This window comes from Bacteroides salyersiae WAL 10018 = DSM 18765 = JCM 12988 (genome assembly GCF_000381365.1).
Classification (GTDB): domain Bacteria; phylum Bacteroidota; class Bacteroidia; order Bacteroidales; family Bacteroidaceae; genus Bacteroides; species Bacteroides salyersiae.
The window spans coordinates 57,672-115,342 of record NZ_KB905468.1 but is presented as its reverse complement, the minus strand read 5'-3'; the positions used below and the strand labels follow the sequence as shown (position 1 = coordinate 115,342).

The following is a 57,671-nucleotide window of genomic DNA, read 5'->3' as shown; positions in this document are numbered from 1 at the left end:
GTCGGCAATTGTACGCAGGTCGAGCATGGAGGTAGAATCGGCTGTAAGGCCTATGATCAGCATCTCTCCCAAAATGGAAGATTGCGGGCCGAGTGTCGGCTTGCCGACGTTAGCGGGCAGAGATTCGTTGACTACTGCCAGTTTCTCACTGACAATCTGCCGGGCCAGATAAATATCCGTTCCCCAGTCGAATTCTACCCAAACCACAGAGAACCCATTGGTAGAGGAGGAGCGTACGCGTCGTACTCCCGTTGCACCGTTCACGGATGTTTCTACCGGAAAAGTGACGAGTTGTTCCACTTCCTCAGCCGCCATACCGTTGGCTTCGGTCATGATTACTACCGTCGGTGCGTTGAGATCGGGAAATACGTCCACTTCTGTATGTACGGCGGTATATGTACCGCCTATCAGTAACAGCACCGATGCCACGAGCACCAGGATACGGTTCTGAAGAGAGAAATGTATAATCTTGTTTAACATGAACTTATTTGCTATTTTGACGATTTTCTATTTATTATTTGCCATGCATCGCAGAATCTACTATTTGACAATCCACCATCTCCTATTGCCGGCTGTTCTTATTGCGCAGCCAGATTGTAAACCGTAAATCGTCGATTCGTAAATCTCCTTAGTGTTCATGGCTATGTGCCGGTATCGCATTGCTTGCCGAAGCCAGTTTGACTTGGTAAGCCCCGTCGGTTACTACCGCATCACCGGCTTTTACACCTGTAAGTATCTGTACGCTTTTACCGTTGTCGGCTCCTAAGGTGACTTCCTGTTTTTTGTATCCCTCTTCATCCAATTGAAGGTATACGAAGAATAAGCCCTGTTCCTCTGTCAGTGCGGTACGTGGAAGTGAAATAACGTTCTCCATCCGTGTGGACAGCAGATAGGCCTCTACAAACGAGCCGGGGATAATATCTCCTTTATTGTCAAATTCAAAAGTTACCGGAACATAAAATGAATTGTCTCCGGCAGATTTTCCGAACGAAAGCAATCTTCCGTTGAGGTCTTTCAGTTCATATACTTTATTATCGTAGGGTGTTTTGAAGTTAGCCGACCCTATGGTGCGCAGATATGGATAATATTTTTCTGAAACCTCTGCCCGCAGGAAGAGACGGCGGTTTTGTGTAACGCTTACCAATGGTTGTCCGATTGTTACATAATCTCCTTCTTTTACCAGGATATTTTTTACATATCCGCTGATAGGAGAAGAAATAGCTTGTCCGCCTTTGGTATCTCCTTTGGCAAGTGCTTCGTAACTGATACGGGCATTCTCGTAATTCTGTTCGGCCTGTGAAAATTCTTTATCGGATACAATCTGGTTTTTAACCAGAGCTTTCATACGTTCGTATTCCTTTTTTGAAATTTCGTAGGCAACGCGGGCGCGCTGTACCGGATCACCGTCAGCTATATTGCTGGAAGAGATAGTGAGCAATGTAGCACCTTTGTTCGTGCTCATTCCTTCGGTTACTTTCCCATGAAAGCTGATCACACCCGCCACAGTGGCTACGGCTACGCTTTCATCTCCCTGTGCGGCAAGTATTTGTCCACTGGTTTTTATCACTTGTTCAAAAGTTCCCGGTTCAATCACACTGACTTTTACACCGGCTGCATCCGCTTTTGCTTTGGGCAGGATGATTTCGTCGCTATGTCCGGAACTTGCCTCTTCACCATGGTCATGGTCTTGGCATTCTTCTTTTGTGTTGTGGATTTCCTGTTCGTGATCGTGTCCTTCGTGTTCGTGGTCATGGGCTTCTGTACCATGATTATGGCCTTCATGGTTATGACCCGCTTTGTTGTTGCAGGAGCCTAAGATAAACAATCCCAGTACTCCCATAAAGATAAGTTTCTTCATGATGATATAAATACATTCTTAATGATTTTCTTTTGTAAATTCGTCACAATTCACCCTGCAAAAGTAGAGACTTGCAGGTGCAACTGATTTGCAAACAACGTAATAACTACATTGTCTAATCAGGCGAATACATACGGAGGGGCGCGAAGCGCAAAGGCACGGGTAATATTCGTGCCGTGTAGAGACTCTCGGTAGACATACTCATTGGTGAGTTGCCTTTCCTGAGGCCGGAGTAGGTTTTCAATGATGAAATCGGTGAAAAGAATGGCAATAAATACATGCTGCGGGCCTAAGTCGGTTTGTACATTAGGTACGGGGGATGAAAAGCGTGCCAAGCATTCATTGCTGCAACAAGAGTCATTCTCGTGATGATGATTGTGTGCAGGACACTGGGCTTCGGGCGTAACATCATGTTTCATGCAAATCATGCCATCGGCATGATGATGATGGGGAATAACAGGTACTGCCAGCATAATCATGCTGATAACGAGTAAAAAATAGAGTATGTACCTTTTATTCTTCAATTGTAATTCTTTATTGCGGGGCAAATATACGGCTTACTTGGCCTATTAACAAATCGTAGTACTTAAAATATTGAAAAACAGCTCCCGGTATTGTTCCCCGGAGCTGGAAATCTTCCTCTTCGGGGTTGGGAATGTTACTCTCCGAAGCCGGGAATGTTGTTCTCCGAAGCCGGGAGGAGCGTTTATCGGTACCGTAGACAAAAGGACTCCGACACCGATTGTTGTCTAAATCTATTTTATTGTATCAGTTGTGTATAGATCCTATATTTCCAGTTCCTGTAACGAGTCCATTTTCTTTTTCTCCAGGAATTCGTAGATGCCGCACAAATGTTCTTTCACCTTCTTGTTTCCGAATTCGTAAACTTTGGTAACCAGGCCGTCCAAGAAGTCACGGTCGTGGGATACCACAATCAATGTGCCGTCGAAATCGATCAGGGCCTGTTTCAGAATATCTTTTGTTTTAAGGTCGAGGTGATTGGTAGGCTCATCCAGAATAAGGAGGTTTACCGGTTCAAGCAGCAGCTTGATCATTGCCAGACGGGTACGTTCCCCTCCCGATAATACTTTTACTTTCTTCATCGATTCTTCCGGTCCGCCAAACATGAAAGCTCCCAATAAGTCGCGTATCTTGTTACGTATTTCCCCTTTTGCCACATCGTCGATTGTTTGAAAAACCGTCAGGTTTTCATCTAACAGAGATGCTTGGTTTTGAGCGAAATAGCCGATCTGTACATTATGTCCTAAGGTTAATGTACCTTCATGGTCTATCTCGTTCATGATGCATTTCACCAAAGTAGATTTACCTTCGCCGTTTTTACCGACAAAAGCTACTTTGTCTCCCCGTTCGATGGTGAGGGAAGCATTTTTGAATACTACTTTGTCACCATAGGTTTTGCCTACATTATCCATAATGACCGGATAATTACCCGATCGGGGAGAAGGTGGGAATTTCAACCGCAATGCGGAGGTATCTTCTTCGTCTACCTCCAACAGTACCAGTTTCTCCAGCATTTTCACACGGCTTTGTACTTGTAGCGTTTTGGAGTAGGTACCTTTGAAACGTTCAATAAACTCTTTGGTCTCTGCAATGAATTTCTGTTGTTCGTCATATGCTTTCTGCTGCTGTATGCGGCGCTCCTGGCGCAGTTGCAGGTATTGTGAGTAATTCACTTTATAGTCATAGATACGCCCCATAGTCACCTCGATGGTACGGGTGGTGATATTATCAACAAATTTACGGTCGTGACTGATAACGATTACCGCTTTACCGTTATTGATAAGAAAATCTTCCAACCATTGGATAGATTCTATGTCCAAGTGGTTGGTTGGCTCGTCCAGCAACAAGACATCCGGTTTTTGTAGCAATAGTTTGGCTAATTCGATACGCATACGCCAGCCACCACTGAAATCACTGGTTTGGCGATTGAAGTCTTCGCGCATAAAGCCAAGTCCTAACAAGGCTTTTTCCACGTCTTCTTCATAGTTGGTCGAATCGATCGAATAAAATTTCTCGCTTAGTGACGAGACTTTTTCGATAAGTTCCATATAACTGTCGCTTTCATAGTCTGTGCGGGTTTCCAACTCTTTGTTCAGCCGTTCTATCTCGGCCTCCATTTCATGCAGATGGGCAAATGCCTGAGCTGTCTCTTCAAATACGGTGCGTCCGTCTTCTGTCATCAGGTGTTGAGGGAGATAGGCAATAACGCACTCTTTGGGTGCGGCTATTTTTCCACGGGTAGGTTGACGGACTCCCGCCAATATTTTAAGTAATGTACTTTTACCCGCTCCGTTTTTCCCCATCAGGGCGATGCGATCTTTTTCGTTAATTACAAAAGAAATATCACTAAATAAGGTGGTTCCGCCGAATTCTACGGCAAGTCCGTCTACTGAAATCATATATGTTCGTTAAAATGAGGTGCAAAGATAATCATTTATATTATTTTTTTTCATAACTTGCGCGCTGAAAGGTTTAGATATGCACGTAAACGCGCGAATATAACAATCATTATAATGGAAAACGAATCAACAACTGAATTTCGTCCGCTCATTCTTGTTGCGGAAGATGATGACAGTAATTTCAAATTGATTAAGGCTATCATAGGAAAGAAATGTGATATCTTATGGGCCAAGAACGGAGAAGAAATAGTGAATCTTTTTCGTGAGAACCGTGATAGGGCGGCAGCCATCCTTATGGATATTAAAATGCCGGTTATGACGGGATTGGATGCAACAGTGATTATCCGTAAAGAGAATCAGAATATACCTATTATCATGCAGACTGCTTATGCTTTTAGCACAGATAAGGAGAATGCAATGAAGTGCGGGGCGACAGAGGTGTTGGTTAAACCGATCACTCTGAGCATTTTGAGGAATTGCCTTACTAATTATTTTCCACAATTGAAGTGGTAAAGTTGTGATAGGAAAATGACAATGGGCTAAGACAGGTCACAAACTATTATAAACTTACGAGCTGCCAAAGTATTACTTTAAGATACTTTGGCAGCTCGTAAGTTTTTTATTTATACAGATTGATTACTGTTATACATCTGTTTCCAACTGAAACTTACGACTTACTTTCATCAGATTGATAGTATAGGTTACAACGTTTTGTGCTTCCTGCACCATTGTGAGATATACCATGCTCACTCTTACACTGCCTGTCTGGCTCTGAATACGTTGCAGTTCTTCGCGTTTCAAATGTGAAAGTTGGGCATTGAGGTCGTTTGCACGGCGTATATCCTCTTCAAAGTGAGTATAATCGTTGTTTTCCAGTTTTTTCCGGCATTGTTGTATTAAATAAGTTATATCTTCGGCTACATCTCCGAATTCTCCTTTTTGGATGGCATCCAACGGATTGAAATTATTGTCGATATGCTCCAAACAGGGTTCGCACAGACGGGCTATGCTATATACCAGTTCACTGGCGAAGTCATTTCCCTGATAGTAGTAGAGTCCTTTTTCGAGTACGGTATTGTTATCCAGTTTACACATTGCTACGGTTCCCGTCCGTTTCATCTGCTTGATCAGTTGCTTTTCGAATTTGGTAGAACCCATAGCGCGGCGTAATCCACGTAGATTTTCGTGTAGGAAAGAGGTTACGGTCAGTTCGAAATTATTTTCAGCGTATTCCAAAACTTTGCTTAACTCTTCGCGGGTATGTTGCCGCATTAACTGCAATGCTTCATCGCTGTTTGCACTCTTCATTAATTGCTTCAACGTCTCACTACCTTTTTCTTTCTCTTTTTTCTTCTTGTAAATGATTTGACTACGGATAAGTGAGAATGCCGCCAATCCGATGAGAACGACAATCGCTATTGTACCACCGAAATGAATAATCATTGCGACAAAGAAACATATAGTGAAAGCTGCTCCGGCGGTAAGAAACCAACCGCCAATGACACTTAATACACCAGTGATGCGATAAACAGCGGAATCACGTCCCCAAGCACGATCGGATAGGGAGGTACCCATTGCCACCATAAAGGTAACGTATGTGGTAGAGAGTGGCAGTTTTAATGAAGTTCCCAATGCGATAAGCAATCCGGCTAAAACCAAATTGACCGATGCCCGTACAAGGTCGAAAGCAGCGCCATCGGCTATGATTGCTTCATCTTTGCGGAAGCGGGTATTGATCCATTTCTTTGCGTTTTCCGGAACAATTCCGGTTACACCGTTTGCTATATTCATACTAATACGTACCAGCGTGCGTGCGATTGGCGTACTTCCGAAACTCTCTTCACCTTCGTCCTGACGGGAAAGGTCGACTGAGGTTTTAATTACATTGTGGGCCTTTTTCGAAGTACAAAGTGCGTACACCATGATAATGCCGGCTCCTATCAGAAAATACCAGGGAGTTTTGGCCGGGCCAAGCAATGAAGTCATGAGGAAACCGTCCGGACCGGCTGTAGTGCCATTAGTTGTGTAATCGATGAAAGAGGAATATCCGGCGAGGGGAACACCAATGAAATTGACAAGGTCATTTCCGGCAAAAGCCAGTGCTAAAGCAAAGGTTCCTAATAGTACGATTACTTTGAACACATTTACTTTCAGCCAGTGGAGTATTTGCATTAATAAAGTGAAGAACACGAAAAAGCATCCTATCAGCATCATCGTATTGTCTTGTATCCATTGCTTGTTTTCGGATGTCATGAATGAACTGTCTTTCAGTCCTTTAATGAGCATGAAGTAAATAATGGCCGTAGCAGCGATGCCGCCGAACAGTCCGATGCTATACTTCATCTTTTTCTTATAATTAAAGGTAAATACAATACGTGCAATCCATTGCACCAGCATACCGAAGAAGAAGGCTATGGCAACGGAGACAAAGATGGCCATGATAACAGAAAGCGCTTTGTCTGTGTTGATAAGGTCACCTAATCCCAATGTGTCACTGTGGTGTACCTTGATAAGTGCTAAGGCAAATGTTCCTCCCAATAATTCGAACACCATTGAAACGGTGGTAGAGGTAGGCATACCCATTGAGTTAAAAACATCGAGCAGTACAACGTCCGTCAGCATTACGGCAAGCAATATACACATGATTTCGGCAAAGTAGAAATGCTCCGGTTGGTAAATACCGTGCCGTGCGATGTCCATCATGCCATTGGATAGCGAAGCGCCGATGAACACACCGATACCGGCGATAAATAGTACTGTCTTGAAAGAAGCCGCTTTCGCTCCGATAGCGGAATTTAAAAAGTTAACGGCATCGTTACTTACTCCGACCATGAGGTCGAATATTGCGAGCACAAATAAGAAGATAACGATACAAAGGTAAATTGTCTCCATAAAAATGTATTCTGTTTCTGGCTGCAAAGGACGGTTTTTCGTATTGCAGTGAAATGTCATACATGTTACAAAGATATTTCATTTTTCTTCTTTAAGTAGTTATAGAAAGTATATTGTGCACGGATTCCTTCCCCTCTTGTTTTCCCTTTGAATACGTTCTGAAGCCGGTCATCTACAAAACAGGCTTTTCGGTTGTCGGAAAGTTGTATGTTGAGCATATCGATCATTTCTTCGCGTAGGTCCGGGTCTAATATGGGCACGACCGCTTCGATCCTCCGGTAGAGGTTGCGGCGCATCCAGTCCGGTGAACCGGAATACACCTTCGGGTTACCGCCATTACCGAAATACCATACACGGGCGTGTTCTAAGAATGTATCTACAATACGGGTGACACGGATATTACGACTGTATGTCTGTCCCGGAATCAGGCAACAGATACCTCTGACAATCAGATCTATTTGCACTCCCCGTTGAGAAGCTTCATACAAGCGGTCTATCATGGAAGGATCTTGCAAACCATTCATTTTTAGTATGATCCTTCCTCCTTTTCCTTTTTCTGCCAGTTCTATTTCATGGTCGATAAGACGATTTAGTTCGGGTATCAGGTTGAAACGGGCAACGAGCAGAGTACTGAATTTTGAGTTCTCTTTTCCTTGCAATGTTTGAAAAAGGGTATGCAGGTCTTTGGTTATTTTGGGGTTACAGGTAAACAGGCCACAGTCTGCATAAAGGGTAGCCGTCTTTTCGTTGAAATTACCGGTACCGATATAGGCATAGTCACAAATTTTGTTATCTTCATTTATACTTTTTCTACGGACGAGTGCTACTTTGGCATGTACTTTTAATCCCGGTAGGCTGTAGATAATTTTAATTCCGGCAGATTTCATCATCTCTGCTGTGGCAAGATTATTCTCTTCATCGAAGCGGGCTTTGAGTTCTACGAATACGGTTACCTTTTTTCCGTTTTGTGCGGCGGCTATCAGCGTATTGATAACGGCGGAGTTTTCCGCCACTCTATATTGGGTTACCATGATTTCCCGTGTTTGCGGATCATGTACGGCTTCATATAAAAAATGTATGAAATGTTCGAACGAATGATAAGGATAGTATAACAGCAGATCCTTTTTCTGTACATAATTGAATATGGATTCCTTTTCGTCCAGGCAATTCAATTTCATGGGTTTGGGCTTTTCCAACGGCTTCAATCCTTTGTTAGGATTGGGCAGGTGCCGGAGGTCTTCAAGGTTCAGGTGTTTGTCGCCCGGAACGAGTTCTTCCCGGTTTATCTGGAAGGCATCTACCAGAAAATCCAGAAAATCAGATGGCATGGCGCGGTCATATACGAAACGGCAGACAGCTCCTATCTTACGTTTTTTTACTTTTTTCTTTAACTGCTCTACAAGATCGGCGCTGCTGGCAGAATCGTCTATCAGTATATCGGCATCTCTGGATATCTTGATACAGTAACTGCAATCCACATCATATCCGGGAAAGATAAGACTAATATTAGCTTTGATGATATCTTCAATAAACATCAGGTAATAGTTATCTTCATATTTGGGCAGTTCGATAAAACGTGGTACCTTACTGTAAGGTAATTTCATTACGAAATATTGCACATGATCCGGATTCGATTTTTCCGTATTGCGCATAAAGAGACGTACAGCCAGATAAAGTCTGTTATCACGCAGAAATGATACTACCCGATCCTTATATACCGGTACAGGCTGCAAAAATGGAAAGATTTCCTCACGAAAGAAGTTTTTGATAAAATCCCGATGAAACGGCTCTACATTCCGGCTCTGATAAAATATGATATGATTTTTGCGTAAGGCAGGTATTATTTTATGTTCGTAAATTCGGATACGATCTTCCAGTTGTCGGTTCACTTCCCGGTTAATATTTTCTACCAGCTCGTTGGCCGACTGCACAGATTCTTCATCACTTAGAGTTACTCCGGAAGCCACGGCTTTGTGATCGGCGACCCGTATTTTATAGAATTCTTCCAGGTTGGAAGAGTAGATAGAGATGAAATTTATACGTTCATATAATGGGAGCCGGTCATCATTTGCTTCCAACAATACACGATAATTGAATGACAGCCAGCTTATGTCTCGCTTAAAATAATGATATTTGCTTTCCATTGCGTTAAGATTTTCCCAAATATAAGTACCTTTGTGCATATAAACAAAGAAACTATGATGAAAGTTGGATTATTATCGGATACACATGGTTGGTGGGATGAGAAATATTTGGAATATTTTGAGTCTTGTGACGAAATATGGCATGCAGGAGATATCGGCTCGGTAGAAGTAGCGGAGAAACTGGCTGCTTTCCGTCCTTTTCGTGCAGTCTATGGTAATATTGACGGACAGGAGATCCGCCGTATGTTTCCACAGGTAAACCGTTTCACAGTGGAGGGTACAGAAGTGTTGATAAAGCATATCGGGGGCTATCCCGGAAAATATGATCCTTCAATAATCGGTAGTCTGATGGCCCGTCCGCCTAAGTTGTTTATCAGTGGACATTCGCACATTTTGAAAGTGAAGTATGATAAAACATTGGATATGCTGCATATTAATCCTGGAGCAGCAGGCAGGTCCGGTTTCCATAAGATGCGTACGTTGGTACGTTTTGTGATTGATAATGGTATGTTTAAAGATTTGGAAGTGGTGGAATTGGCAGGATAGGTATCTACGCCGACTGGAAACGGTGATTACCGGTTTGCGGTGCTATCATCAAAGCTTTGAATATTTGTTTGATAGGACTCATGTATTGAATGGTGTCTCCTTGAAGGGTACAATCTTTTATTTGATGTCCGGTCAATCGGAAGGGATAATCCGCAAAACAGGAGGTTACGTCTGCTCCTTTGGGAAAGTCATTGTTCAGAGGTTCTTTTGTATATATTGATTTTGACGATGCCGTCTTTCAGCTTGTAAGTGTTGTTAGTAATGCCCTGTTTTGGTTGGGTTCCGGCATTCGAAAGCAACCGGATCTCCAGTAGATAAGTCTCTTTCTTGATTTTTTGTTCTATCGGAACTTGTGGCTCTGCTCCTGCGTTATCCCAGGAATATACTTCTACTCCTGTTAAGGTACATGGAACGTAAGTCTCCTCGTAGTCGTAATTCTCGCAGGTCGTGGATGTTGTAATCAGAAAGATTAAGAGAAAAAAAAGTAGTAGAGGGTGTTTTTTCATATGCTTGTAGATTTTCGATATAGTCACAAATATAGAGCTTTCGTATTTATAAATGTACTAAAAAACAGAATATTGCATATACAGTTGTCTTTTTATTTTGTCATTTCAAAATTCTTTCCGTTCTTTGCGTAGTCTAATTAAGGTATAAGCTACGAATTTCATGCTATTTGATGATATCGATATTCGTATTTTATAGTTTATGATTCGTAAATTGTAACTGTCTCATTATGAAAGGGATTATTCTTGCTGGCGGAAGTGCTACACGTCTCTATCCGCTATCGAAAGCCATATCAAAGCAGATCATGCCGGTATATGACAAGCCGATGATTTACTATCCGCTTTCCACGCTAATGCTGGCCGGCATACGTGAAGTGCTTATCATTTCTAATCCCCGTGATTTGCCGATGTTTCGTGATCTTTTGGGTACAGGAGAAGAATTGGGGATGATTTTCCAATATAAGATACAGGAACGGCCGAATGGATTGGCACAGGCTTTTGTATTGGGGGCTGATTTTCTGAATGGTGAACCGGGATGTTTGATTCTGGGTGATAATATGTTTTACGGGCAAGGATTTTCGGCTATGCTTCGCCGGGCAGCTACATTGCAGAAGGGTGCTTGTATCTTTGGATATTATGTGAAAGATCCACGGGCGTATGGTGTAGTTGAGTTTGATACTAAGGGGAAAGTCATTTCTCTTGAGGAAAAACCTGCCATGCCTAAGAGTAATTATGCTGTTCCGGGGCTTTATTTTTATGATGCTGATGTAACTAAGAAGGCGGCTTCACTAAAACCATCTGCCCGTGGTGAGTATGAAATTACAGATTTGAATAAATTGTATCTTGACGAAGGCACATTGCAAGTCGAACTTTTTGGCCGTGGGTTTGCCTGGTTGGATACCGGTAATTGTGATAGTTTGCTTGAAGCTTCCAATTTTGTGGCTACCATTCAGAACAGACAGGGCTTTTATGTCAGTTGCATCGAAGAGATAGCTTGGCGTAATGGCTGGATAACGACTGCCCAGTTACGAATTTTGGGTGAACAACTCGGTAAAACGGAATATGGCAAGTATCTTTTGGATTTAGCGAAATAATAAATCGACATAACAGAAATAATTATGAAAACTTATCTTGTAACCGGTGCTGCCGGATTTATCGGTGCTAATTATTTGAAGTACATTTTAGCAAAACATGATGATATTCGTGTGGTAGTGCTTGATTCACTGACTTATGCCGGAAATTTGGGAACGATCGCCGGTGACATTGACAACGAGCGTTGCTTCTTTGTGAAAGGAGATATTTGTGACCGCGATCTGGCTGATCGCCTTTTTGCGGAGTATAAGTTCGACTATGTAGTGAATTTTGCTGCCGAGAGCCATGTTGACCGTAGTATAGAAAATCCTCAGTTATTTCTTATTACTAATATATTAGGTACGCAAAATTTGTTGGATGCGGCACGGCGTGCTTGGGTGATGGGAAAAGACGAACATGGTTATCCGACCTGGCGTAAAGGAGTACGTTATCATCAGGTATCTACCGATGAGGTGTATGGCTCGTTGGGTGCTGAAGGGTATTTCCACGAAACGACCCCGCTTTGTCCGCATAGTCCGTACAGCGCTTCGAAAACAAGTGCGGATATGGTAGTAATGGCCTATCATGATACTTATAAAATGCCGGTTACTATCACTCGTTGTTCTAATAATTACGGTCCATACCATTTCCCGGAAAAATTGATTCCATTAATTATAAAGAATATTCTTGAAGGTAAGAAACTTCCTGTTTACGGAGATGGTAGCAATGTACGTGATTGGTTGTATGTGGAAGATCATTGTAAAGCGATTGATCTGGTAGTACGCCAAGGAGTAGAAGGTGAAGTGTATAATGTGGGTGGACACAATGAGAAAACGAACCTCGAAATTGTAAAATTGACTATTGCGACTATTCATAGGTTGTTGGAGGAGAATCCGGGATATCGTAAGGTGTTGAAAAAGCAGGAAAAAGGTGCGGATGGCGAAATTGCTATCGACTGGATTAATGAAAGTCTGATTTCTTTTGTAAAGGACCGTTTAGGACATGACCAGCGTTATGCTATTGATCCTACTAAGATAACCGATGCACTTGGTTGGTATCCTGAGACAAAATTTGAAGTAGGGATTGTGAAAACAATTGAGTGGTATCTGAATAATCAGAGCTGGGTAGAAGAAGTTACCAGTGGCGATTATCAGAAGTATTATGAAAGAATGTACAAATAAAGGGGGAAAAAAGAAGAAAGGAGAATGGAGAGGGGAGAAGTGCTATGCAGCGTAATAGCGCAGTCTCTCTCCATTCTTCCTTTTTCCTTCCCTTCTTTCTTTTCTTTATTTCAGGATGAGCGAGAGTGAAAGAAATATTCCCATGAACAGCATATTACGAGAGGTTTCTCCTAATATGCTGTTTAATTTTTTGCCACTGTGTATTTTTACCATTTTGTTCCAGGTAGAAAGGTGTAGAAGGAAATAAGCAATTGCTGTTATTATACCTGGAATGCTGTTTCCGGTGAGATATAAGCTCAATAGTGCAGCGATTATCCCTAATGCCAAATATAAATATCGGCCGAAAGGTTCTCCGAAGCGTACTATGATTGTACGTTTTCCGCTTTGGGCATCTGCTTCCCGGTCGCGATAGTTATTGATAACTAATAATGTGTCTACTATTAGTCCGCAAACCAGTGAAGCTACTGTGACATCCGGTGTCCAGTTCAGCGTTTGTACATAGTAAGTGCCGCCTACAGGTACAAATCCGAAAAAGATAATCACCAGTGCATCCCCCCACCCATTGTACGAGAGAGGGTAGGGCCCTGTGGTGTAGAAGAATGCGAAGATGACACACAATAATCCGACGAGAATTAGCTGCCAACCGGCGTAGAACAATAAAATGCTCCCGATAAGGCATGCCGGGATAATGGTGAATATAATTCCTAATTTCATGGCACCGGGGGAAATCCATCCTTGTGCACAAGCACGTTCCGGTCCTAAACGGTCTTCGCGGTCTGTTCCTTTTAGACAATCGAATAGGTCATTGATGAAATTGGCTGCGATTTGCATCAGTCCGGCAAAAAGGAAACAAACCAGTGCAGGCAACCATTGAAATTGTCCGTCGGCATAGGCAAGGGCTGCACCTATCAGTACCGGGGTAGCTGCTCCTGCCAGAGTTTTAGGGCGTGCGGCAAGTAACCATGCACGCCAAGAATTTCGCTTTATTTCTTTCATGTTGCAAAGGTACGGAATTTTGGAGTATCTTTGCACCTCTCAAATTGAATAAAACAATATGCGGATGCACCGATATGCATGTGCGAATCGGTGTGTGTTATTCCACCGGGAGGTAATTGATACATTGTCATATTAACACATTAATGCATTGGCACATTGTCATATTGACACATTGATTTATTATTAATTATATGAAGAAGTTAGCATATTTCCTGATTCTACTCTCTTTCCTGTTTTCTTCCTGTAAGTCGAAGAAAACTTTGGTTGTCTCTCCGGCTTATCCCGTGTTGGCTGTCGATTCGCTTTGTCCGGACACGGGCGGTTTTATTTCCGGTTTGTTTGCTCCCGACCATTCGCAACTCAAGGAACTGCAGCGCACACAAAAACAGAAAAAAAAGCAACAGGTCAAGTCTGCTTCACATAATTCTCCCGTTCCTGCCGGAGTAGCTCCGGGCACTTTGATTACTCATTCGAATATCAGCGTATCTTCTGCCTATAAAGGTATCGACCGTGTAGTGAAATATGATTTTACCCATCGAGATGTACCTGAGGCTTTTGATGGCTTCCGTATTGCTTTTATTTCCGATCTTCACTATAAAAGCCTTTTTAAAGAGAAAGATTTGGATGGCCTTGTTCGGCTTCTCATAGCTCAGCAAGCCGATGTATTGCTCATGGGAGGTGACTATCAGGAAGGTTGTGAATATGTGCCCGAATTATTTGCAGCTTTGGCTAAAGTGAAAACTCCGATGGGAACGTATGGAGTAATGGGTAATAATGATTATGAGCGCTGTCATGAAGATATTGTTCGTGAAATGAAACGTTATGGTATGCGTGTGCTTGAGCATAAAGTAGATACTTTGCGGAAAAATGGACAGCAGATACTGATTGCCGGTGTGCGCAATCCTTTCGACTTGAAACAGAACGGTAAGTGTCCGACGCTTGGGCTTGCTCCTGAAGATTTTGTGATTCTGCTTGTTCATACTCCCGATTACATAGAGGATGTCTCTGTGGCAAATACAGATCTTGCCTTAGCCGGACATACTCATGGCGGGCAGGTACGTATTTTTGGTTATGCTCCTATTATACCTTCACATTATGGAAGTCGTTTCCTCACGGGATTGAAGTATAATACAGCAAAAATCCCGATGATTGTAACCAATGGCATCGGGACTTCTAATAAAAATATCCGTATCGGCGCTCCGTCCGAAATAGTGATAATTACTTTATACCGGTTGAAACAATAAATAATCCGATTGTGCTATCTTTTCATGAATTTTACGTTTTCTGTACCTTTTGTTCCAATTATTTTCAAGATGTATAATCCGGCTGGTAGATCAGCGATAGATACGGTCTCGGTATCATTCTTTGTTTTTGTATTCACAATAACGTTACCATTTATGTTGCAGATAGCATAACTATTCATACCTTCCATACGGAATTCTACCTCTCCATCTTTGTTGAAAACGTAAGTTAGTTTTCCGTTTTTACTCTGAGTGGTTTTCATTCCGGTAGAAACATCCAAGAATTCACTTGAAACATATTTCTCCATGGGGAGATACTGGCTGGCTCCCGGTTCGTAAAACCACATATAAACAACTCTGGAGACAATTTCACCGTATTCGTTATAAGTATATTCTGTCATTTCTCCATCTGTTTGTTCCCATCCCGGATCAGGTGTTACTGGACTTGCTGTAAAAGTTGCTACCGGTTCTTCCTCTTCCATAGGGAAGAATCCTGCACTTATGATCTGGTTTCCTTTATCATCGTATTTCCAGATCAAATACTGTTGTTCTACTATTTCATCGTTTGTAAATACTCCATCCCCATTAGCGTCTACTTTATAAATAAGTTCTTCGCGTTGGTCTCCATTTTCATTTAATATTTTATAAGTATGTACATTTGAAACATATTCTTCTTCTGAATCGCTATTTGTTTGAGTTACATTAATGGTACACTCAAAATCCTCTTTACCTGTGAAAACGGTTTTGTATGTACCTACTTCTTTTCCTCCTTTAAATACTTTTGCTTCTTTTATCCGATTATTGCCTGTTACAAATTGCTCATTTGTTTCTATAATTTGTCCGTTGGTATTTTCCCATACAATATTATCGTATTTTATACCTTCTTGCATGCCATCACCATAATCATTGGTAGAATTAATCCATGTTTTTGCCTTACCGGTGACTTCATCGTAAATTATATCCGTACGTTCGCGATCTATGTATGATTCTCCATCATAATTGAGTAATTTCACTAAAATCTGGGTGATGTTATTATTACTGTCTCTTGTTATCAGTTTTTTATGTTCGTAGTTTTTTACCCATTCATTCTTTACTTCATCCCAATTATAGGTAGCTCTGCGCGTAACAAAGTCCGTCACTATATTGTCATAATCGAATTCTGTTTTTTGATGATTGACGAGTATCCCATCGGTTTCATGTTGTTCTATACGCTCGATAACCTTTTGATTATCATTGTATTTTATAAATGTTCTGCTTCGTTTTTCCCCTTCTTCTGCTTCTACTGATTCTTGTTCGAAGACAGTTACATTTCCATATTTATCATAAGTATATTGAATGATATTATCTTCATACCATGTAATTTCGTCACTTTCGTCTTCCGGATCACATGCGAAGCAAACTTCTGTTTTAGGCCTCCAAATGCTATTATCATTATTTCTTGTCGTTTTGTTTACCGGTTTCATGAATTGGCTTATCTTTTTTTCCGGAGCTTTTGCTGTCTTTTCATTGGGACGGGTATAAATTTGGTCCGTTTGAGCATAACTGAGCCCCGAATATAAAAGACCACTAATAAGTAAAAGAGTAAAGTTTTTCATACGCTTTGTTTTTTAAAATGAAAATTTCATGTTGTTATATTTGTTATTTGCGCAAAGGAAACAAAAAAACATTTAATAATATCAATTACCGTGTCATATTTTCATATATTTGCAAAAAAAATTAATAAATCATGAATTTATGAGAAAGTATTACGCTTTTCTGTTATTTCTATCTTTCTTTTTTCAAAATCTGTGTGCCAAACAAATTACACTTGAGGAAGCGTTCGGTTTAGCGAATCGTTTCTTTGCTTCTGTGACTTCTGATCGTGGAAGTAACACACGTACAACCTCGTCTGTGTTGACTTTGGCTTATACATCTGTTATACCTGCTGATAGTAAGGATACGCGTGCTGTTTCAAGTTTGGGATTGCCGACTTACTATGTATTCAATGCCGATAATAACAGAGGCTTTGTGATTGTAGCTGCTGATGATCGTGCCCGTTCGATATTGGCTTATTCATTGACTGGTTCTTTTGGTTTGGAAAATCAACCTTTGCAGGTACGGCAATGGCTTAGTGGTTATGATATAGAGATTGCACGTCTGTCGGAAGTTTCGTCTGTTCCGGAAATTGCTGGTATGGTAAGTCCTTATGCTGGTGATATAACTACACGCACTATGACTACGTCAGTTGTAGAGCCTTTGTTGGGTGATATTGTTTGGAATCAAGATGCACCCTTTAATAACGAATGTCCTTTTGATAAAAATTACAGTATGACTGCTCCTGTCGGTTGTGTAGCTACGGCAGCAGCTCAGATCATGAAATATTATAATTATCCTTTAAAAGGTAAAGGAACCAAAACTTATACTTGTAAGATTTTGAATAAACGGTTAAGCGTCGACTTTAGCAATACTACTTATGATTGGGTCAATATGTTGAGCGATTATAATGGAAAATATAGTGAGGCGCAAGCAAAAGCTGCCGCTATATTGTCTTATCATGTGGGGGTATCTTGTAATATGGATTATAGTGTTGAAGGTAGTGGTGCAACGGCCAAGGATATTGCTACCGGTCTTAAAAATTATTTTTCATATGATAATAATTTGGAATATATAGAACGTACTCATTTTAACGAGAGTGACTGGTCGGATTTTCTGAAGGCTGAGTTAAATGAGAAACGTCCTATCCTTTATTTTGGTGAAGGCCCCAGCGGAGGGCACGCATTTGTGTGTGATGGTTATGATGTCAATGGTTTCTTTCATTTTAATTGGGGGTGGGGAGGCATTAGCAACGGATATTATCAGATTTCGGCACTTGAACCGCAAGATTTGGGTATTGGTAGCGGAATGGGAGCTTATAACCACTATCAGACCATATTGATCGGTATTCAGCCGCCGAATGAATCTTCTACCCATCTGGCACGTGTACAGTTGAACGGAACTTTTAATATGCAGGAGACTGAAACAGCTCGGGAAGGAACCAATAAAGCAACCATCGGCTTTTTTAACTATGGTTTGCAGAGCTTTACCGGTGAGGTGATTTTAGGACTTTATAAAGATGAGACGTTATTGACAGTTCTGAGTAGTACTGCCGTAACTAAACTTAGTCCTTTGGGAGGTGGAACAAAAGGGTTCACTTTCGACGAGTTTTCTATTCCATCTTCAATAGAGAATGGTACCTATCGGTTGTTGGTAGCACAAAAAGAAAATGGTGTTTCGAACTATACTATTATGCTTACGCCAGTCAACTATCCGAATTATCATATTGTGGAAGTGACAGACAATAAGGTGAGCTACGTAAAACCGGAGTTTGAACCCCTGTTGAGTATGGTGAAAAAGCCGGAAATAATAAGTACGAAATTATATAAGGGTAGGAAAGCCACTTTCCGGGTGACCGTGAAAAATGACGGTGAAGAGTTCTATTCTTATATGGGTATTTTATTGCAAAAGAAGAGTCTTGACGAGGAGAAAGAACGTCAATATGTAGGTATGTTCCCTACGCGTATTCCAAAGGGAGCTACCCGTACATTTGAGTATAGCACCGATGCTATTGAAGTAAGTCCTGGTGACTATGACGTCGTGGTTGTTTGCGATGTTGATAATGCATGGAGTAATAGATGGTGGGATGCCATCGGACCTAATGAATTTAAGGTAACTGATGCTACGATATTGGATGAACCAGCCGATCCGGTTTATAAATTATGGAGCTCGGTAACGGCGGTTGCTCAGGATGGTTCTAACAATATTTATCCTAATAGTAATATTGTTGTTACTTCTAAGATAAAAAATAGTGGTGGATATGGCGATGGCTCATTCGCTTTGATCTTTTTTACTGACCAGAATCAGGTTGTAGGCAACTCCAATGTTGTAGAATTGTCTTTGGAAAAGAATGAAACAAAGGAAATACAAATCGTTCATAGATTAACTTATCCAGTAGGTCAATATGGTGTTTTACTGGCTTCTGTAGATGGGCAGTATGCAGATGCGTTATTACCGGAGTTTCTGAATCGGACGACATTCAGAATAATTCAGGATACAGGAATTGAAGAAACTGTAGTTGAAACGTCTGTTCTTTCTTGTTATGAGGATCAGGATATATTGTGCCTTGAGGCCGATTGTGAAATAGAAACTGTAAAAATGATAGATGTATCGGGTAGAGTAGTACGTTCCGTTTCTGTCACCGGTGATAAAACTGAAATTCAGATAGGTGACTTACCTTCCGGACTTTATATGATTCAAGCCGGGACGACACAAGGAATACGGCATTGCAAGTGGATGAAGAAATGATATAAAAGGTCGCTTTAAGTGGCTTTTGCATCATATTTGAAGGGTATTGGAAGTTAAGATCAGCTTCTGATACCCTTTTATTTATTGGAAAATAGAGTGATATTAAGTTCTTACTTGAATTTTTCTCATAATACTGAGCAGAATTTAAACCGGTTCTGAACGGAACAAAGAATTTTAGTGAATGGTGTTTCCTGTTCTTGGTATAAAACTGATATTATTTTTGCCGGTGAAGTTCTTCGTAAACTGCCGGATGAAGGAAATAACGTACATCTTTTCCTTCCGCCAAAGCATACCGGATAAAAGTAGAACTTATCTCAAAAGTAGGTGATTTGACGATGCGCACATTTGTTGGAAGTAAGTCTTTATTTACGGGATATCCGGGACGGGGATAGACAAGTAATTGATTTTCGGCAATAATCCGTTCCGATTCGCGCCAACAACCGAATCCTTGCCAGTTGTCTGAGCCGATGATGAGATGAAATTCCCGATCGGGATAAGCTTTTTTCAAACAGTCCAGTGTATGTATTGTGTAAGAAGGACGGGGAAGATGAAATTCAAAATCGGAGGCATGGAAGTACGGATAGTCTCCGATGGCAAGCTGCACTAACCGGAGACGTAACTCATCCGGCCATAAGTCGGCCGGTTTCTTTAGCGGGTTGTGAGGACTCACCACAAACCATACTTCATCTACCTCACCAAACTCACAAAGATAATTGGCTAAGGCAAGGTGCCCGATATGAATCGGGTTGAAAGAGCCACTGAAAATTCCGGTTTTTAATTTTTTCATAATCGCTGCTGAGGGATTATTAATAAAATATCCGCTAAAGAAGAAGGTTTATTGATGGAGAGAGGGCTATTTATTTAGAAATTCTTTTATAACTTTCAGAGCTTCTGCTTTTGCTGCTTCCAAATCATCATTGATAATGACCTTATCGAATTTGGAAGCAAAGCTTAATTCATATTCTGCTTTCGCCACACGGTGTTCTATCACTTCCGGGGCATCTGTACCGCGCCCTATAAGACGACGGCGCAACTCTTCTACGCAGGGGGGCTGGATGAATAAAGATAAAGCCCGGTCTCCATAGAATTTCTTTATGTTGCATCCACCTACTACATCTACATCAAACACCACATTTTGTCCGGCTTCCAATTGTTTTTCTACTTGGGCTTTCAGTGTGCCGTAGTAACGGTCTTTATACACTTCTTCATATTCCAGAAATTCGTTGTTTGAAATACGTTGACGAAATTCATCGGGAGAAAGAAAGAAGTATTCCACTCCATGTTTTTCTTCACCACGTGGCGGGCGACTGGTTGCTGAGATAGAAAATGCAAGATTTAAGTTCTGCTTCAGCAGGTAATTGATAATGGTAGATTTGCCCGAACCTGATGGAGCGGAGAAGATGATTAATTTTCCGTTCATAGCGCTTTATTAATTGCCGGTTACGAATTACAAACTACGAAAGGAGCAAGAAACTGTCTTTCTTTGCATCCAGATATTACTTACTATCCGTAGTTTGATAATTTATGACCGATTTACATTACATTCAGTACCTGTTCTTTTATCTGTTCCAATTCGTCTTTCATCTGAACTACGATCTTTTGCATTTCTGCATGATTGGATTTACTGCCCAATGTATTGATTTCACGGCCCATTTCCTGTGCAATAAAACCTAATTTTTTGCCTTGTCCGCTACCGCTTTCCATGGTGCTGATGAAATATTTCAAATGATTGCCGAGACGTTGTTTCTCTTCATTTACGTCCAGCTTTTCTATATAATAAATAAGTTCTTGCTCCAGACGGTTTTTATCGTAATCTACGCTCAATGTTTTTTCGAGAGCATCTGTTATGCGCTCTTTGACTTTTTCGACACGTTCTTTTTCATAGGGCGTGATAGATTCCAGTAAATGCGAGATATTGGCTATTTTTTCACGGAATTTCTTTTCCAGTGCGGCACCTTCCTGTTTTCTAAAATCTACCAAATGGCCGATTGCTTCCAGAACAGCCGCATGTACAGTGGTCCATTCCTCTTCGGTCAATTCTTGTGTCTCGGTCTTAGTTAGTACGTCCGGCATGCGGAGCAGAGTTTGAAACCAATCTGTAGGGACCGGGATACTGAGATTATCGGCAATGTCTTTTATTTGTTTATAGTAGCCTTCTACCAATGCCTGATTGATGGGTGTGGCACTTTCTGCACTCTCCTTTTTTTCTACCCAGAGGCTGAAATCTACTTTCCCACGTTCCAGAGTTCGTGATATTTCATTGCGGATCTCCATCTCTTTTTCACGGTATGCCGGAGCAATGCGGGCCGACAGATCCATTGCCTTACTGTTGAGCGATTTGATCTCTACATTTATTTTCTTTTCGGGAAGTTCGGCAGTTGCTTTGCCGTATCCCGTCATGGATTGTATCATAAAATCGATTGTTTTCTGCAAAAGTAAGAGATTATTTTAAGATTATTGCTTCAAAAAGGGAAAAATGTGTAGCTTCTCTAATCTAATAGCAAATTAATCTATTATTGAAAAGGAAATTTATATTGAATATTTAGGTATATGTATAATTAAGTAATCTCTCCTTCAGTCACACTTTTAAGGTCAAGTAGCAGGCCGATTCGTTTGTGCGGATCTGTTGTTTAACTGAGCAATCTTTCGGAGGTTGTGCGAAGGAAGCGATTATTCCCAAGTACGAAGAAGATATATAGTACTACAGCGCAGGTTACCCATGTGATGTTTGTATGTTGTTTATTTTATTTATTATAAAATAGCGCGTTAAGATAGATAAAAGATTTGTTTATGCGATGAATTTTAACTGAAATATGCTTTAATTTATGCGACAATGTGGTAATCTGAAAATAATCAGCTAAATTTGCATCAATTTAATAATCTGAAAATTATGTCGTGTATCTTACATATTGAGACCTCTACTGCTGTGTGTTCGGTAGCGGTAAGTGAAGACGGACAGACGATTTTTGTGCAGGAAGACATGAAAGGTCCTTCACACGCTGTGTCATTAGGGGTTTTTGTTGACGAGGCTTTGTCGTTTATCGATAGTCATGCTATTCCGTTGGATGCGGTAGCAGTGAGTTGTGGTCCGGGATCGTATACGGGGCTTCGTATCGGAGTTTCGATGGCTAAAGGGATTTGTTATGGACGGAATGTTCCGTTGATAGGTATACCGACACTGGAGGTGTTGTGTGTTCCGGTATTGTTATATCATGAATTACCGGAAGACGCTTATCTCTGCCCGATGATCGATGCCCGCCGGATGGAGGTATACGCAGCTGTTTATGATCGTGCCTTGAATGTGGTGCGCGATATTTCGGCAGATATTGTTGATGAGAATTCTTATCTTGATATATTGAATGAACATCCGGTTTATTTTTTCGGTAACGGTGCTGCTAAGTGCCGGGAAAAGATAACGCATCCGAATGCGCATTTCATCGATGATATTCATCCGTTGGCCAAAATGATGTTTCCGCTCGCTGATAAGGCGATGGCAAAGCAAGATTATAAGGATGTGGCTTATTTTGAGCCTTTTTATCTGAAAGAGTTTGTGGCTTCTCTTCCCAAAAAGTTATTGTAGAGTTTATGTTTTTCCCTCTTTAATTCTTTAATTTTTTAATTCATTTATATGCAGTATAACACTCAACAGAAAAGAATGCCGCTTCCCGAGTATGGGCGGAGTATCCAGAATATGGTAGATCATGCATTGACAATTCAAGACCCGGCAGAGCGTCAACGTTGTGCAAATACTATCATCAATATTATGGGGAATATGTTTCCTCATTTGAGAGATGTACCCGATTTCAAGCATAAACTATGGGATCATTTAGCTATCATGGCTGATTTTAAACTGGATATAAAATATCCTTACGAGATAATTCGTGAAGAGAATTTGGGTACGAAGCCTGATTCGATCCCTTATCCCAGTACCAAAATGCGTTATCGTCATTATGGTCGTACTCTGGAGGTGTTGATAAAGAAAGCATGCGAATTTCCGGAAGGCGATGAGAAGAGAAATCTGGTTGCTCTTATTTGTAATCATATGAAGAAGGATTATATGGCTTGGAATAAAGATACGGTAGATGACCGTAAGATAGCCGAAGATCTGGATGAACTTTCCGGAGGAAAGCTCCGGATGGATGATGACATTATTCGTTTGATGGCGGAACGGCTTGCACAGAATTATCGTCCGAAAGTGAATTACAATAATAATCGGAATAATAATCAGAGAAGGAAGTATTGATTAGTAGTCAGTAATTAGTAGTTAGTAGTTAGAATTTAGTAGTTAGGAGATAGAATCTATGCAGCATGTTGTTTGAATTACTGCTAACCACTAACTTCCAGCTACTAACTACTAAATTCTAACTACTAACTTCCAGCTACTAACTACTAAATTCTAACTACTAACTACTAACCACATGGCTTCATTTGTAATTGAAGGAGGGCACAAGCTGTGCGGAGATATCCATCCGCAAGGTGCTAAGAACGAGGTGTTGCAGATTATTTGTGCAACGTTGCTTACGGCAGAAAAAGTGACGGTAAATAATATTCCCGATATTCTGGATGTCAATAATCTCATTCAATTGATGAGGGATATGGGAGTTACGGTTGCAAAAGAGGGAATCGATACGTATAGTTTTCAGGCGGAAAACGTGGATCTCGCTTATTTGGAAAGTGATGAGTTTCTAAAGAAATGTTCCAGTTTGCGTGGTTCGGTGATGTTGATCGGTCCGATGGTTGCCCGTTTTGGTAAGGCAATGATTTCTAAACCGGGAGGAGATAAAATTGGTCGTCGTCGGTTGGATACACACTTTGTCGGTATTCAAAGCTTGGGAGCGGATTTTAGATATAATGACGAACGGGGTGTTTATGAGATCACAGCCGATAGGCTAACAGGAACTTACATGCTGCTGGATGAGGCTTCTGTGACAGGAACGGCCAATATCGTGATGGCTGCTGTGCTGGCAAAGGGAACGACCACTATTTATAACGCTGCTTGTGAGCCTTATTTACAGCAACTTTGCAAGATGCTGAACCGGATGGGGGCGAAAATCAAGGGCATTGCTTCCAATCTTCTCACGATTGAAGGAGTAGAAGAATTGCATGGAACACAACATACCGTATTGCCTGATATGATTGAGGTAGGCAGTTTTATCGGTATGGCTGCCATGACAAGAAGTGAAGTTACCATAAAGAATGTTTCTTATGAAAATTTAGGCATCATTCCTGAAAGTTTCCGTCGTTTGGGTATCAAATTGGAACAGCGTGGGGATGATATTTATGTTCCTGCACAGGAGAACTATCAGATCGAGTCATTCATCGACGGTTCTATTATGACTATTGCCGATGCTCCGTGGCCCGGCCTTACACCGGATTTACTCAGTGTGTTGCTAGTGGTGGCTACTCAGGCCAAAGGCAGTGTGCTGATTCATCAGAAGATGTTTGAGAGTCGCTTGTTTTTTGTGGATAAGTTGATTGATATGGGTGCACAGATTATTCTTTGTGATCCGCATCGTGCCGTTGTCATCGGACACAACCACGGGTTTAAATTGCGTGGCGGTAATATGACTTCACCCGATATTCGTGCCGGTATTGCGTTGCTGATTGCTGCAATGAGTGCAGAAGGTATCAGCCGTATTCATAATATCGAGCAGATAGACCGGGGGTATCAGAATATTGAAGGGCGTCTGAATGCTATCGGTGCCAGAATAACGCGTATATGATAAGAAAAGAAGAAGTATATAAAATAGGAATTTTCAATAAACCTCATGGTATACACGGTGAATTGTCATTCACCTTTACGGACGATATTTTTGATCGTGCCGATTGCGACTACCTTATTTGTCTGCTTGACGGTATTTTCGTTCCCTTTTTTATGGAAGAATATCGTTTTCGTTCGGATTCTACCGCTTTGGTAAAGCTTGAAGGGGTGGATACGGCCGAACGTGCCCGTATGTTTACGAATGTGGATGTCTACTTCCCGATAGGGCATGTAGATGAAGCGGACCCGGGAGAGCTTTCCTGGAACTTCTTTGCCGGTTTTCGCATGGAGGATGTGAATCATGGTGTATTGGGTGAACTGGTGGAGGTAGACAACTCTACGGTCAATACCCTTTTTGTAGTAGAATGTTCTGACGGGGAAGAACTGTTAGTACCTGCACAAGAGGAGTTTATTGTCGGTATCGATCAGAAACATAGACTTATTACAGTAGATCTACCGGAGGGATTATTGAATCTTGACGAACTTGAAGAAGAATAAAATCTGTGTTAATCTGTGTAATCTGTAATAGAAAGAATTAGTGAAATGCTTACATTTGTACGCTATACGATGAAATAATGCCAAAGAAGAAACGTAGTAAAGCCTTTTGGAACAATATAAAGTTCAAGTATAAACTCACTATCATCAACGAGAATACTCTTGAAGAGGTAGTGGGGCTTCGTGTATCTAAACTGAACGGCCTTTCGGTATTGCTTTCTGTATTGACGTTTCTTTTTGTAATAGCTGCCGTCATTATTACTTTTACCCCTTTACGCAACTATCTGCCCGGATATATGAACAGTGAAGTCCGTGCACAGGTTGTAGAAAACGCTTTGCGTGTGGATTCTCTGCAACAGTTGGTCGACAGGCAAAATCTGTATATAATGAATATTCAGGATATTTTCAGTGGGAAAGTGCGGATTGATTCTGTGCAAAGTATGGATACGTTGACAGCTATGCGTAAAGATACTCTTATGGAACGCACCAAGCGGGAGGAAGAATTTCGCCGTAAATACGAGGAAACTGAAAAATATAACCTTACTTCCATTACTTCACAACCGGATGTGAACGGACTGATTTTTTATCGTCCTACGCGTGGGATGATTTCTGATCACTTTGATGCCGAAAAGAGACATTATGGAACGGATATTGCCGCCAATCCCAATGAAAGCGTGCTTGCTACGCTGGATGGTACGGTGATATTGAGTACCTATACTGCCGAGACGGGTTATTTGATAGAAGTGCAGCATAATCAGGATTTTGTATCCGTTTATAAACATTGCGGCTCTTTATTGAAGCGCGAAGGGGATAAAGTGCAGGCCGGAGAAGCGATTGCTCTGGTGGGGAATAGCGGAACTCTTACTACGGGGCCTCATTTGCATTTCGAATTGTGGCACAAAGGGCGTGCAGTAAATCCCGAAAAGTACATTGTATTCTAACCATGAATAAGGAAATTAAAAAGAAACAAATCGTCATTCTTGGCTCTACGGGCTCTATTGGTACGCAAGCCCTGCAGGTAGTCGAAGAACACCCCGAATTGTACGAGGTGTATGCGTTGACAGCTAACAATAAAGTGGACCTGCTGATTGCACAGGCCCGGAAATTCCAGCCCGAAGCGGTTGTTATAGCCAACGAAGAGAAATACGGCCGGTTGAAAGAGGCGTTAAGTGATTTGCCGATCAAGGTATATGCCGGTGCGGAAGCAGTGTGTCAGATAGTAGAATCCGGTCCTGTGGATATTGTGCTGACAGCCATGGTAGGGTATGCCGGATTGAAGCCGACCATAAATGCCATTCGTGCCCGTAAAGCTATCGCCTTAGCCAATAAGGAGACGCTGGTGGTGGCAGGCGAGTTGATTAATGAGTTGGCACAGCAGTATCGTACCCCTATTCTGCCTGTGGATTCCGAACATTCCGCAGTCTTTCAGTGTTTGGCCGGAGAGGTGGGAAATCCGATTGAAAAAGTGATATTGACTGCTTCCGGAGGTCCGTTTCGTACCTATACTATGGAACAGTTGCAGACGGTAACCAAAACTCAGGCGTTAAGGCATCCGAACTGGGAGATGGGGGCTAAGATAACAATCGATTCGGCTTCGATGATGAATAAAGGTTTCGAGGTGATTGAGGCAAAATGGTTGTTCGGGGTACAACCCGGTCAGATAGAGGTGGTGGTACATCCGCAATCCGTTATTCACTCGATGGTGCAATTTGAAGACGGTGCCGTGAAGGCGCAGTTGGGTATGCCTGATATGCGTTTGCCCATTCAATATGCATTTTCATATCCCGACCGTGTTTGCTCTTCATTCGACCGGCTTGATTTTGCCAAGTGTACGAGCCTTACTTTTGAGCAGCCTGATACGAAACGTTTCCGTAATCTTTCTTTAGCTTATGAAGCGATGTACCGTGGTGGAAACATGCCCTGTATTGTCAATGCTGCCAATGAAATGGTGGTTGCCGCTTTTCTGCGTGATGAAATCGGCTTCCTTGCCATGAGTGATGTAATTGAACAAACAATGGGACGTGCTTCATTTGTACAGGTCCCGACTTATGATGACTATGTGGCAACCGATGCAGAGGCTCGCCGCATAGCTACCGAATTTATTGTAAATTGTAAATTGTAAATAAACCGATGGAAACATTTTTAATTCGTGCCCTCCAGTTGATAATGAGCCTTTCGCTGCTTGTTATTATACATGAAGGGGGACATTTTCTCTTTGCCCGTCTTTTTAAAGTACGGGTCGAAAAGTTTTGTTTATTCTTTGACCCTTGGTTCACTCTTTTTAAGTTCAAACCCAAGAAGAGTGATACTGAATATGCTGTTGGCTGGTTGCCGTTGGGAGGATATGTCAAGATCTCCGGGATGATAGACGAGTCGATGGATACCGAACAGATGAAACAACCTGAAAAACCGTGGGAATTTCGTTCTAAACCGGCTTGGCAGAGATTGTTGATAATGGTGGGTGGTGTACTTTTCAACTTTCTGTTGGCGCTGTTCATTTACTCCATGATTCTTTTTACTTGGGGAGACCAGTATATAAAGATACAGGAGGCACCTTTGGGAATGCAGTTTAATGAAACAGCCAAGGCTGTGGGCTTTGTGGATGGTGATGTACTGCTTTCTGCCGATGGTGTTGAATTTCTTCGCTATGATGCCGATCTGTTGAGTCAGATTGCCGATGCGCGTGAAGTAAGCGTGCTTCGCGGTGGACAGAAAGTGTCTGTATACATTCCTGAAGATATGATGCAGCGTTTGATGGCCGATAGTGTGCGTTTCGCCGATTATCGTGTGCCTTATGTGGTAGATAGTTTATCGGTTAATTCACAAGCGGCTCTTGCAGGATTGATGCCGGGCGATAGTGTGATCGCCCTGAATGGAGCGCCCATTTCCTATTATGAATTTTTGGAAGAGATGGGAAAACGTAGGAAGAACGCTGCTGCTCTGGAAAAGGAGGGAGTCGACCCCCGTCAGATAACATTGACCTATGTTCGTAAAGGGGTAATGGATACGTTGACAATGAGTACCGATTCCACTTTTCGTATCGGTGTCTATGCGCGGTCTCTGAGTCGTGTAATGCCGATGGTGACTAAAGAATATGGTTTCTTTGAATCCTTCCCGGCCGGTGTGCAGTTAGGGGTGAAAACCTTGAAAGGGTATGTTGGAAATATGAAATATGTTTTTTCTAAAGAAGGAGCCAAGCAATTGGGTGGTTTCGGTACAATCGGAAGTATCTTTCCGGCTACTTGGGACTGGCATCAGTTCTGGTATATGACGGCATTCTTATCCATAATTCTTGCATTTATGAATATTCTGCCTATTCCGGCATTAGATGGTGGCCATGTATTATTCCTTATCTATGAGATTGTAGCCCGCCGTAAGCCCAGTGATAAATTCATGGAATATGCGCAAATGGTAGGCATGTTCTTGCTTTTCGGGTTGTTGATATGGGCTAATTTCAATGATGTATTGAGATTCTTCTTTTAAAACAGAGAGCGATTTAACAGAAATCGAATAACAAATCCCACAGAGTAAATTTCCGTATAGAAAAACTCTGTGGGATTTGTCGTTTGATGGGGTATTGAAACGGGGCTTTATATTTGTAGCATTTTCTTTTCTCTTTCCAGATCCGATTCATTGAGTTGTGGTGAAGGTACGGTGCATGTTTTTATATAGTCACCTTTTTGGCAGGTATAGTTGTAATATACTTCGAGTTCGGGAGTCAGTTCGGCCCGTGGTACAATTTTTCCTTCCATTTTCAAGAAGTCATTAATGGCGGTACTGTCTGATTGTTTCATCATTACAATCCGGCGGGCGATTGGGTTATGATTGTAATCCAGGCATAAATACAGTCCTTTCAGCATATTGGGATATTCGTAATGCGGGAGTTGCAGATAGATGGTTACCATGGCGAATTGCGGCAGATCGCGTTCATTAAATATCAGATAGGAGTTTTGATGATTATTGATAATACCGCTGCCCCAATGTATTGATTTGTATGCGTTGATCATACCTACTTTTACATAGCCGTTATTGTCTGAGGCACAGATAATATACGGCTCTATTTTCAGACTGTCTGTGGAGGACGACAAGCTGTAGCTCAAGTAAATGCCACTGTAATTGAATACTTCCTGTACAGATTCTTTCATCTGTTCTTCCAATAGTTTCAGCAATGGGTTTCCGGAAGCGTCTTCCCGATGTTCCGGTTCCATTTCCATGAGAAGCAACTTTGTGGAGTTTAAATTACCGAGCAGGCGTTTTTTGGATACGTTGTTTACAAGTGCCAACGCTTCGTCCAGTGCCTCTTCGGAAGTATGTGTGTGTAGCAATTCCATATATGTGGGAAGTACGCTTGAGTATAAAGCAGAGAGTACACTGGGAGCCATATCTATCCGGTCTGCAATATCTTTCATTTTTACTCCGTTATTCCGGAGATATTCTATTCGTTTGTAGATTTCTATGAGTTCGTTCATCTGTTCTGAAATGCTTATACTGATTTTTGTTGCAAATTAAACACGGTTGTGTTATGTTTTTGTTGCATGAATATTACATTAATGTTTCTATCAAAGGGGATATGAATATAAATGAAATGAATCCTATAAATTCATTTTTGTTCTTGTGTGCCTGTCCTAATTTTGCACCGGAAACAAAAAATGATACATATGAATTTCAAAGAAAAACTATCGCCATCGGCACAACGAAAAATTTCCGATATCCTGTTTATTCTCTATGCCGGAGGTGCGGCTTTACTTTCTTACTCCTTAGTCTATGCTTTGCGCAAACCATTTACTGCTGCCACGTTTGATGGAATGGAATTGTTCGGGATGGATTATAAAATCGCGACCAGTATTATTCAGATATTTGGCTATATGGTATCTAAATTCATAGGAATTAAGTTGATTTCCGAACTGAAAAGAGAAGGACGTTTGAAATTTATTCTTGTCTCCGTATTCATTGCTGAACTTTCTTTGGTGCTTTTCGGATGTTTGCCCCGTCCGTTGAATGTATTGGCTCTGTTTTTCAACGGTCTTTCTTTAGGATGTATGTGGGGTGTTATTTTTAGTTTCCTGGAAGGGAGGCGGGTTACCGATTTGTTGGCCTCTCTTTTCGGATTGAGCATTGCAGTGAGTAGCGGGACTGCCAAGTCAATCGGTCTTTTTGTTGTGAATACACTTGGTGTGAGCGAATTTTGGATGCCTGCATTGATCGGTGCTGTTGCTTTACCTTTGCTTGCCGGGCTGGGATGTATTCTTAATAATCTTCCCAAACCAACGGCCGAAGACCGGGCGCAACGTGTAGAGAGGGTGACACTGAACAATAAGCAACGATGGGAGGTGTTCCGTAGCTTTGCTCCTGTATTGACAATTCTCTTTTTTGCAAATTTGTTTTTGACTGTACTGCAAGATGTGAAGGAGGATTTTTTAGTGAAGATTATCAATGTCGATGCTGCCGGTCTTTCTTCATGGGCATTTGCCAAAGTAGATGGTGTGGTGACTTTGATTATTCTGGCTGTATTTGCATCATTGGCGTTGATGAAAAGTCATATAAAAGTATTATCCGCCTTATTGGTGATGGTCATCATAGGAGCGGTGACCTTGAGCTTTGTTGCTTTCAATTATGATAGTTTACAGCTTCCGCCGTTGGTCTGGCTGTTTATCCAAAGTCTTTGCCTTTATTTTTCTTATCTTAGTTTCCAGACTATTTTCTTTGACCGTTTCATCGCGTGTTTCCGGATAAAGGGAAATGTGGGATTCTTTATTGCAATGATCGACTCCATCGGATATACGGGTACGGTATTGGTATTGGTCTGCAAGGAGTTCTTTAATCCGGATCTTAATTGGCTCGAATTTTATAATACGATGGCGGGAACGGTGGGTGCCGTTTGTTGCGTGGCTTTTACAATCTCCTTGATATATCTCTGGCAACGATACAGAAAAACAGTTCCTTTCTATGAACAGAAGAAATATTCTCTCGATCATTCGTCTCTTTTGGTCGGATGAACTGGAAAAACGATGATTAAATAAATATTTAAATAGAAATAAGAATGAAGAAAATCGAATGTATAATTATGGATTGGGCCGGAACGGCAGTTGATTACGGATGTTTTGCTCCGGTAGCCGCTTTTATGAAGGCTTTTGCAGAGAAAGGGCTTTCTATCGATGTGAAACAGACTCGTAAGCCGATGGGATTACCTAAAATCCAGCATATCCGTGAATTGTTGACAATGCCCGAGGTGAATGAACAGTTCATATCCCGTTATCAGCGTAGCTGGGCCGAAGAAGATGTGGTAGAATTGAACCGGCTTTTTGAGGAATATCTTTTTGCTTCTTTGGAAGAGTATACCGATCCTATTCCCGGTGTTATCCCTACGCTTGAAAAGTTGCGTACCGAAGGTTTGAAAATCGGTTCTACTACCGGATATACCCGTGAAATGATGGATGTTGTTCTTCCTGCTGCTTTAGCGAAAGGATACTGTGTAGATTATTGCGCTACTCCGAATTTTCTTCCTGCCGGGCGTCCGGCTCCCTATATGATTTTTGAGAATATGATTAAACTCGGTGTTCCTTGTCTCGATACGGTTGTGAAAGTGGGTGATACGATCGCTGATATAAAAGAGGGTGTGAATGCCAAGGTGTGGAGTGTGGGCGTCATTCTCGGCAGTAATGAAATGGGACTTACTGAGGAGGAAACAGATAACTTGACTGCCGATGAACTAGAGGATCGTATGGTTGAGGTAAGAAACCGTATGCTTGAAGCCGGTGCCTCTTATGTAATCCGTAATATCGAAGAATTACCAGCACTTATTCAAACTATAAATTTAAAAATGAATACATTATGAGACCATATTTATTATTAACTCCCGGACCGTTGACAACTTCAGATAGTGTAAAAGAAACCATGATGACCGATTGGTGTACTTGGGATGAAGATTATAACTTACATATTGTTCAGGAATTGCGTAAAGAACTGCTTGGAATAGCTACCAAGACTCCCGAAGAATATACTACCGTACTTCTGCAGGGAAGTGGTACTTATTGTGTAGAGGCTGTGATTGGGGCTACTATCGGTAAGAATAACAAATTATTGATTTGCAGTAATGGCGCATATGGCGATCGTATGGGGAACATTGCCGAATATTATCATCTGGATTATGACATGCTTGCCTTTGAGGAAACGGAACAGGTTTCTGTGGAGTATGTGGATGACTATCTGAGTAATAATTCTGATATTACGCATGTGGCTTTTGTACATTGCGAAACTACTACCGGTATTCTCAATCCGATAAAAGAACTTTCTCATGTGGTAAAAATGCATGGTAAAAAGTTGATCGTGGATTGTATGAGTAGTTTTGGAGGTATACCTTTGGATGTATATGAATTAGGCATTGATTTTTTAATCAGCAGTTCCAATAAATGTATTCAAGGGGTTCCCGGATTCGGTTTTATCATTGCTCGCCGTTCCGAATTGATGCACTGTAAAGGAGTCGCCCGTTCGCTGTCTTTGGATATTTATGATCAGTGGGAAACGATGGAGAAAGGTAATGGAAAATGGCGTTTTACATCTCCCACTCATGTGGTGCGTGCATTCAAGCAAGCGTTGACGGAGTTGATTGCCGAGGGAGGGGTAGAGGCCCGTTATGCCCGTTATTGCGAAAATCACCGGATATTGGTAGACGGAATGCGTTCTTTGGGTTTTAAAACATTACTTGAAGATGCCATTCAATCTCCTATCATCACTTCTTTTCTTTATCCAAAGGCTGGTTTTGATTTCAAATCATTCTATATGGCATTGAAATCCAAAGGATTCGTTATTTATCCGGGAAAAATATCAAAGGCAGATACTTTCCGTATCGGAAATATCGGAGATGTATACCCGGAAGATTTCAAACGGCTGGTAGAGACAGTGAAAGAGACCGAATATTAAGGGAGAGAAGGATATAACTTTTCTCCAGATACAGAACAGAGATTAGGTAAACAAGGATTCCGGCTGAGTTTTTTCGGATAACCGGCCGGGATTCAAAACAGCTCTCAAGATAATGCCGGATTAAGATAGAAACAGATACTTGGTGAAAGAATGCAGTATCCTCTTTTTTGATGTCAAGCTTTTATCTACTGCTTTTTAGGTGGATAAGTCTTACCTTTGTACAAAATAGATTCATGAGATGTTATGATAAAGAATATTGTATTTGATTTTGGTGGTGTCATTGCCGATATAGATCGCGACAAAGCGGTTCAGGCCTTTGTGAAGTTAGGGTTGAAAGATGCGGAAACCCGTTTGGATAAGTATCATCAGACCGGTATTTTTCAGGAACTGGAAGAGGGTAAATTGAGTGCAGACGGTTTTCGGGAAAAATTGGGAGAGCTATGTGGCCGGGAATTGTCGGCAGAAGAGACCAGGCAGGCTTGGTTGGGCTTTTTCACAGGAGTCGATGTGCATAAACTGGATTACATACTGGAATTGAGAAAGTCTTATCGTGTCTATATTTTGAGTAACACCAATCCTTATGTGATGTCATGGGCATGCAGTCCGGAGTTTTCTTCTCAGGGAAAGTCTTTGGCGGATTATTGCGACAAGTTGTATTTATCTTATCAGTTAGGTTGTACAAAACCGGATAAGGGAATTTTTTATCATATGTTGGAAGATAGTGGGATGGTACCTTCGGAAACTCTTTTCGTAGACGATGGAGATTCGAATGTACGCATCGGTAAGGAGTTGGGCATGCATACGTTCAAGCCTAAGAATGGTGTTGGCTGGCGGGAAGAATTGTCCCGGTTATTATCCGGTTTGTAAAGTTACTGTTTCCTGCGTCGGTAAATAAGGTTCTGTATCGGACTATATGCGGAATAAAACTCTGGAATGTAATTATATATGATATGTGAAGAGGAGTCTGACAGAGTGATACGGAATGAAAATATACAACAAATAAGGAACTCGGTAAAGTGTTGTGAATTAATGTTTTAATAATTACTGTTTTCCCTCTACGAGAAAGAATTCGAAACTCTACGAGGAACGATCCGAAACTCTACGAGAAACAGGCCGTTCTTCGTAGAGAAATTAGTCCTTCGTTTTTAATGTTTTACAATGGGCCTGAGTCGGTAAGAATAAATTGTTGTTTTATTTTGTAAATAGAAAAAGACAGGAGGATGGATATCTCTGTTTTTACACCTCTTGAAAAATGAATTTTTTTAGCGATGCAGCCGGATAATTCTTTGATTACTGCTTCCTCTGAATTCCAGATGAGGGGAATAGAGCGCTTGTATAAATCGTCCTTCTACAAGAACATCAATATAAGGCAGTGCGGCTGCTAATCTGGGATGTGCCTGTACTTCTTCGTAGGTATATCCCGTATAGCACCAGATATTTTGATGAGTCTCTTCTTTAATTCTCTTTACCAAAAGAAAAAATGCTTCGGGATTATAAAAAGGGTCACCTCCGGAGAAAGTAACTCCATCCAATAATGGATTTGCATTTATCTCACGGATAATTTCCATGATGCGTTCTTCCGTCAGTTCCTCTCCCGCGCACGGATTCCAACTTTCCGGATTGTGGCATCCGGGGCAGTGATGACTGCATCCGGCTAAATAAATGGAATATCGGATGCCTTCACCATCAACTATTGTTTCGGGATAGGTGTATAATAAGTTGAAAGTTGAAAGTTGAGAGTTGAAAGTTGTCATGAGGCCTTATTTTAGTTGAAAGCTTTTTATAGTTGAAAGTTGAGAGTTGAAAGTTGAAAGTTACTATGCAGTGTGGCAGCGCAGCTAACTTTCAACTTTCAACTCTCAACTTTCAACTTATAAAGCTGAAAGCTTTATAAATGTTTTACTCTGTCTCTTTCCTCTGCCCTTTTAGCGGAATTCCAAGAGCTTAAATCTCCGGTCAGATATCCGGTGATGCGGCGCATACGCAGGATATTCTCACTTTGGCATACCGGACATTTATCGTAGATTACCCCTTTGTAGCCGCAATTGTGGCAAGTGTCTACCGGATGGTTGATGGAACCGTAGCCGATGCCTTCGTCATGCATTACTTTTACGATCTTGGCAATGGCCCTTACATTCTTTTGCGCTTCACCGTCCAATTCTACATATGTGATATGCCCTCCGCGTGTGATGGCATGGAAAGGAGCTTCACGTTTGATTTTCTCTACAATGCTGATAGGCTCTTTTACGTCCACGTGGAAAGAATTCACATAGTAGTCATTGTCGGTTACTCCTTCGATTTTTCCGTATTTACGACGGTCCATGCGGGTGAAGCGACCGGATAGTCCTTCGGCGGGAGTTGCCAGTACAGAATAGTTCAGGTTGTACTTCGCTTTATATTCGTCCACTACCTTATTCATTTCCATGATGGCTTCGTATAGGGTGTTCCATGCTTTATCATTATGACCGTGGCCCTGACCGTAGAGTGCTACCATTGCATTGTGTCCGCCAATAAAACCGATACCTAACGTACCACTACGTAAAATATCTCCTACTTCTTCGTTCGGGTTTAATGCACCTCCTCCTTTCCATACATCATTACCCATCATGAATGGGAATTGACGTGCTAATGCCGTACGCTGGTATTGATAGCGGGCATAAAGCTGATCAGCTACCAAGGTGGCTGTTTCATGTACCGACTCTATAAATATTTCTTTAGCTTTCAACTCTATGGCATCTTGGTTGCGCTTGTCTTCGATGATGCTTTCTGCCTTGATACGGGCTTCAATAGCGAGACGGGGCATGTTTAAAGTAGTGAATGAAAGATTGCCGCGTCCTAATGAAGACTTTTCTCCGGCCACATTTTCAAATACACGGGTACGGCATCCCATCGTTGCTAATTCGTAACGATATCGTTTCGGATCGTTGATATTCCATTTTTCGTTTTGATTGAACGGGGCATCTAAGAACATGAAGTTGGGGAACAGTGCTTTTGCAGTAGTCCGGCAAGCTTTTAAGAACAGGTCGAAATTAGGAGCGCTGAAAGTCATGCGTCCTTCTTCGGCCGCTTCAAAATCCGTCATTGCTTTCTGATAATCTTCTTCCGAATAGGATACTCCGTCTTTCACTTTGAATATCTGAATAGGAAATACCGGAACTTCTCCACGGGTGCCTAACCCTTCGATAGTAGCTTTTAACAGTTCTTCAATCACCATGCGTCCTTCGGCGGAAGTATCCGTTCCGTAATTGATGGAGCTGAATACCACCTGATTGCCTCCGCGCGAGTGCATTGTATTCAGATTATGGATAAAACCTTCCATAGCCTGATGGGTATCTTTCCGGGTTTGCTGATAAGCTTTTTCAATGACGCGTGCCAGATGTTCCTTGTCTATATTGATTTGGAGGGCGGTGAGTGCCATGCGCAGTGTTTCACGTTCCAGTTCGTTGGTCTTGATAGAGGGCAGATGTTCTTCGATCAGAGCGCGGATTGCTTTTTCTTCCACTGCGGTATTGGTTTCCATCGCGATATAGAAGCTGATAAAAGAACTCAGGTGTTTGCGGAATGATTTATTTACTCCCTTTGCCATGAAAAAGTCGAATGCCGGGATGGCTTGTCCGCCATGTTGTTCGTTCTGATTGGTTTGGAAGATGATGGTTGCCAATGTGGCATAACTTTGGATGCTTTGCGGGGTACGTATGCTGCCGTTTTTGGTACGGAATCCACGTTCGAAAAGATCGTCCATGTCATACTGGATACAAGTAGTGGTCTTTGTAGGGTAGTAGTCCAGATCATGTATATGGATATCCCCCAATTGATGTGCTTCTGCAAATCGCTTGGGCAGTAAGTATTTATACGTGTAATCTTTGGTCACTTCAGAAGCGAAAGTCATCATTTGACCTGCCGGAGTATGGCTGCTCATATTGGCATTGCTCAAGTTCACGTCATTCTTGTCGATAGCGACAATTCCGTCCATGACATGCTTCATCTGTGTTTTTTTATCGCGTTCCGTATTACGCCATTCGCGATAGATGATGTACTTTTTTGCAACTTCGGGCCGTACTTTCATTAATTCTTTTTCCACCAAGTCTTGAATTTCTTCTACAGTGATGGTAGGATTGGAAAAGCGGCTGATGACATTCATGGTAATATCCGCTACGAGCTGTTGCTCGTCAGTGATACCGGAGGCACTGAACGCTTTGCTTATAGCGTTCTTGATCTTACTAATAGAGAAATCTTCTCTTTTACCATCACGTTTGATGATACAAATTTCAGCGTAGTTCATAACTTTAACTCCCGAAAGTAATTTATAAATTAAACAATTAGATAATTTACTATTTACGATTAGCGTAACTCTGATGATCGATCGTCAATCGTGAAATGGTAAATCTGTCCGGCCGGTCTTCTGACTTATCTCTCCTTCGCAACGCCTTCCCACGATGAAACTCGCAGTGGCATAGTGTGCGGATTCTCAGAGAATTACAGCAGCGGGTACTGTCGCCGATTTGCACAGCGTTCCCTTTTGACTAAACCTCTTTTTAGCTCCGGAACGGGGACAAAGATAGTAGAATTACTTGTAGGTTGGTTAGCTTTTAACATTAAAATTCGGGAAACTTTTCTTTCTTCTTGATACAGAAAGTTTTCCGTTTTGGAAAACTTTTAAGAGGAAAACTTAAACAGGTTCTCAGTTTTATAAGATCAACCAAATTGCAATAATATGACCTATACTGCCACCCAGGCAGAAGAGATGGAATACTGAATGCATGTAGGGTTTGCGCAATGAATAGAATATGGCTCCGATGATATAAGATACTCCTCCACCGATGAGCCACCAGAAGGCGGAGGATGCCCCTATTTCTGAAAGACAGCCCATTAGCGGTTTTAATGCTATCAGGATGGAGGCGCCCATTCCGACATAGCAGCATGTTTCCAGATTACTGTGTTCTTTTAGTTTTTTGAAACTAAGGATAAAACCGATAAGGGCGGATAACCAGACAAATGCAAAGATGCCCCAGCCCCATCCGCCGGCATTGCGCATCACCAGCAAGGTGAAAGGGGTATAGGTACCTGCAATGTGCAGATAGATGGCTCCGTGATCAAATTTCCGTAATAATTCTTTCGTCGTTCCCGGAGCGGAAGCATGATACCAGGTAGAACTGATATAAGAGGATAACATTCCCGCCAAATAGACAGAAACGCAGGCAACGGCCCAGTGGGGATCGTTGCCTGCGGCTGCTTTTATCAATAAGAAGTATCCTGCTATGATTCCTAACAGAATACCGGCTCCATGACTCAGTGTGTTGGCGAGCTCTTCACCATGTGTATATCGATGATTGTTCAATGTCGTATCTTTATTGGTTTCGGTTGTAAAGGTACTCCATTTTTCCAAAACAACAGGCTCTTATTCTTTCTTTAAAATAATTTTGCTGCTGTATTGTGCCGCTATCTGTTTACGGAATTCAAGAAAATCTTTATAAATCTCTTTAGGATAAATTCCCCGGTGCATCAATAAGCGATGTATGATACATATTTCTTTGTCCTTTATCATTAAGGAAGAACTAAAACTTCCGAAGCTGCTTGTTACTTGGCAAGTCTTGGGGAGAGATTCGATAGTATATCCTTCCGGTATTTGCAGGCAAATACTGTCTGTATCCAAATAGCCGTAATTTATATGGATATCCTGTACACGTTGTTTAAGATCGGGCGTTGTAAATCCTTTACGGAAGATGTTGGCCGGGATAAACAATCGATTTCCTGTTTTATTTCCGTATTGTTCCGTTTCGATCGTATATTGGATATCGATCATGGGAATGACTTCTTTGGCTTCGTTGATTTGTATATTGTTTATATTAGCCTGTATCAGATTGATGCCGGAACGTAAATAATCTTTCCGGTGTGACGGCTCGAGCCTGGTGATACCTGCCATACTTTCATATTGAAACAAACGAGAGATTCCGCTGGCTTTTATCTTTGCTCCTCCGGTAGGAGTGAGAGTGACAGAAGCGTTAGTTGTTTGCGTATTTAACGAATCGGGATAGGAGGGCAGGCGGCACATAATCCCTCCTTCTTTTGTAATCAATAGAGCATCATGTCCGGCAATACCGCTATGTACATATCCGAATGGTAGCTGCGGATTGGTGCATTCCAACCAAAGCGTATCTTCCGGGAGCGGAACCTGCAGGATGGCATGATTCATTTGATCGACACTGGAAAAATCAGGCAGTAGCCGTTCGTTGTCAGTACTGATTACAGTATAAACAGACGGGATACCCAGTTCCTTCAACATGGCGTGGGTGTAATTGGATAATCCTTTACAGTCACCGAATCCTGCCCGGCAGACATCGGAAGCGGCGATAGGTTGCAGGCCGCCGATTCCTAATTGAATGCTTACATAACGAGTGGTTTCGGCCAAGTAATTATAGACTGCCTGCACTTTTTCACGTGGAGTATTGCAACCGGCTGTCAGTTCCCGTAATTTCAGTTTTATGGGCTCTGCCAATTGGTCGCGTCCTGTAAGCAGGCTATTCTGCCAGATACCGTAAGATTGCCAGGAACTCATGTCGCCCTGTGTTCCGTCGAAAGTGAAAAGTTTGGGTGAGAAATGGATACGGGGAAGCCGTTCGGCGAAAGATAAGCCGAACGGCTCGTATTCGATGGCTGTCATCGGTCCTGAGGATACTTCGGTCAGGATATCTCCTTTAGATGTTACCTCCTGTTTTACCTCGGTTTTCATGTTTACCATCCGGTAGCGGGCCGGATTGCCGGCAGGGGTATAGAGACGATATGTAGCATTTACTACCGACTGGTTGTAGGCTTTTTGAGGTCTGAATGTCGGATAGCAGATTAATCCGTCTTTGTACTTCACCTCCCATTCGTATTTTATGGTCAGGGGGTAGCGGGGAAGATTGCATTCATAGTAATAGGTGTAGTCATCACTGGTTAGTCCTGAAGAGTATTCTGACATTTGCAGGTCCGACTTTTTTATTTTACGGATAACTTTACCATTGGCATCTGTTATTTCTCCGGAGAATTTCCGGAGAGAGGTGAACTTGTCGCATACACAAAAAAAGTGTGCTGTATCCCGTCCTTTTTCATTTAGAATCGTGATGGTGTAACTCTCTTTACGCAAGGCACTGGAAGTTGATTCACAAATAATTTCTGTCGTGGCATCCTGTACGATGGAGTAAGCATTCCGATCGGTGTCTGCCTGTGCCTGTACAACGAAAGGGAATAGCAGAAGCGTCAGAATACTGTTGTATAACCTGTTTTTTATCATAATAGAATTACAATTTCTTAAGTACTACAGTTTCATTGTTCTTCTCGGCTATTACTTTCCAGAAGTTTTGCAGTCCGGGATATTCTTCAGGGAGATATAATAATTTGCTGGACGAGAATGTGTAGTTGATGGTCAGCTTATTCTCTTTCTGTTCCAGAACATAACGGCACATACCCTGCTTGTCTTCTGTTCTTGCCAGTAGCGGTTTCGGTAATTCGTCTACTGTGTATCCTTCCGGCAATGTCAAGTTAACGGATAATACGACCTGGTCGGTGAAAGGATACTCTACAGGTAGTTTCCGCTCTGCCTGTGTGAAAGGATTCTTTTCCGTATGTAAGAATATAAGCGGGTTGAGATAGATGAAATTGTCATTGGTAGTTGCCTGCTTTTCAAAAATAACCGTTTCTTTCACTTGCGGTGAGAACCGGTCTACTCCTTGTGCATTGAATACGTTGACTTTTATGTCTTCTTGGGTAGCAAGTTCGTTGACAAATTCCGTACTGTCTTTGGCGGTCCGGTATTTTCTTCTGAATGATGAGGCATACTGGCCTGTATAACTGGTATTGCGATTGCCGCATATTTTTCCATCCGGGCTGATGGTCGCATTTACGATAGAGCGTAACTGGCTTTTGCAGGTCTTGCTTAAATCAACCCATAATCCGCCTTTTCCGGGCATGATCACGCGTGCCCGGTTTACCATTAACACGGGAGGAAGTATATTGATGTAACCGTCTCTTACGGAACCGTCCAGATAAACAAGCGTACTGTCGGTGTTTGCTACGCCTACTATAAAAGTATTTAGTTTTTGTACGGATGGATGGGAGTAAGGGAGTATTCCTATATTGCGGCGGCTCATGACTACAGGGAAAGAGGGAATGTCGGCATCCCGGAGCATGCTCATTAGTATGAAATTGATTTCCGCATTGTTTCCCATGCCGTCTTTGATCACTTTTTTGCTTTTACCTCCATAAAGTGAGTATTCTTCGTTCCAGGTGATTTTTCCTTTTAAGAAAGTATAGATGGCACTTATTTTTTCTTCGATGCTTTTCAGTTGGTCTAAGTTCAAAGCAGCCATTTCTTCCCGATAAGGATTGCGTATTTTCAACTGTCCGCCGAACTCGCTGTCTTCCAGCAGCATTTTATCTATGTTTTCCCAAGATTGGGTGAATGATTTGTAGAGGGCACCGGGAAAGTCCAAGCCTCCCAATTCGAAATTGACTTGTGTACTATAGTCATTTACACACCAGATATAATCATCATCGTGTAAGGCAGGAAGTTGTCTGCCTTTGAAGTTGAGATGACGGCCGTTGCATTGCAGTAGTTGGTTGCCTATGCTGAGATTGACCGCTTCCGAATCGTCTGTTGTTTCCAGTCTTTCCGTGCCGCGTACATCCAGATTGAATTTAAAATATTCCGGAACGGTGATATCATACTCCGTATAGAGAGTAGGAATGGATTGTTGGGCACTCCAATCATTTATATTGAAGTAGAAATCGGATAATACCTTATATTTATATTCGATAACAGTCCCTACTTTTACATTAGGAATGGAGAACTTGACTTGCATATATTTGTCATTGAGCCGCTCTTTATAGATAAACTCGCGTTTCATTTTGGTACGTACTGTTTTCCCGTTTTCGATATTGTACGCAAAAGCGTCTATCTGACTGACAGTTTCTTTCATTGAAGAGCGGTTTTCATTCTCATAGTAGGGTATGCAGATATCCGCAAAAGAGGTTCCTTCCGGTTTGAGTATTTTAATTTTGGTTTCATAGCTATAATTCAACCGGAAATCATCGGCTACAAAATCATAAAATGCACCGGTCTTTTTACAAAGTACAACAGCAGTCGCTGTGGTATCCGGTGCATAGGTTGTCATTTTGAGTTCTTCATCCGAAGGTTTGCCGAATTTCGTGTTAACTTCCGGTACGGAAATTTCTTGTCCATAAACTTGTCCTGCCATGAAACAGGCAAACAAGATGATTAATAGGTTTTTCATATTTATTTTATTTAGAGTTTTTTCGGTATGGATAAATACATGATTGTTTTTGCAACTATTGTTTGTAAACTTGCGAACGAAGGCAGGTAGTGTATACAGAGCCGGAGTAATAGAAAAAAAGGTTAATTTACAGTCCATAGTTGTTGTGCGTTTTTGATAATATTTAATAATGCAAATATATACAAAAAAATAAATAATGTTCGTTTTGTGTTCTTTTTTGTGTAATAAAAGAAAGAAAATACATACAACTTTCTGAAGTTTCTGATTTTTGGCGTGTTTTTCTTGGGGATGGTGCATAAAAATAGCGCATTCATTTTATCGAACTATCTATCCCCTTCGGTTGATGGGTTCTGAAATATCATTACTTCAATCCGTGTCGGAGGATAGTGAATAAAATAAATGCGCTATTTAGTAATTATTATGGAAATTTCTTCTGTTTTTTATACCAGATGTCCGATCCATTCTTCACGGTCTCCCGGAAGGAGATCGATTACAGGCACTTCTATCATGGTGTAACATCCCGGTTGCTGGCGCATGGAAGCACGTGCCACACAAACTAAAACCTGTGCGGTTAATGCGGGGTTATTGATGCGCATGTTAAATTCAAACAATTGGTTCTGGGTTTTACCGGATACTCCTTTACGGGTAAGGTTTACACCATGCCCCATGTCGAGCAATGCATCCACGCTGTCTACTTGCTTCACGTGGGTTTCGTCATTTATAAAATAGGCATCGGATTTAATGGCTGCAGCTACTTCGTTGAAATTGTAACCGTCTTTCAGTTCGATGTATACCATGCGCCGGTGGATACCGGTTCCGGTCGGAATAGTCATTGAGAGGGCGGCTTTCACCCCGTCGATGGCTTTTACGGCTACCGTATGTCCCATGCTCATGCCGGGGCCGAAATTTGTATAAGTGATTCCTTTGGGCGCAATCGCCTCCAGTAAGGTACGTACAATCGAATCGCTTCCCGGATCCCATCCGGCCGAAATGATGGATACAGCCCCGTGCTCTTTGGCACAAGCACCGAGTTCACGACGAAGAGCGGTGATACCTGTGTGGATATCGAAGCTGTCTACCGTATTGATACCTAATGCCAGAATCTCTTTTGCATAGGATTCTACGCTACGGGTAGGAGTACATAGAATGGCTACGTCTACTCCCTGCAGCTCTTTGATGTCTTTCACAACGGCATAATCATTCAGTTCGGCCGGCTTGTTTTCGGCTCCTGCACGACGGACTACACCTGCTATTTCGAAATCGGGGGCTGCCTGGAGCGCTTCCAGTACATAGTGACCAATATTGCCATATCCGACGATGGCTGCTCTTACTTTTTTCATTTCTTTATTGGTTTTGTTTAACATATTTCTTGTTTTATGCCGCAAAAATAATCATTTTCTCTGTTTATTGCCCTAAAAGGGTTGTTAAAGTTAGTTTTTGTTGCTCAAGGTTAGTAAAGCACAATATTTCTCGTGCGCGTGCGTTATAAGGATATTATGATAGAATACGTCAAAGGCGAGATTGCCGAACTTAGTCCGGCAACAGCGATAATCGATTGTAACGGTTTGGGGTATGCGGTAAATATTTCATTAAATACATACTCTGCAATTCAAGGAAAAAGCACTTGCAAACTCTATATTTATGAAGCCATTCGTGAAGATGCATATGTGCTTTATGGTTTTGCGGACAAGCAGGAACGTGAGTTGTTCCTGTTATTGATTTCCGTATCCGGCATCGGCGGTAATACGGCGCGGATGATTCTTTCGGCACTCTCTCCGGCCGAGTTGGTAAATGTGATCAGCACAGAAAATGCCAACATGTTGAAAACCGTGAAGGGGATCGGATTGAAAACGGCACAACGTGTAATTGTTGATTTGAAAGATAAAATAAAGACTTCCGTACCCGCAAGCGGAGGCGGACAGGCTATGTTGCTGTCTGCCATGAATACCGAAATACAGGAAGAAGCGGTAGCTGCACTTACTATGCTTGGGTTTGCGGCTGCTCCTTCACAAAAAGTAGTACTTGCCATTTTGAAAGATGAGCCCGATGCGGCTGTAGAGAAAGTTATTAAACTTGCTTTGAAAAGATTATGAAAGTAATATGCCAATTTTTTAATGTTTCAATTTACCAATGTGCTGCGTGGGTATGTCGCGGGTTCGCCGGTATGTCGACACATTACTTTATTGGCATATTATTTTTATGTTTAGGAAGTTTGCCTGCTGTTGCCCAAGTGCTCCCGCCTATGCCTATTGTTGAAGAGAAGGTAGAGTATGATGCATTGACCAACCGCTATCTGATCCGTACCATTGTAGGAGGGCAGGAAATGGAAGTTCCTATCATAATGACTCCTGCCGAATATCTGGACTGGAGCATGAAACGTTCTATGCAGAACTATTATCGCCAACGCAACGACTCGGTATTCACCAAAGGAAAAGAAGAATTCGACTTCACGAACATGAAGTTCAATCTCGGGCCGGCAGAAAAGATATTCGGCCCGGGTGGCGTTCAGATCAGAACTCAGGGAAGTGCTGAACTGAGTATGGGAATGAAGTATAACAATGTCCAGAATCCGACTCTTCCCGAAAGTATGCGTAAGACCTGGGGATTCGACTTTGATGAAAAGATCAATATCAATGTCAATGGTAAAGTGGGTGATAAGGTGAACCTTGACATGAACTATAATACGGATGCAACTTTTGATTTCGACAGCAAAAAGTTGAAGCTGAAATATGAAGGTAAAGAAGATGAGATCATAAAACTGCTGGAAGCCGGTAATGTGAGTATGACTACCGGTAATTCATTGATACGGGGGGCTACTTCCCTGTTCGGTGTACGCGCTGATTTGCAGTTTGGAAAATTGAAGTTGCAGACGGTTATCAGCCAGCAGGAAAGCGAATCGAAAACGGTGAACAGTAAGGGCGGGGCACAGACGACTTCTTTTGATTTTTCGGCAGCCGATTATGATGAGAACCGTCACTTTTTTCTGGCGCATTATTTTCGGGATAGGTATGATGAGAATATGGCGCAATTGCCGAATATTCTTTCCGGTGTCACGATTAACCGTATTGAAGTGTGGGTGACCAACAAACGGGGTAATTATGATAACCCCCGTAATATTGTGGCGTTGACGGATTTGGGAGAGAGCAATCTTCCTGCCGGTTCGCCGTGGTCCTCCGAATCGGGAGGCAATAAAGTTCCGAGGAATAGTGCCAATAATCTGTATAGCCAGATGGTGAATGTTTATTCCGCCGCACGTGATATCAGTTCGGTAAATGCCGTAATGGAGGGTATTCCCGGGATGGAGAGCGGGATGGATTATGAGAAGATAGAAAGTGCCCGTTTGCTTACTTCTTCGGAATATACGCTGAACACCACTTTAGGATATCTTTCGGTGAAACAGACTTTGCAGCCCGACGAGGTGCTTGCCGTTGCATTTGAATATAATATCGGTGGTAAGACCTATCAGGTCGGTGAATTTTCTTCCGATATAAAGGAAACTTCAAATTGTCTTTATGTGAAGTTATTGAAAAACACCTCTAATTCTCCGAACTCCAATTGCTGGGATTTGATGATGAAAAACGTCTATTCATTGAATGCTTATCAGGTGCAATCGGAGAAGTTTACGTTGAATATTACCTATTTGAGTGATACTACGGGTGTGTATCTGCGATACATTCCGGAAGGGAAAATCAATAAGATACCTTTGCTTAAGGTGATGAATCTGGATCGTTTGAACAGTAAGAACCAGGTGGGTAGTGACGGATTCTTCGATTTTGTCGAAGGGTATACGGTCAATGCGCAAAACGGTCGTATCTTCTTCCCGGTGGTGGAACCTTTCGGTAAGCATCTGGCCGATAAACTCGGCAATAAGGAACTGGCCGATAAGTATGCATTTACGGAGTTGTATGACTCTACATTGACGGTGGCCAAGCAGTTGGCGGAGAAAGATAAATTCCGTCTGCAGGGAGAGTACCGTGCCTCGTCTGCCAATGAGATACGTCTTGGTTCGATGAATGTCCCCCGGGGATCGGTGCGTGTCACGGCTGGTGGACGGACGCTGACGGAAAACTCCGATTACTCGGTTGACTATACGATGGGAGTAGTTACCATCCTAAATCAAAGTATCATCGATGCAGGTACTGCGATCAGTGTGAATCTTGAAAGTAATACGGCTTACAACATGCAGCGAAAAACGATGTTGGGGCTGAATTTCACGTATGATTTTTCACCGGATTTCCAGTTGGGAGGTACCATTATGCATCTGAGTGAAAAACCGATGACCACCAAGGTGGCTATGGGAGACGAACCTATTTCGAATACTTTGTGGGGGTTGAATGCGTCGTGGAAGCGGGAAAGCCAGTGGCTGACCAATATGGTGGATAAGTTGCCTTTTGTCGAAGCTACCGCCCCGTCGAATATAAACTTGGGATTGGAATTTGCCCAGCTTATCCCGGGACATAGCGGAGGATTGCAGGACAACTCTTCTTATATCGATGATTTTGAAAGCTCTCAAAGTGGAATCGATTTAAGCCAACCGCTAAATTGGCAGCTCTCTTCTATTCCTTATAATGCAAAAGGCCCTCTAAACGGGGGAAGCGGCGAACAGATATTATTTCCGGAGGCAAGTACCAACCTTTCCGATAGTACGGCTATTGGGAAAAACCGTGCTTTGCTGGCCTGGTATCATATCGACGGTTTGTTTACCCGCCGTAATTCCTCATTGACTCCGACCCATATTAAAAATGACTTGGACCAGCTTTCCAATCATTATGTCCGTGAAGTTTATGAACCGGAGTTGTTTCCCGGCAAAGATTATAACAATACGGAAACGTCCACTATGTCAGTGTTGAATGTCGCCTATTATCCGCAAGAGCGCGGTCCTTACAACTTGGACAGGGATTTGGATGAAAATGGAAATCTATTGGATCCTGCAAAGCGTTGGGGAGGAATGATGCGTAAAATAGAGACCAGTGATTTTGAAAAGAATAACATCGAGTATTTGGAGTTCTGGTTGCTCGATCCCTTTATTTATGCCGATGGAGACGAACCGGGTACTTCAACAAGAAAGAATACCCGCAGTACGAACGAAGGCGGATATCTGTATTTCAACTTAGGAGATATTTCTGAGGATATCCTGAAAGATGGAAAGAAGTTTTTCGAGAACGGTTTGCCTATCGATGACGATCCGTCCCGGGTGGATTATACGGTTTGGGGACGTGTGCCCAAAGACCGTAGTCTGGTATATGCTTTTGATAATACGGCAGGAGCCCGCAAGAAGCAGGATGTCGGATTCAACGGACTATCGGTAGAAGATGAAAGGAACTATCCTACATATGCCAAGTATCTTGAAGAGATACGGCCGAAGTTGAATGCCGATGCCTTTCAGAAATTCTATGATTCACCGGCCGGTGATAAATTTCATTACTATCGCGGATCGGACTATGATGCCGAAGAGAAAAGCATTCTCGAACGTTACAAGTATTTTAATAATACGGAGGGCAACTCGGTTGCCAAGGAAGATTCTCCGGAAAGTTACCCGACTGCTGCCAAAGATAGTCCTGATATTGAAGATATCAATCAGGATAATACCCTTTCGGAGACGGAAAGATATTTTCAGTATAGAATTCACCTGACTCCTTCCAAACTGGAAGTCGGGCAGAATTACATTACGGATAAACGGGTATCGAAAGTAAGACTGCGTAATGGCAGCTCGGAAGAGGTAACCTGGTATCAGTTTAAGGTTCCTGTACGTAGCGGAACGCCTATCGGTAATATCAAAGACTTTAAATCGATACGTTTCATGCGTATGTTCCTTACCCAGTTCGAGAAACCTGTTATTTTGCGTTTTGCTACACTGGAACTGGTGCGTGGCGAATGGCGTACGTATACAGATCCTTTGTACAATCTTCAAAATCCGGCTCCTACTGTAACCGGTACATTGGATGTGTCTACTGTCAATATAGAAGAGAATGGTGATAAAACGCCGGTAAACTATGTAATGCCTCCAGGCATCAGTCGAGTTGTAGATCCGGGACAGCCGCAGTTACGCCAGCAAAATGAGCAGGCCATGAGTTTGAAGCTGGAAGATCTGGCGCCGGGTGATGCACGTGCCGTATACAAAAACTCTACAATGGACATGCGCCAGTATCGTCGCCTGAAGATGTTTGCTCACGCAGCAGCGCTGACCGACAATGTTACCGATCCGGAAGATGGGCAGTTATCCGTATTCATTCGTTTGGGATCCGACTATCGTTCTAATTTCTATGAATACGAAATACCGTTGAAATTGACTCCTGCCGGACATTATAATGGAGATTCGGAATCCGACCAACTCATTGTGTGGCCTAAAGATAATATGTTGGACATTGCTCTGTCTGTTTTTACCGATTTGAAGAAGAAACGTAATCAGGCGAAGAACAATCCTCTGAGCGGTGTCAGTTACGGAAAACTTTATTCCGAATACGATTCGGAGCAACCGGCCAACAAGATAAGTATTATCGGTAATCCGTCATTGGCGGAAGTGAAGACGATGATGATCGGTGTGCGCAATAATTCGCGCTCTAAAAAGTCGATAGAGGTTTGGGTGAACGAATTGCGTCTGTCCGATTTTGATGAAGACGGCGGTTGGGCAGCACAGGGAAATATGAATGTGCAACTTTCCGACCTCGGTAGTGTAAGTATGGCCGGACATGTAGAGACTGCGGGATTCGGCGGATTGGAACAGAGTGTCAGCGAGCGTCGCTTGGACGACTATTATCAATATCAGTTCACTACCACCTTTGAACTGGGACGTTTCTTCCCGAAAGCGGTGAAGTTGAGTGCCCCGATTTACTACTCTTATTCCCGTGAAAAAACTTCTCCCAAGTATAATCCGTTGGATAAGGATATGTTGCTGAAGGATGCACTTGATGCATTGGCTAACGACAGGGAACGGGATTCTTTACGGAACATCGCCAACGAGATAACGACGTACAAGAATTTCAGTCTGAGTAATATGCGTGTAGGGGTCACCAGTAAAAATCCGATGCCTTATGATCCGGGTAACTTTACCATGAGCTATAGCCGTACGAAACGGCATAACCAGGGCAGTACCACTGTTTATGAAAATGAAACGGACTGGCGTGGGGCGTTGTCTTATAATTATGCTCCCGTTTACAAAGCTTGGGAACCCTTCAAAGGATTGAAGAGCAAATCCAAATGGATGAAATTTGTGAAAGACCTGAACTTGAGTTATCTGCCGCAGAATATCTCTTTCAATACGGATATGAGCCGTCACTATTACGAACTCCAACTGCGTGATATGGAGAACTTGAGCGATCCTGCCGATATTCCCGTAAGTGTGGCGAAAGATTTTCTGTGGAATCGCGACTTTGCCTTGCGCTGGGATTTGACGAAGAATCTTCGTATGAATTTCACTTCGGCCACTCGTGCCGAGATAGAAGAACCTTATGGAGTGGTAAACAAGACGCTCGATCCGGATGAATATGAAGCGAAGAAGGATACGATACGTCGTAGTCTGTTGAGTTTCGGACGTCCGATCGATTATCAGCAGACATTCAATGCTTCGTATAAACTGCCATTCGATAAAATTCCTGCTACCGACTGGATTACGGCGGATACCCGTTTTAACTCTTCTTACAATTGGGATCGCGGTGTGTCGCTTTCGGATGGGAGAGAGATGGGTAATACCATTTCGAACCAGCGCAGTATCGATGTGAACGGGCGTTTCAATTTGGAGACTCTATATAATAAGGTGCCTTTCCTTAAAGCTACCAACCGTCGTTTTGCCGCTACTTCTTCGGCGCGTCGTCCGGATACGCGTAAGAAAGAGAAACCGAAACGGTATGAAAAAGAGATACAGTTGAAGAAAGATACTACGGTGACCGTTCGTCATAGCTTGGGGTCGAAGAAACCGAAAGTCTCGGCACTGACAGTAGATGGTAACCGTTATCCGATTCGTTATAAAGTGATGGATGCCAATACCATTCGCATCGAAACAAGAGATAGCATCCGGATAAAACTGACCGCTATACAAGGCCCGAAACCCGAAGATAACCGTTGGTATAAGATAGCACAGTCGGCAGCGCGTGTCGCTATGATGGTACGTAATGTAAGTGTTACTTATAAAAACACCTATGCGATGTCCATATCCGGTTTCCGACCGGAAATAGGGGATATGCTCGGGCAGACGAAAGGAGCGTCCGGTTTTGCTCCGGGACTTGATTTTGCTTTCGGTATGACGGGCGACAGTTATATTAACAAGGCGTTGGATAACGGCTGGCTGGTTTCAGATTCTGTAGTAAGTCCGGCAACAACCAATGCCCAGGAAGATTTACAGATACGTATGACGCTGGAGCCTGTCCGTGATTTGAAGATCGATCTTAATGCCGGACGTACCCGTAATAAATCCAATCAGATTCAGTTTATGTATGAAGGCATGCCTCAGATACAGAGCGGTAACTTCAATATGACGGTGATCACGATCGGTAGTGCATTCGAACGCCGCAGTGCTTCTAACGGTTACTCATCCTCTTCTTTCAACCGCTTTTTAGGAAATCTGGATATCATAAAGAACAGGATAGAAAATATGTATGCCGGAGTTCCTTATCAGGGGCAGAGTGGCTTGAATCAACAGCCATTGTATCAGGTGAACAAATATAGTTCTGACGTGATGATACCGGCTTTCCTGGCGGCTTACACCGGACGAAGTGCAAGCAACAGTGCTCTCGACCTGTTCCCGGGTATCTTGTCTATGATGCCTAACTGGCGTGTGACTTACAGCGGATTGAGTAAACTTGAATTTTTCAAGAAATACTTTAAGAGTGTGACGTTGAATCATGCTTATCGCAGTACGTATAGTGTCGGTAGTTACAGTACGTTCCAGAATTTCCATAGCTACATGGGGGATTGGGGATTTGTAGATGATATACAGACCGGTATACCTGTTCCGTCCTCTATGTATGACGTTTCTGCTGTTTCCATCAACGAACAGTTCTCTCCTTTGTTAGGCGTGGACGTTACTTTCAAAAACGGCATCACTACCAAGGTGGAATACAAGACTACCCGAATTCTTAATCTCAGCCTTGCCGCCAATCAGATTGTAGAGAGCAGTACGAAAGATTTCGTATTGGGTATGGGATATAAGATCATGGGTCTTGAACTTTTCCCGGGACGCAATAAGAAGGATTTGAAGAATAAGATAAGCAACGACCTCGCGTTGCGTATGGATGTGTCTTTCCGTAATCAGTCTGCTCTTGCCCGGGATATCCAGCAAGTGACCACGCAGGCCACCAGTGGTAACAAGGCACTTAAAATCTCTTTCTCTGCGGACTATACGCTGAGCCGCCTGCTTAGCGTCAGCTTCTATTATGATCGTCAGAAAAATACGCCGCTTGTATCTGCCAGCTCTTATCCGGTGACCAGTGCGGATTTCGGAATGAGACTGAAATTCTCGCTTACAAGATAATACTTTCCCGATGCTTTATTAAAAAAATACCCTCGTGATATGGAACGAAATAAAAAGATATTTATGCAGTCGTGGCTTCGGCCTCATCCTCGTGCAAAGTCGGTTTCTACGGATGAATGGTATCTGGACTTTGCCAACCGGCTTTTCTCGTTGATCGGCTCTTCACAACCCTATATCGGAAAACGGACAGAGGATATACAACGGGCTGCCATTATGCTGACTCTATATCTGGAAGACAGCATAGCGAATGCAGGCGGATGGCGGCATTTCTGCGACCTGTGTCATCAGCTATATGGTAGTTACCTTCCTTTTTATGAGTTGTCGGAAGATTATATTCCTGATGAGATAAACGAAACCGACATTGCTTTTGTCCTGTGGAAACTCAATTCGGACGATGATTTCTCGGCGACGGTTGCCAACCCCTTTGATAAAGAGATGCTGCGATTGGCCGGAGATGTTTATCGGTTGATGGATCATGTATTTGAGCAGGCGCCTATTACGGAAGTCCCTTCCGGTGATTGGGTGTTGCCGTCCGAACAGCTATTGGTGGAACGGACTGCCATTCCCGCAATAACTCCGGAAATTCAATTGCCGGAAAGCGTAAAGCTCTTTTTGGAAGCTTCGCATGGTGAACAGTTGATGTATTTTCCGCTTTACGGGCAGATGGAGGATTTCTTTGTAAAGCATCTGCATTGGAATCGGGCGGATATTCCCGATAAACCGGATGAGGATGGTGACAATGTCGTTGTGTTTGCCAATCCCAAAGGTATCCTGATGGCACCGGGTGTTGCACAATTCTTTTGTGATAAACGCAATGAAACTGCATACAATGAAGCGGCGGCTTCGGCAGAAGGGTATAAGGTGTTTACCGATAAGGGCCGTTGCCCGTTCGACTTGTTAAAGCATGCCATGGAACGGAATTTGTTCCCCCAAGCACAGCTTCCCTTTGAGAATGGAAAAGAAATACTGGAGAAAAACTGGGATTTTATTGCCCGTTATTTCTTGGGTGAATATTATGAAGGGAGATAATGATGAGTGGTATAAGAAAGAATGTCTCTTCCGGTGCTTCCCGTTCTAAAAGTAGTGGAAAACCAAAGCCTACCGGGAAACGGATCGGGAAATCAAAGCCTGCCAAAGCAAATAATCAGTTGAACAGGAGAGTGAAATAATACTCGATAGAGGGCCAAAGCAGGTTTTCCTTCGTTTCATCTTATGGGTACGATTCGTTTCATATGCTTGAAACGATCGGTTTCATCCTATTGGAACGATTGGTTTCATATGGTTGGAACGATAAGTTTCATACGGATGGAACCATTTCTAACATTTTCAAGTATTATTTGTTCATTTATAATGAAAGGATATCTGTTTATGAATCGAGTCACTAAAACGAAACACAATGGAGTGGAAGAGTAATTTAATAACCGGTTTACAATGGTCGGACCGTATCATCAACCGGGAGGGGAAGGAACGCATTGCCCGCGAGCTGGCGGCACAGGTGAAGGATGGTGAAGTGATCGGAGCCGGTTCCGGTTCTACGGTTTATCTTACCCTGTTTGCCATCGCGGAAAGAATACGGACGGAGAAACTTCAAGTGAGAGTCATTCCGGCATCGATGGAGATCTCCATGACTTGTGTGCAACTGGGCATTCCGCAAACAACTCTTTGGGAGAGGCGTCCCGATTGGACATTCGACGGTGCCGATGAGGTAGATCCTTCGCATAATCTTATCAAAGGACGGGGCGGTGCCATGTTCAAGGAGAAACTGTTGATAAAAAGCAGTGAACGGGCTTTCATACTCGTCGACAACAGTAAGTTCGTTTCCAGATTGGGCAGTAAGTTTCCCGTGCCGGTAGAGGTCTTTCCTACCGGAGTGGTCTATGTGGAAAACCAGTTGAAAACTCTTGGGGCATCCAAAGTCGTTTTGCGGATGGCGAAAGGAAAAGACGGTCCGATACTGACCGAGAACGGGAATTTTATTCTGGATGCTTGGTTTGACGGGATTGGAAACTTTTTGGAGAAAGAGATTAAAAGCATTACCGGAGTCATTGAGAGCGGACTTTTTATTGGATACGATATCCAAGTGCTGGCTTCTTGAATACCGGCTCTTGCGATCTTTCTCCTTACACTCTGTAATACCCACCGGCAAGCCTTTTCTGCTATTGCGTAAGGGGGAGAATGTCTACTTTCCGGTTATTCCGTTTATTTGTTCGACAATTATTTCCGTGGTGACAATATACGAATCATCGGATGCGAAAACAATGATCCCTTTGGGAGAGGCAATATAAATACGCGGTATATTCTGTGATGCAAATTTTTGAAAAATGAAATCATCCTCCTGTGCGGAGTAGGGAAGGGTGAAGGCATTCTTTATCCAATAATCTGTCAGACTTTCATAGCCTTGTGATCTGCTTATGGCAATGAAGCGAATGCTTTCATCATCACGAAATTGTTGATAGGCTTTTTCTATTTCCGGCAGTTCCTTCCGGCAATCCGGACAACCGGTATTCACAAAAGCAATGACACTTGTTTTGCCTTTTAGTATCGTATTCGAAATAAGCCCGCCTTTGTTGTCCTGTACCGAAAACCCCGGCAACGAATCACCCGGTTTTAGTGAGAATACCTCTTCGGGATCATCCTGTATGCACATGCTGAACAAGAACAAAAATGCAATGAATATGATTTGTTTTAGGATTTTCCGAAACAGGTGGTTCGTGTGGCAGCTCCGGTTTGTGAAGAAATCATTCATCTTTTTGCTCCGCCTTTTCTTCCTGTTGTTTTTGCTCTATCTTTTTAGTGACAAACTGTATTTTTAAGTTCGCTTCTTCCTGCTCTTTTTTTATTTGTTCGATTGATGACAACAATTGTGATAACTCATAAATACCGGCAAGTGCCTGTCTGTCGGCAGGGGGCATGGTAGTGGTATACTTACGTTCTCCGATGTATTCCACTTTGATGTTCTTGTCCCGGTTCAGATAGAGGAACCCCATTACATTTCCGTCAGCTCCCATTTTATAATCGGCTTTTTCTATTTTTTCTCCCAAGTCCGTAGTTTCGTAGCTGTCTTTCGATGCCGATGTTTCGGCAAAGCTGCCATCCGGTGCTGTTACTTTTACTGCAAAATGATGGATGCTGTTTCCTCCGCAATAGATGGAAGTCATACTCATCACTCCCTGCTCGTTTACCTGAAAACGCAGGAAAGAGCGGTGCAGATTTTTCTCGACCGTTTGTGTCGGCCAGAAATAATTACCTACCCGCTGATATTCCGCGTCTTTTTCCAGTACATATTTATTTTTGATTTTTTCCAGTTCCTGCTGCTTGGTCTGCATCATGCTGTCCAGGTAAACTAAAGTCTGCTGCTGTTCTTTCAGTTCCACCTGTTGCATCAGTTTGATGCCTTCTCTTCGGGCGTCGAAGGCTTTCGGATATAGAATTTTAATGCTGTCTATCTGTAGCTTGGCTTCGTTATAGTCTCCTTGTGCAAAAGCACTGCGGGCGGCACTCAGCTTTTCGCTTGCTTTCTTTTCCGCATCATTGCCGCATGAAGCCAGCAACATGGTAACACAGATTCCTGCAATCAGTTTCTTCATCTTTTTGTTCTTTATGTTTATAGGCAACAAAAATACGAATTTAGTGTGAAGAGTGAAATGTAAAGAATGAAAAGTTGTACCTTTGCACTCCAAAAGTATCGATGGGTGGTATGAAGTCTCTCCCGGCCATTGATTTTTAATTTCTAAATACCAATTATGATAGAGTTGACTCAAGAAGAATTGAAACGACGCTTTAGCGATAAAATATTCGGGCAAATTTCAGAAACGGCCGATACACTCGGTTTGGAGTGCTATGTGGTGGGTGGCTACGTACGCGACATTTTTCTGGAACGCCCTTCCAAAGATATAGATGTAGTAGTGGTGGGGAGCGGCATCGAGATGGCCCAGGCATTGGGAAAACACTTGGGTAAGGGAGTACACGTCTCCGTATTCAAGAATTTCGGTACTGCACAGGTGAAGTATCACGGTGTGGAGGTGGAATTCGTAGGTGCACGCAAAGAGTCTTATCAGCGTGATTCCCGCAAACCGATAGTGGAAGACGGTACTTTGGAAGATGATCAGAACCGCCGGGACTTTACGATTAATGCGCTTGCGGTTTGCTTGAACAAAGACCGTTTCGGAGAGTTGGTCGATCCGTTCGGCGGCATGAACGATCTGAAAGAGAAAACGATACGCACCCCTCTCGATCCGGATATAACATTCAGCGACGATCCGTTGAGGATGATGCGTTGTATTCGTTTTGCCACCCAGCTCGGTTTTTATATAGATGATGAAACTTTTGAATCTCTTTGCCGCAACCGGGAACGGATTAAGATCATTTCCCGCGAACGGATAGCCGACGAACTGAACAAGATTCTTCTCTCGCCGGTACCTTCGAAGGGATTCATTGATCTGGAACGTAGCGGATTGCTGGCTCTTATTTTTCCCGAGCTGATGGAACTGCAAGGAGTGGAAACGCGCAACGGACGGGCACATAAAGATAATTTTTATCATACCCTCGAAGTGCTCGATAATATCAGCAGGCATACGGATAATCTTTGGTTGCGCTGGGCGGCCTTGTTGCATGACATTGCCAAGCCGCTTACCAAGCGTTGGGAACCCAAAGCCGGATGGACCTTTCATAATCATAATTTCATTGGCGAGAAAATGATTCCGAATATCTTCCGGAAGATGAAGTTGCCGATGAATGAGAAGATGAAGTATGTGCAGAAGATGGTAAGTCTGCATATGCGTCCCATTGTCATTGCCGATGATGTCGTGACGGATTCGGCCGTGCGCCGCTTGCTTTTTGAGGCGGGTGACGATATAGACGATCTGATGACGCTGTGCGAAGCCGATATCACCTCTAAAAATATGGAACGCAAGCAACGTTTCCTGAATAACTTCGCTCTGGTACGTCAGAAACTGAAAGATTTGGAAGAGAAAGATCGTATCCGGAATTTTCAGCCCCCGGTGAGTGGTGAAGAAATTATGGAAATCTTCGGACTCACTCCCTGCAAGGAGGTAGGATCGTTAAAAAGTGCTATAAAAGATGCAATTTTAGATGGTGTAATTCCGAATGAATATGAAGCGGCTCGTGCATATTTATTCCAAAAAGCGAAAAAAATGGGGCTTGTTCCTGTAAAGTAAAGTAGGACATTTCGTAGAGGTCCGGTTGCATTTTATTTAAATGTAACCGGATTTTTTATGAATGTGATTAATATGTAATTTGCTGTGTTGTAACGGAAAACCGTGATATTTATCTTCTGAAACTTCTTCTTTTGTCTTTTTCCTTTTCTCCTTCCTCCCATTTCTTCCTGAAATGACACTTTTATTGAAAAAAAATGCTGTTTATGTAATGTCGATTCAATAATTAATATTTATTTTGCAAAACACATTTAAACATAAACTAAATCATTTTAAGTATATGGGTATGATAAAAAGGGGATTTTGCTCCCGTGGGAGTGTCGTTTTATTTTTTGCTTCCGCTCTTTTTTGCGGACAAGTAACGGGACAAGTCGTTGAGAAGAGAACTTTTATGTCGCAAAAGCCGATTAC

45 protein-coding genes and 1 riboswitch (2 of these 46 cut by a window edge) are annotated in these 57,671 nt (G+C 42.4%); of the genes, 23 read left to right on the top strand and 22 right to left on the bottom strand.

The window, feature by feature from the left end; all coding sequences use genetic code 11:
- The 4 genes from HMPREF1532_RS18355 to HMPREF1532_RS18340 all read right to left on the bottom strand — a co-directional run.
- A protein-coding gene (locus HMPREF1532_RS18355; protein WP_005933348.1) for an efflux RND transporter permease subunit crosses the window boundary here: on the bottom strand, positions 1–480 show its start. The gene continues 2,601 nt to the left of window position 1, outside the view; the window shows 480 of its 3,081 coding nt (coding positions 1–480); the start codon lies at positions 478–480; its stop codon lies beyond the left edge, outside the window.
- Between the two features lie 148 nt (positions 481–628).
- Positions 629–1,858: an efflux RND transporter periplasmic adaptor subunit gene (locus HMPREF1532_RS18350; protein WP_005933345.1), complete on the bottom strand. Its 1,230-nt coding sequence runs from the start codon at positions 1,856–1,858 to the stop codon at positions 629–631.
- A 119-nt stretch (positions 1,859–1,977) separates the two neighbouring features.
- Positions 1,978–2,382 carry a DUF6769 family protein gene (locus HMPREF1532_RS18345; protein ID WP_025819002.1) on the bottom strand — a complete coding sequence of 135 codons (405 nt, stop codon included), beginning with the start codon at positions 2,380–2,382 and terminating at the stop codon, positions 1,978–1,980.
- A 261-nt stretch (positions 2,383–2,643) separates the two neighbouring features.
- Positions 2,644–4,278 (bottom strand): ABC-F family ATP-binding cassette domain-containing protein, encoded by a 1,635-nt coding sequence (locus HMPREF1532_RS18340; RefSeq protein WP_005933339.1) that lies wholly within the window; start codon positions 4,276–4,278, stop codon positions 2,644–2,646.
- A gap of 114 nt (positions 4,279–4,392) precedes the next feature.
- Here HMPREF1532_RS18340 and HMPREF1532_RS18335 point away from each other — a divergent pair, with 114 nt between their 5' ends.
- A complete protein-coding gene (locus HMPREF1532_RS18335; protein WP_005933337.1) occupies positions 4,393–4,791 on the top strand; it encodes a response regulator in 399 nt (132 codons plus the stop codon).
- Between the two features lie 129 nt (positions 4,792–4,920).
- On the opposite strand, the gene HMPREF1532_RS18330 is transcribed toward HMPREF1532_RS18335, so the two are convergent.
- Together HMPREF1532_RS18330 and HMPREF1532_RS18325 are read right to left on the bottom strand one after the other, a co-directional pair.
- The gene (locus tag HMPREF1532_RS18330; protein WP_025819003.1) at positions 4,921–7,170 is read right to left on the bottom strand and encodes an inorganic phosphate transporter; all 2,250 of its coding nucleotides are present in this window, start codon (positions 7,168–7,170) and stop codon (positions 4,921–4,923) included.
- A 65-nt stretch (positions 7,171–7,235) separates the two neighbouring features.
- Positions 7,236–9,314, bottom strand: a complete 2,079-nt coding sequence (locus HMPREF1532_RS18325) for an RNA degradosome polyphosphate kinase (protein WP_148359710.1) — start codon at positions 9,312–9,314, stop codon at positions 7,236–7,238.
- 54 nt (positions 9,315–9,368) lie between these two features.
- Here HMPREF1532_RS18325 and HMPREF1532_RS18320 point away from each other — a divergent pair, with 54 nt between their 5' ends.
- Positions 9,369–9,860, top strand: a complete 492-nt coding sequence (locus tag HMPREF1532_RS18320) for a metallophosphoesterase family protein (RefSeq protein WP_005933329.1) — start codon at positions 9,369–9,371, stop codon at positions 9,858–9,860.
- 4 nt (positions 9,861–9,864) lie between these two features.
- Here HMPREF1532_RS18320 and HMPREF1532_RS22050 read toward each other — a convergent pair whose 3' ends face one another.
- A complete protein-coding gene (locus HMPREF1532_RS22050; protein ID WP_368115743.1) occupies positions 9,865–10,059 on the bottom strand; it encodes a DUF5034 domain-containing protein in 195 nt (64 codons plus the stop codon).
- A complete protein-coding gene (locus HMPREF1532_RS18315) occupies positions 10,049–10,366 on the bottom strand; it encodes a DUF5034 domain-containing protein (RefSeq protein WP_005933327.1) in 318 nt (105 codons plus the stop codon). Before HMPREF1532_RS18315 ends, HMPREF1532_RS22050 begins: the two co-directional genes overlap by 11 nt.
- 227 nt (positions 10,367–10,593) lie before the next feature.
- On the opposite strand from HMPREF1532_RS18315, the gene rfbA reads away from it, so the two are divergent.
- Positions 10,594–11,457: a glucose-1-phosphate thymidylyltransferase RfbA gene (rfbA, locus tag HMPREF1532_RS18310; protein WP_005933325.1), complete on the top strand. Its 864-nt coding sequence runs from the start codon at positions 10,594–10,596 to the stop codon at positions 11,455–11,457.
- A 24-nt stretch (positions 11,458–11,481) separates the two neighbouring features.
- Positions 11,482–12,615 carry a dTDP-glucose 4,6-dehydratase gene (rfbB, locus tag HMPREF1532_RS18305; protein WP_005933323.1) on the top strand — a complete coding sequence of 378 codons (1,134 nt, stop codon included), beginning with the start codon at positions 11,482–11,484 and terminating at the stop codon, positions 12,613–12,615.
- 105 nt (positions 12,616–12,720) lie between these two features.
- On the opposite strand, the gene HMPREF1532_RS18300 is transcribed toward rfbB, so the two are convergent.
- The gene (locus HMPREF1532_RS18300; protein WP_005933322.1) at positions 12,721–13,611 is read right to left on the bottom strand and encodes a 1,4-dihydroxy-2-naphthoate polyprenyltransferase; all 891 of its coding nucleotides are present in this window, start codon (positions 13,609–13,611) and stop codon (positions 12,721–12,723) included.
- Between the two features lie 191 nt (positions 13,612–13,802).
- Here HMPREF1532_RS18300 and HMPREF1532_RS18295 point away from each other — a divergent pair, with 191 nt between their 5' ends.
- The gene (locus tag HMPREF1532_RS18295; protein WP_005933321.1) at positions 13,803–14,855 is read left to right on the top strand and encodes a metallophosphoesterase; all 1,053 of its coding nucleotides are present in this window, start codon (positions 13,803–13,805) and stop codon (positions 14,853–14,855) included.
- Positions 14,856–14,869: 14 nt separating this feature from the next.
- Here HMPREF1532_RS18295 and HMPREF1532_RS18290 read toward each other — a convergent pair whose 3' ends face one another.
- Positions 14,870–16,447 (bottom strand): T9SS type A sorting domain-containing protein, encoded by a 1,578-nt coding sequence (locus HMPREF1532_RS18290; RefSeq protein WP_005933320.1) that lies wholly within the window; start codon positions 16,445–16,447, stop codon positions 14,870–14,872.
- Positions 16,448–16,586: 139 nt separating this feature from the next.
- On the opposite strand from HMPREF1532_RS18290, the gene HMPREF1532_RS18285 reads away from it, so the two are divergent.
- Positions 16,587–19,172 carry a thiol protease/hemagglutinin PrtT gene (locus HMPREF1532_RS18285; protein ID WP_005933318.1) on the top strand — a complete coding sequence of 862 codons (2,586 nt, stop codon included), beginning with the start codon at positions 16,587–16,589 and terminating at the stop codon, positions 19,170–19,172.
- 214 nt (positions 19,173–19,386) lie between these two features.
- Here HMPREF1532_RS18285 and nadD read toward each other — a convergent pair whose 3' ends face one another.
- The 3 genes from nadD to HMPREF1532_RS18270 all read right to left on the bottom strand — a co-directional run bounded on the left by nadD (position 19,387) and on the right by HMPREF1532_RS18270 (position 21,584).
- Positions 19,387–19,959 carry a nicotinate (nicotinamide) nucleotide adenylyltransferase gene (gene nadD / locus HMPREF1532_RS18280; protein ID WP_005933316.1) on the bottom strand — a complete coding sequence of 191 codons (573 nt, stop codon included), beginning with the start codon at positions 19,957–19,959 and terminating at the stop codon, positions 19,387–19,389.
- Positions 19,960–20,025: 66 nt separating this feature from the next.
- The gene (gmk, locus tag HMPREF1532_RS18275; RefSeq protein ID WP_005933315.1) at positions 20,026–20,592 is read right to left on the bottom strand and encodes a guanylate kinase; all 567 of its coding nucleotides are present in this window, start codon (positions 20,590–20,592) and stop codon (positions 20,026–20,028) included.
- Between the two features lie 113 nt (positions 20,593–20,705).
- Positions 20,706–21,584, bottom strand: coding sequence for a YicC/YloC family endoribonuclease (locus HMPREF1532_RS18270; protein WP_044094143.1), 879 nt, complete (start codon positions 21,582–21,584; stop codon positions 20,706–20,708).
- A gap of 478 nt (positions 21,585–22,062) precedes the next feature.
- Between HMPREF1532_RS18270 and tsaB the strand changes: the two genes are divergently transcribed.
- The 7 genes from tsaB (at position 22,063) to rseP (ending at position 28,911) form a co-directional block, all read left to right on the top strand.
- A complete protein-coding gene (tsaB, locus tag HMPREF1532_RS18265) occupies positions 22,063–22,752 on the top strand; it encodes a tRNA (adenosine(37)-N6)-threonylcarbamoyltransferase complex dimerization subunit type 1 TsaB (protein ID WP_005933310.1) in 690 nt (229 codons plus the stop codon).
- A 48-nt stretch (positions 22,753–22,800) separates the two neighbouring features.
- The gene (locus HMPREF1532_RS18260) at positions 22,801–23,415 is read left to right on the top strand and encodes a DUF4290 domain-containing protein (protein ID WP_005933308.1); all 615 of its coding nucleotides are present in this window, start codon (positions 22,801–22,803) and stop codon (positions 23,413–23,415) included.
- 175 nt (positions 23,416–23,590) lie between these two features.
- Complete coding sequence (gene murA / locus HMPREF1532_RS18255) at positions 23,591–24,895, top strand: UDP-N-acetylglucosamine 1-carboxyvinyltransferase (RefSeq protein ID WP_005933305.1); 1,305 nt, start codon at positions 23,591–23,593, stop codon at positions 24,893–24,895.
- Positions 24,892–25,431: a ribosome maturation factor RimM gene (gene rimM / locus HMPREF1532_RS18250; protein ID WP_005933303.1), complete on the top strand. Its 540-nt coding sequence runs from the start codon at positions 24,892–24,894 to the stop codon at positions 25,429–25,431. The genes murA and rimM overlap by 4 nt, the downstream gene beginning before the upstream one ends.
- A gap of 77 nt (positions 25,432–25,508) precedes the next feature.
- A complete protein-coding gene (locus HMPREF1532_RS18245; protein WP_005933300.1) occupies positions 25,509–26,369 on the top strand; it encodes a M23 family metallopeptidase in 861 nt (286 codons plus the stop codon).
- Positions 26,370–26,371: 2 nt separating this feature from the next.
- Positions 26,372–27,550 (top strand): 1-deoxy-D-xylulose-5-phosphate reductoisomerase, encoded by a 1,179-nt coding sequence (locus HMPREF1532_RS18240; RefSeq protein ID WP_005933297.1) that lies wholly within the window; start codon positions 26,372–26,374, stop codon positions 27,548–27,550.
- Between the two features lie 8 nt (positions 27,551–27,558).
- Positions 27,559–28,911, top strand: coding sequence for an RIP metalloprotease RseP (gene rseP / locus HMPREF1532_RS18235; RefSeq protein WP_005933294.1), 1,353 nt, complete (start codon positions 27,559–27,561; stop codon positions 28,909–28,911).
- Between the two features lie 107 nt (positions 28,912–29,018).
- Here the strand turns inward: rseP and HMPREF1532_RS18230 are convergent, their stop codons facing one another.
- Positions 29,019–29,897 (bottom strand): hypothetical protein, encoded by an 879-nt coding sequence (locus tag HMPREF1532_RS18230; protein ID WP_005933291.1) that lies wholly within the window; start codon positions 29,895–29,897, stop codon positions 29,019–29,021.
- Positions 29,898–30,086: 189 nt separating this feature from the next.
- Between HMPREF1532_RS18230 and HMPREF1532_RS18225 the strand changes: the two genes are divergently transcribed.
- From HMPREF1532_RS18225 to HMPREF1532_RS18210, 4 genes are all read left to right on the top strand, one after another.
- A complete protein-coding gene (locus HMPREF1532_RS18225; RefSeq protein WP_005933287.1) occupies positions 30,087–31,424 on the top strand; it encodes a DUF5690 family protein in 1,338 nt (445 codons plus the stop codon).
- A 44-nt stretch (positions 31,425–31,468) separates the two neighbouring features.
- Positions 31,469–32,263, top strand: coding sequence for a phosphonoacetaldehyde hydrolase (phnX, locus tag HMPREF1532_RS18220; RefSeq protein WP_005933286.1), 795 nt, complete (start codon positions 31,469–31,471; stop codon positions 32,261–32,263).
- Positions 32,260–33,348 carry a 2-aminoethylphosphonate--pyruvate transaminase gene (locus HMPREF1532_RS18215; protein ID WP_005933284.1) on the top strand — a complete coding sequence of 363 codons (1,089 nt, stop codon included), beginning with the start codon at positions 32,260–32,262 and terminating at the stop codon, positions 33,346–33,348. The genes phnX and HMPREF1532_RS18215 overlap by 4 nt, the downstream gene beginning before the upstream one ends.
- Before the next feature lie 243 nt (positions 33,349–33,591).
- On the top strand, positions 33,592–34,215 hold the full coding sequence (locus tag HMPREF1532_RS18210; protein ID WP_005933283.1) for an HAD family hydrolase: 624 nt from the start codon (positions 33,592–33,594) through the stop codon (positions 34,213–34,215).
- A gap of 395 nt (positions 34,216–34,610) precedes the next feature.
- On the opposite strand, the gene nrdG is transcribed toward HMPREF1532_RS18210, so the two are convergent.
- The 6 genes from nrdG to HMPREF1532_RS18180 all read right to left on the bottom strand — a co-directional run bounded on the left by nrdG (position 34,611) and on the right by HMPREF1532_RS18180 (position 43,960).
- Positions 34,611–35,102: an anaerobic ribonucleoside-triphosphate reductase activating protein gene (nrdG, locus tag HMPREF1532_RS18205; RefSeq protein WP_005933281.1), complete on the bottom strand. Its 492-nt coding sequence runs from the start codon at positions 35,100–35,102 to the stop codon at positions 34,611–34,613.
- A gap of 134 nt (positions 35,103–35,236) precedes the next feature.
- Positions 35,237–37,630, bottom strand: a complete 2,394-nt coding sequence (locus HMPREF1532_RS18200; protein WP_005933279.1) for an anaerobic ribonucleoside triphosphate reductase — start codon at positions 37,628–37,630, stop codon at positions 35,237–35,239.
- A 93-nt stretch (positions 37,631–37,723) separates the two neighbouring features.
- Positions 37,724–37,909: riboswitch (cobalamin riboswitch) on the bottom strand.
- Positions 37,910–38,035: 126 nt separating this feature from the next.
- Positions 38,036–38,686 carry a PAQR family membrane homeostasis protein TrhA gene (trhA, locus tag HMPREF1532_RS18195; RefSeq protein ID WP_025819004.1) on the bottom strand — a complete coding sequence of 217 codons (651 nt, stop codon included), beginning with the start codon at positions 38,684–38,686 and terminating at the stop codon, positions 38,036–38,038.
- Positions 38,687–38,746: 60 nt separating this feature from the next.
- Positions 38,747–40,621, bottom strand: coding sequence for a DUF3857 domain-containing protein (locus HMPREF1532_RS18190; protein WP_005933274.1), 1,875 nt, complete (start codon positions 40,619–40,621; stop codon positions 38,747–38,749).
- Between the two features lie 7 nt (positions 40,622–40,628).
- Positions 40,629–42,758 carry a DUF3857 domain-containing protein gene (locus HMPREF1532_RS18185; RefSeq protein WP_005933272.1) on the bottom strand — a complete coding sequence of 710 codons (2,130 nt, stop codon included), beginning with the start codon at positions 42,756–42,758 and terminating at the stop codon, positions 40,629–40,631.
- Between the two features lie 302 nt (positions 42,759–43,060).
- Entirely contained in the window at positions 43,061–43,960 is a 900-nt protein-coding gene (locus HMPREF1532_RS18180) for a diaminopimelate dehydrogenase (RefSeq protein ID WP_007482409.1), read from the bottom strand.
- A gap of 156 nt (positions 43,961–44,116) precedes the next feature.
- Here HMPREF1532_RS18180 and ruvA point away from each other — a divergent pair, with 156 nt between their 5' ends.
- From ruvA to rpiA, 4 genes are all read left to right on the top strand, one after another.
- On the top strand, positions 44,117–44,713 hold the full coding sequence (gene ruvA, locus HMPREF1532_RS18175) for a Holliday junction branch migration protein RuvA (RefSeq protein WP_025819005.1): 597 nt from the start codon (positions 44,117–44,119) through the stop codon (positions 44,711–44,713).
- The gene (sov, locus tag HMPREF1532_RS18170; protein WP_005933266.1) at positions 44,710–52,086 is read left to right on the top strand and encodes a T9SS outer membrane translocon Sov/SprA; all 7,377 of its coding nucleotides are present in this window, start codon (positions 44,710–44,712) and stop codon (positions 52,084–52,086) included. The genes ruvA and sov overlap by 4 nt, the downstream gene beginning before the upstream one ends.
- A 39-nt stretch (positions 52,087–52,125) precedes the next feature.
- The gene (locus HMPREF1532_RS18165) at positions 52,126–53,115 is read left to right on the top strand and encodes a DUF3843 family protein (RefSeq protein ID WP_005933264.1); all 990 of its coding nucleotides are present in this window, start codon (positions 52,126–52,128) and stop codon (positions 53,113–53,115) included.
- A gap of 367 nt (positions 53,116–53,482) precedes the next feature.
- Positions 53,483–54,181: a ribose 5-phosphate isomerase A gene (rpiA, locus tag HMPREF1532_RS18160; RefSeq protein ID WP_005933263.1), complete on the top strand. Its 699-nt coding sequence runs from the start codon at positions 53,483–53,485 to the stop codon at positions 54,179–54,181.
- A gap of 84 nt (positions 54,182–54,265) precedes the next feature.
- Here rpiA and HMPREF1532_RS18155 read toward each other — a convergent pair whose 3' ends face one another.
- A complete protein-coding gene (locus HMPREF1532_RS18155) occupies positions 54,266–54,832 on the bottom strand; it encodes a TlpA family protein disulfide reductase (RefSeq protein WP_005933261.1) in 567 nt (188 codons plus the stop codon).
- Positions 54,825–55,673 carry an outer membrane protein assembly factor BamD gene (locus tag HMPREF1532_RS18150; RefSeq protein WP_005933259.1) on the bottom strand — a complete coding sequence of 283 codons (849 nt, stop codon included), beginning with the start codon at positions 55,671–55,673 and terminating at the stop codon, positions 54,825–54,827. The genes HMPREF1532_RS18155 and HMPREF1532_RS18150 overlap by 8 nt, the downstream gene beginning before the upstream one ends.
- Positions 55,674–55,829: 156 nt before the next feature.
- On the opposite strand from HMPREF1532_RS18150, the gene HMPREF1532_RS18145 reads away from it, so the two are divergent.
- Together HMPREF1532_RS18145 and HMPREF1532_RS18140 are read left to right on the top strand one after the other, a co-directional pair.
- Positions 55,830–57,263 (top strand): CCA tRNA nucleotidyltransferase, encoded by a 1,434-nt coding sequence (locus tag HMPREF1532_RS18145; RefSeq protein WP_005933256.1) that lies wholly within the window; start codon positions 55,830–55,832, stop codon positions 57,261–57,263.
- A 277-nt stretch (positions 57,264–57,540) separates the two neighbouring features.
- On the top strand, positions 57,541–57,671 hold the start of the coding sequence (locus tag HMPREF1532_RS18140; protein WP_005933253.1) for a WD40 repeat domain-containing protein. The gene runs 1,975 nt beyond the window's last position; only the first 131 of its 2,106 coding nucleotides appear in the window; it begins with the start codon at positions 57,541–57,543; its stop codon lies beyond the right edge, outside the window.

Excerpts from the sequence above, each read along its gene's own strand:
- HMPREF1532_RS18315 (WP_005933327.1), bottom strand. The coding sequence starts at position 10,366 with ATGAAAAAACACCCTCTACTACTTTTTTTTCTCTTAATCTTTCTGATT.
- HMPREF1532_RS18325 (WP_148359710.1), bottom strand. The coding sequence starts at position 9,314 with ATGGAAAGCAAATATCATTATTTTAAGCGAGACATAAGCTGGCTGTCA.
- HMPREF1532_RS18200 (WP_005933279.1), bottom strand. The coding sequence starts at position 37,630 with ATGAACTACGCTGAAATTTGTATCATCAAACGTGATGGTAAAAGAGAA.
- HMPREF1532_RS18225 (WP_005933287.1), top strand. The coding sequence starts at position 30,087 with ATGAATTTCAAAGAAAAACTATCGCCATCGGCACAACGAAAAATTTCC.
- nadD (WP_005933316.1), bottom strand. The coding sequence starts at position 19,959 with ATGAAAAAATTAAAAACCGGAATTTTCAGTGGCTCTTTCAACCCGATT.
- gmk (WP_005933315.1), bottom strand. The coding sequence starts at position 20,592 with ATGAACGGAAAATTAATCATCTTCTCCGCTCCATCAGGTTCGGGCAAA.
- HMPREF1532_RS18350 (WP_005933345.1), bottom strand. The coding sequence starts at position 1,858 with ATGAAGAAACTTATCTTTATGGGAGTACTGGGATTGTTTATCTTAGGC.
- sov (WP_005933266.1), top strand. The coding sequence starts at position 44,710 with ATGAAAGTAATATGCCAATTTTTTAATGTTTCAATTTACCAATGTGCT.
- HMPREF1532_RS18245 (WP_005933300.1), top strand. The coding sequence starts at position 25,509 with ATGCCAAAGAAGAAACGTAGTAAAGCCTTTTGGAACAATATAAAGTTC.
- HMPREF1532_RS18215 (WP_005933284.1), top strand. The coding sequence starts at position 32,260 with ATGAGACCATATTTATTATTAACTCCCGGACCGTTGACAACTTCAGAT.
- HMPREF1532_RS18150 (WP_005933259.1), bottom strand. The coding sequence starts at position 55,673 with ATGAAGAAACTGATTGCAGGAATCTGTGTTACCATGTTGCTGGCTTCA.
- HMPREF1532_RS18190 (WP_005933274.1), bottom strand. The coding sequence starts at position 40,621 with ATGATAAAAAACAGGTTATACAACAGTATTCTGACGCTTCTGCTATTC.
- HMPREF1532_RS18295 (WP_005933321.1), top strand. The coding sequence starts at position 13,803 with ATGAAGAAGTTAGCATATTTCCTGATTCTACTCTCTTTCCTGTTTTCT.
- rpiA (WP_005933263.1), top strand. The coding sequence starts at position 53,483 with ATGGAGTGGAAGAGTAATTTAATAACCGGTTTACAATGGTCGGACCGT.
- HMPREF1532_RS18285 (WP_005933318.1), top strand. The coding sequence starts at position 16,587 with ATGAGAAAGTATTACGCTTTTCTGTTATTTCTATCTTTCTTTTTTCAA.
- HMPREF1532_RS18340 (WP_005933339.1), bottom strand. The coding sequence starts at position 4,278 with ATGATTTCAGTAGACGGACTTGCCGTAGAATTCGGCGGAACCACCTTA.
- murA (WP_005933305.1), top strand. The coding sequence starts at position 23,591 with ATGGCTTCATTTGTAATTGAAGGAGGGCACAAGCTGTGCGGAGATATC.
- HMPREF1532_RS18290 (WP_005933320.1), bottom strand. The coding sequence starts at position 16,447 with ATGAAAAACTTTACTCTTTTACTTATTAGTGGTCTTTTATATTCGGGG.
- rfbA (WP_005933325.1), top strand. The coding sequence starts at position 10,594 with ATGAAAGGGATTATTCTTGCTGGCGGAAGTGCTACACGTCTCTATCCG.
- HMPREF1532_RS18145 (WP_005933256.1), top strand. The coding sequence starts at position 55,830 with ATGATAGAGTTGACTCAAGAAGAATTGAAACGACGCTTTAGCGATAAA.
- HMPREF1532_RS18180 (WP_007482409.1), bottom strand. The coding sequence starts at position 43,960 with ATGAAAAAAGTAAGAGCAGCCATCGTCGGATATGGCAATATTGGTCAC.
- HMPREF1532_RS18320 (WP_005933329.1), top strand. The coding sequence starts at position 9,369 with ATGATGAAAGTTGGATTATTATCGGATACACATGGTTGGTGGGATGAG.
- HMPREF1532_RS18210 (WP_005933283.1), top strand. The coding sequence starts at position 33,592 with ATGATAAAGAATATTGTATTTGATTTTGGTGGTGTCATTGCCGATATA.
- tsaB (WP_005933310.1), top strand. The coding sequence starts at position 22,063 with ATGTCGTGTATCTTACATATTGAGACCTCTACTGCTGTGTGTTCGGTA.
- HMPREF1532_RS18155 (WP_005933261.1), bottom strand. The coding sequence starts at position 54,832 with ATGAATGATTTCTTCACAAACCGGAGCTGCCACACGAACCACCTGTTT.
- HMPREF1532_RS18230 (WP_005933291.1), bottom strand. The coding sequence starts at position 29,897 with ATGAACGAACTCATAGAAATCTACAAACGAATAGAATATCTCCGGAAT.
- rimM (WP_005933303.1), top strand. The coding sequence starts at position 24,892 with ATGATAAGAAAAGAAGAAGTATATAAAATAGGAATTTTCAATAAACCT.
- HMPREF1532_RS18240 (WP_005933297.1), top strand. The coding sequence starts at position 26,372 with ATGAATAAGGAAATTAAAAAGAAACAAATCGTCATTCTTGGCTCTACG.
- HMPREF1532_RS18165 (WP_005933264.1), top strand. The coding sequence starts at position 52,126 with ATGGAACGAAATAAAAAGATATTTATGCAGTCGTGGCTTCGGCCTCAT.
- nrdG (WP_005933281.1), bottom strand. The coding sequence starts at position 35,102 with ATGACAACTTTCAACTCTCAACTTTCAACTTTCAACTTATTATACACC.
- HMPREF1532_RS18330 (WP_025819003.1), bottom strand. The coding sequence starts at position 7,170 with ATGGAGACAATTTACCTTTGTATCGTTATCTTCTTATTTGTGCTCGCA.
- HMPREF1532_RS18270 (WP_044094143.1), bottom strand. The coding sequence starts at position 21,584 with ATGATACAATCCATGACGGGATACGGCAAAGCAACTGCCGAACTTCCC.
- phnX (WP_005933286.1), top strand. The coding sequence starts at position 31,469 with ATGAAGAAAATCGAATGTATAATTATGGATTGGGCCGGAACGGCAGTT.
- HMPREF1532_RS18335 (WP_005933337.1), top strand. The coding sequence starts at position 4,393 with ATGGAAAACGAATCAACAACTGAATTTCGTCCGCTCATTCTTGTTGCG.
- rfbB (WP_005933323.1), top strand. The coding sequence starts at position 11,482 with ATGAAAACTTATCTTGTAACCGGTGCTGCCGGATTTATCGGTGCTAAT.
- HMPREF1532_RS18185 (WP_005933272.1), bottom strand. The coding sequence starts at position 42,758 with ATGGACTGTAAATTAACCTTTTTTTCTATTACTCCGGCTCTGTATACA.
- HMPREF1532_RS18300 (WP_005933322.1), bottom strand. The coding sequence starts at position 13,611 with ATGAAAGAAATAAAGCGAAATTCTTGGCGTGCATGGTTACTTGCCGCA.
- ruvA (WP_025819005.1), top strand. The coding sequence starts at position 44,117 with ATGATAGAATACGTCAAAGGCGAGATTGCCGAACTTAGTCCGGCAACA.
- rseP (WP_005933294.1), top strand. The coding sequence starts at position 27,559 with ATGGAAACATTTTTAATTCGTGCCCTCCAGTTGATAATGAGCCTTTCG.
- HMPREF1532_RS18260 (WP_005933308.1), top strand. The coding sequence starts at position 22,801 with ATGCAGTATAACACTCAACAGAAAAGAATGCCGCTTCCCGAGTATGGG.